Annotated in this window: 36 protein-coding genes (1 of these 36 cut by a window edge); 24 read left to right on the top strand and 12 right to left on the bottom strand. The window is 56.1% G+C overall.

Annotated features, from left to right (window positions below):
* Positions 1-18 precede the first annotated feature (18 nt).
* Positions 19-447: a ribose 5-phosphate isomerase B gene (gene rpiB / locus ACYQ8U_RS01700; RefSeq protein WP_459943778.1), complete on the top strand. Its 429-nt coding sequence runs from the start codon at positions 19-21 to the stop codon at positions 445-447.
* A 76-nt stretch (positions 448-523) separates the two neighbouring features.
* Here rpiB and pntB read toward each other — a convergent pair whose 3' ends face one another.
* The 4 genes from pntB to ACYQ8U_RS01680 all read right to left on the bottom strand — a co-directional run bounded on the left by pntB (position 524) and on the right by ACYQ8U_RS01680 (position 4,453).
* On the bottom strand, positions 524-1,921 hold the full coding sequence (pntB, locus tag ACYQ8U_RS01695; protein ID WP_459943768.1) for a Re/Si-specific NAD(P)(+) transhydrogenase subunit beta: 1,398 nt from the start codon (positions 1,919-1,921) through the stop codon (positions 524-526).
* Between the two features lie 10 nt (positions 1,922-1,931).
* Positions 1,932-3,485 carry a Re/Si-specific NAD(P)(+) transhydrogenase subunit alpha gene (locus ACYQ8U_RS01690; RefSeq protein WP_459943767.1) on the bottom strand — a complete coding sequence of 518 codons (1,554 nt, stop codon included), beginning with the start codon at positions 3,483-3,485 and terminating at the stop codon, positions 1,932-1,934.
* Between the two features lie 148 nt (positions 3,486-3,633).
* The gene (locus ACYQ8U_RS01685; protein ID WP_459943766.1) at positions 3,634-3,831 is read right to left on the bottom strand and encodes a helix-turn-helix domain-containing protein; all 198 of its coding nucleotides are present in this window, start codon (positions 3,829-3,831) and stop codon (positions 3,634-3,636) included.
* Positions 3,832-4,033: 202 nt separating this feature from the next.
* Positions 4,034-4,453, bottom strand: coding sequence for a hypothetical protein (locus tag ACYQ8U_RS01680; protein WP_459943765.1), 420 nt, complete (start codon positions 4,451-4,453; stop codon positions 4,034-4,036).
* 523 nt (positions 4,454-4,976) lie between these two features.
* On the opposite strand from ACYQ8U_RS01680, the gene ACYQ8U_RS01675 reads away from it, so the two are divergent.
* The 7 genes from ACYQ8U_RS01675 (at position 4,977) to ACYQ8U_RS01645 (ending at position 13,065) form a co-directional block, all read left to right on the top strand.
* Entirely contained in the window at positions 4,977-6,806 is a 1,830-nt protein-coding gene (locus ACYQ8U_RS01675) for a sigma-54 interaction domain-containing protein (protein ID WP_459943764.1), read from the top strand.
* A gap of 317 nt (positions 6,807-7,123) precedes the next feature.
* Entirely contained in the window at positions 7,124-7,555 is a 432-nt protein-coding gene (locus ACYQ8U_RS01670; protein ID WP_459943763.1) for a hypothetical protein, read from the top strand.
* Positions 7,556-7,647: 92 nt separating this feature from the next.
* A complete protein-coding gene (locus ACYQ8U_RS01665; RefSeq protein ID WP_459943762.1) occupies positions 7,648-8,802 on the top strand; it encodes an NAD(P) transhydrogenase subunit alpha in 1,155 nt (384 codons plus the stop codon).
* A gap of 134 nt (positions 8,803-8,936) precedes the next feature.
* Complete coding sequence (locus tag ACYQ8U_RS01660) at positions 8,937-9,227, top strand: NAD(P) transhydrogenase subunit alpha part 2 (RefSeq protein ID WP_459943761.1); 291 nt, start codon at positions 8,937-8,939, stop codon at positions 9,225-9,227.
* A 28-nt stretch (positions 9,228-9,255) separates the two neighbouring features.
* Positions 9,256-11,226 carry an NAD(P)(+) transhydrogenase (Re/Si-specific) subunit beta gene (locus ACYQ8U_RS01655; protein WP_459943760.1) on the top strand — a complete coding sequence of 657 codons (1,971 nt, stop codon included), beginning with the start codon at positions 9,256-9,258 and terminating at the stop codon, positions 11,224-11,226.
* A gap of 99 nt (positions 11,227-11,325) precedes the next feature.
* The gene (locus ACYQ8U_RS01650; RefSeq protein WP_459943759.1) at positions 11,326-12,357 is read left to right on the top strand and encodes a rod shape-determining protein; all 1,032 of its coding nucleotides are present in this window, start codon (positions 11,326-11,328) and stop codon (positions 12,355-12,357) included.
* A gap of 192 nt (positions 12,358-12,549) precedes the next feature.
* Positions 12,550-13,065 (top strand): universal stress protein, encoded by a 516-nt coding sequence (locus tag ACYQ8U_RS01645; RefSeq protein WP_459943758.1) that lies wholly within the window; start codon positions 12,550-12,552, stop codon positions 13,063-13,065.
* A 4-nt stretch (positions 13,066-13,069) separates the two neighbouring features.
* Here the strand turns inward: ACYQ8U_RS01645 and ACYQ8U_RS01640 are convergent, their stop codons facing one another.
* Positions 13,070-15,418, bottom strand: coding sequence for an SLC13 family permease (locus ACYQ8U_RS01640; RefSeq protein ID WP_459943757.1), 2,349 nt, complete (start codon positions 15,416-15,418; stop codon positions 13,070-13,072).
* A 461-nt stretch (positions 15,419-15,879) separates the two neighbouring features.
* On the opposite strand from ACYQ8U_RS01640, the gene ACYQ8U_RS01635 reads away from it, so the two are divergent.
* Positions 15,880-16,122, top strand: a complete 243-nt coding sequence (locus tag ACYQ8U_RS01635; protein WP_459943756.1) for a dissimilatory sulfite reductase D family protein — start codon at positions 15,880-15,882, stop codon at positions 16,120-16,122.
* Positions 16,123-16,134: 12 nt separating this feature from the next.
* Positions 16,135-24,828, top strand: coding sequence for a GH36-type glycosyl hydrolase domain-containing protein (locus ACYQ8U_RS01630; RefSeq protein ID WP_459943755.1), 8,694 nt, complete (start codon positions 16,135-16,137; stop codon positions 24,826-24,828).
* Positions 24,829-24,866: 38 nt separating this feature from the next.
* On the opposite strand, the gene ACYQ8U_RS01625 is transcribed toward ACYQ8U_RS01630, so the two are convergent.
* Together ACYQ8U_RS01625 and ACYQ8U_RS01620 are read right to left on the bottom strand one after the other, a co-directional pair.
* On the bottom strand, positions 24,867-25,622 hold the full coding sequence (locus ACYQ8U_RS01625) for an acyl-CoA dehydratase activase (RefSeq protein ID WP_459943754.1): 756 nt from the start codon (positions 25,620-25,622) through the stop codon (positions 24,867-24,869).
* Positions 25,623-25,643: 21 nt separating this feature from the next.
* Positions 25,644-26,921 (bottom strand): double-cubane-cluster-containing anaerobic reductase, encoded by a 1,278-nt coding sequence (locus tag ACYQ8U_RS01620; protein ID WP_459943777.1) that lies wholly within the window; start codon positions 26,919-26,921, stop codon positions 25,644-25,646.
* Positions 26,922-27,336: 415 nt separating this feature from the next.
* Here ACYQ8U_RS01620 and ACYQ8U_RS01615 point away from each other — a divergent pair, with 415 nt between their 5' ends.
* The 4 genes from ACYQ8U_RS01615 to ACYQ8U_RS01600 all read left to right on the top strand — a co-directional run bounded on the left by ACYQ8U_RS01615 (position 27,337) and on the right by ACYQ8U_RS01600 (position 31,448).
* Positions 27,337-28,278, top strand: coding sequence for an AAA family ATPase (locus ACYQ8U_RS01615; protein ID WP_459943753.1), 942 nt, complete (start codon positions 27,337-27,339; stop codon positions 28,276-28,278).
* A 6-nt stretch (positions 28,279-28,284) separates the two neighbouring features.
* The gene (locus ACYQ8U_RS01610) at positions 28,285-29,484 is read left to right on the top strand and encodes a DUF58 domain-containing protein (protein ID WP_459943752.1); all 1,200 of its coding nucleotides are present in this window, start codon (positions 28,285-28,287) and stop codon (positions 29,482-29,484) included.
* Complete coding sequence (locus ACYQ8U_RS01605; RefSeq protein ID WP_459943751.1) at positions 29,481-30,884, top strand: DUF4129 domain-containing protein; 1,404 nt, start codon at positions 29,481-29,483, stop codon at positions 30,882-30,884. The genes ACYQ8U_RS01610 and ACYQ8U_RS01605 overlap by 4 nt, the downstream gene beginning before the upstream one ends.
* Before the next feature lie 213 nt (positions 30,885-31,097).
* Positions 31,098-31,448, top strand: coding sequence for a DMT family protein (locus ACYQ8U_RS01600; protein ID WP_459943750.1), 351 nt, complete (start codon positions 31,098-31,100; stop codon positions 31,446-31,448).
* 65 nt (positions 31,449-31,513) lie between these two features.
* Here ACYQ8U_RS01600 and btsR read toward each other — a convergent pair whose 3' ends face one another.
* The 5 genes from btsR to ACYQ8U_RS01575 form a co-directional block, all read right to left on the bottom strand.
* Positions 31,514-32,224 carry a two-component system response regulator BtsR gene (btsR, locus tag ACYQ8U_RS01595; protein ID WP_459943749.1) on the bottom strand — a complete coding sequence of 237 codons (711 nt, stop codon included), beginning with the start codon at positions 32,222-32,224 and terminating at the stop codon, positions 31,514-31,516.
* Positions 32,221-33,918: a LytS/YhcK type 5TM receptor domain-containing protein gene (locus ACYQ8U_RS01590; RefSeq protein WP_459943748.1), complete on the bottom strand. Its 1,698-nt coding sequence runs from the start codon at positions 33,916-33,918 to the stop codon at positions 32,221-32,223. Before ACYQ8U_RS01590 ends, btsR begins: the two co-directional genes overlap by 4 nt.
* 140 nt (positions 33,919-34,058) lie before the next feature.
* Complete coding sequence (locus ACYQ8U_RS01585) at positions 34,059-35,390, bottom strand: TRAP transporter large permease (protein ID WP_459943747.1); 1,332 nt, start codon at positions 35,388-35,390, stop codon at positions 34,059-34,061.
* Complete coding sequence (locus ACYQ8U_RS01580) at positions 35,387-35,890, bottom strand: TRAP transporter small permease subunit (RefSeq protein WP_459943746.1); 504 nt, start codon at positions 35,888-35,890, stop codon at positions 35,387-35,389. The genes ACYQ8U_RS01585 and ACYQ8U_RS01580 overlap by 4 nt, the downstream gene beginning before the upstream one ends.
* A gap of 98 nt (positions 35,891-35,988) precedes the next feature.
* Complete coding sequence (locus ACYQ8U_RS01575) at positions 35,989-37,062, bottom strand: TRAP transporter substrate-binding protein (RefSeq protein WP_459943745.1); 1,074 nt, start codon at positions 37,060-37,062, stop codon at positions 35,989-35,991.
* Between the two features lie 274 nt (positions 37,063-37,336).
* Between ACYQ8U_RS01575 and acsA the strand changes: the two genes are divergently transcribed.
* From acsA to ACYQ8U_RS01525, 10 genes are all read left to right on the top strand, one after another.
* Positions 37,337-39,091: an acetate--CoA ligase gene (gene acsA / locus ACYQ8U_RS01570; RefSeq protein WP_459943744.1), complete on the top strand. Its 1,755-nt coding sequence runs from the start codon at positions 37,337-37,339 to the stop codon at positions 39,089-39,091.
* A 2-nt stretch (positions 39,092-39,093) separates the two neighbouring features.
* Positions 39,094-40,101 (top strand): pyruvate dehydrogenase (acetyl-transferring) E1 component subunit alpha, encoded by a 1,008-nt coding sequence (gene pdhA / locus ACYQ8U_RS01565; RefSeq protein WP_459943743.1) that lies wholly within the window; start codon positions 39,094-39,096, stop codon positions 40,099-40,101.
* Positions 40,098-41,102 carry an alpha-ketoacid dehydrogenase subunit beta gene (locus ACYQ8U_RS01560; RefSeq protein ID WP_459943742.1) on the top strand — a complete coding sequence of 335 codons (1,005 nt, stop codon included), beginning with the start codon at positions 40,098-40,100 and terminating at the stop codon, positions 41,100-41,102. Before pdhA ends, ACYQ8U_RS01560 begins: the two co-directional genes overlap by 4 nt.
* Entirely contained in the window at positions 41,095-42,312 is a 1,218-nt protein-coding gene (locus ACYQ8U_RS01555; protein ID WP_459943741.1) for a dihydrolipoamide acetyltransferase family protein, read from the top strand. Before ACYQ8U_RS01560 ends, ACYQ8U_RS01555 begins: the two co-directional genes overlap by 8 nt.
* The gene (locus ACYQ8U_RS01550) at positions 42,309-42,554 is read left to right on the top strand and encodes an acyl carrier protein (RefSeq protein ID WP_459943740.1); all 246 of its coding nucleotides are present in this window, start codon (positions 42,309-42,311) and stop codon (positions 42,552-42,554) included. Before ACYQ8U_RS01555 ends, ACYQ8U_RS01550 begins: the two co-directional genes overlap by 4 nt.
* A 48-nt stretch (positions 42,555-42,602) precedes the next feature.
* A complete protein-coding gene (locus ACYQ8U_RS01545) occupies positions 42,603-42,983 on the top strand; it encodes a carboxymuconolactone decarboxylase family protein (RefSeq protein ID WP_459943739.1) in 381 nt (126 codons plus the stop codon).
* 65 nt (positions 42,984-43,048) lie between these two features.
* Entirely contained in the window at positions 43,049-44,437 is a 1,389-nt protein-coding gene (gene atpD / locus ACYQ8U_RS01540; protein WP_459943776.1) for a F0F1 ATP synthase subunit beta, read from the top strand.
* A gap of 2 nt (positions 44,438-44,439) precedes the next feature.
* Positions 44,440-44,853: a F0F1 ATP synthase subunit delta/epsilon gene (locus ACYQ8U_RS01535; protein WP_459943738.1), complete on the top strand. Its 414-nt coding sequence runs from the start codon at positions 44,440-44,442 to the stop codon at positions 44,851-44,853.
* Positions 44,850-45,125, top strand: coding sequence for an AtpZ/AtpI family protein (locus ACYQ8U_RS01530; protein ID WP_459943737.1), 276 nt, complete (start codon positions 44,850-44,852; stop codon positions 45,123-45,125). The genes ACYQ8U_RS01535 and ACYQ8U_RS01530 overlap by 4 nt, the downstream gene beginning before the upstream one ends.
* Positions 45,126-45,128: 3 nt before the next feature.
* On the top strand, positions 45,129-45,441 hold the start of the coding sequence (locus ACYQ8U_RS01525) for a F0F1 ATP synthase subunit A (protein ID WP_459943736.1). 374 nt of this gene lie beyond the right edge of the window; 313 of the gene's 687 nt are visible here — the first part of the coding sequence; its start codon is at positions 45,129-45,131; its stop codon lies off the right edge, out of view.

Genomic DNA, 45,441 nt, shown 5'->3' with positions numbered 1-45,441 from the left:
CGAAAAAGGAACGTTATTATGAAGAAAGTTGCTCTTGGGACGGATCATGCCGGTTTTAAAATGAAAGAGGCTGTTAAGGCTCATTTGCATGAAAAAGGGTACGGGATTGTCGATTTTGGCACAGACAGTGAAAAAGCCGTTGATTATCCCGACTATTGCCGACCCGCAGCCGAGAGTGTCGCCAGAGGAGATTGTGACTGTGCAATAGTATTTGGTGGAAGCGGCAATGGGGAAGCTATGGTTGCCAATAAAGTAGCGGGCATACGCTGCGGTGTCTGCTGGAACGTAACAAGCGCTCGTCTGACCAAAGAGCATAACGATGCGAATGTGATCGCTATCGGCGGGCGAATGGTGTCGGAAGCAGAAGGGTTGAAAATCGTTGATGCCTGGTTAAGTGCCGAGTTTCATGGCGGACGGCACCAAAAGAGAATCGATAAGATAGAGTAGGATCAAACAACATCAAAGAGGCAATGCTGCGCAGGTGGCAGGTATCGCCTCTTTTGCGTACCAATTATCTCCGATTTCAATCCAGATTTTTCAGTACCGCCTCCAGACTCTCCCGGGCGTCACCAAAGAGCATTCGGGTATTCTCTTTGTAAAAAAGCGGATTAGCTACCCCGGCATAGCCGGTGGCCATCGATCGTTTCAGGACTATGGTTGTCTTTCCTTTCCAGCATTCCAGTACCGGCATTCCGGCGATAGGACTGTCCGGCACCTCCTGGGCGGCGGGGTTGACAATATCATTGGCGCCGATGACCACCGAGACATCGACATTGGCAAAGTCCTCATTTATCTCATCCAGCTCAAAGACAATATCATAGGGCACTTTGGCCTCGGCGAGGAGCACGTTCATATGGCCCGGCATACGCCCGGCTACCGGATGGATGCCGAAGCGGACGTTGATTTTTTTCTCCCGCAGTTTCCGAGTGATTTCATGGACGATATGCTGCGCCTGAGCAACCGCCATGCCGTATCCGGGGATAATCATAACCTCCTTCGCATCAAGCAGCAGCTCGGCTGCTTCGGCACTGTCAATGGCGATGATATCCCCGGCATCTTCCTCCGAAGCGGCTATCGTTGTCCCGCCGGATGTGCCGAAACCGCCGGCGATAACCGAAAGGAATTTACGATTCATGGCGCGGCACATAATATAACTGAGAATTGCACCGCTGCTGCCGACCAGCGCGCCGACGACGATGAGCAGATCATTGTTCAGCATGAAACCGGTTGCCGCCGCGGCCCATCCCGAATAGCTGTTCAGCATCGACACCACCACCGGCATATCGGCCCCGCCGATAGCCATGACCATGTGCACCCCGAAGACCAGGGCGATAATGGTCATAAGGACAAGCGGCAGGGTGCCGCCTCCTGCCGCCGACTGGCTGACAAATTTCGCACCCAGCCAGATTGATCCCACCAGCAAAGCCAGATTGAACCAGTGTCGTGCCGGCAGCAGCACAGGTTTGCCGCCGATCCTGGCACTCAATTTCAAAAAGGCGATAATCGACCCGGAAAAAGTCAGGGCGCCGATGAGAATGCCCAGATAGGTTTCTACATCGTGAATGGTTTTGTCCACCCCGGTAAGCACCGTGGTGTGATCCATAAAATTGGCAAAGCCGACCAGCACGGCAGCCAGACCGACCAGACTGTGCAGGATTGCCACCAGCTCCGGCATCTGGGTCATGGCCACTTTTTTAGCGAGAACCAGACCAATGGAGCCGCCGATGATCACCCCGGCAAATAAAATTAAATAGTTGTCGGAAACAATACCGACGATAGTCGCCAGAAGAGCCATGAGCATGCCCAGCATGCCGTAATAATTCCCCCGTCTCGAGGTCTCCGGTCGGCTCAGACCGCCAAGGGCGAGGATAAACATGATGGTTGCACCGATATATGCGACGCTGACAATACCTTGTGACATGTGTTGCCTCCTACTTCCTGAACATGCTCAGCATGCGATGGGTGACGGCGAAGCCGCCGAAAATGTTGACGCTGGTAATCAAAATTGCGATTCCTGCCAGAAACATGATCAGGAAACTCTGCGAAGAAATCTGCAGCAGTGCACCGATGACAATGATGCTGCTGATAGCGTTGGTGACGCTCATCAGCGGCGTGTGCAAGGATGGCGTAACGTTCCAGACAACCATATAGCCGACAAAGCAGGACAGCACAAAAACGGTAAAATGGGACATGAATGCCGGAGGCGCCACGCTGCCGAGGCCAAGTAAGCAGAGACCGCCGATGACGAAGGTCAGAAGGAGGTTCAAAGGATTCTGCTTTTTTTCGATTTTCGCGGGTTTTATCGCCGGAGCCACCTGTTTTTTCGGTGCGGCGGACAGTTTGGGTGCAGGCGGCGGCCAGGTAATTTTGCCCTCTTTGATGACCGTGGCCCCGCGAATTATTTCATCGTCCATATTGAGAATAATCTGGCCATTTTTTTCAGGAGTCAGATCCGTTAAAAGATGGCGCAGATTGGTGGCGTACAGCTGGCTCGACTGCGTGGCCAGGCGTGATGGCAGATCGGTATAGCCGATGATGGTCACACCGTGCTTCACCACGACCTTGTCCGCTTCGGTGAGTTTGCAGTTGCCGCCCATCTCGGCGGCGAGATCGACAATGACGCTGCCTTCCCGCATGGTCTCGACCATTGCCTCGGTGATCAGCTCCGGGGCCGGTCTGCCGGGAATGAGCGCCGTGGTGATAATGATGTCGACTTCCTTGGCCTGGCGGGCAAAGAGTGCCATCTCGGCCTTGATGAATTCCTCGCTCATCACCTTGGCATAGCCGCCTTCACCGGAGCCGTCTTCATCGGCAAAATCGAGCATGAGGAACTCGCCATCCATGCTCTCCACCTGTTCCTTGACCTCGGGGCGGGTATCGAAGGCCCGGACAATTGCGCCCATGCTCCTGGCCGCTCCGATTGCCGAAAGACCGGCAACTCCGGCGCCTATGACCAGGACCGTTGCCGGGGGAATTTTGCCGGCTGCGGTTATCTGACCGGTGAAAAATCGGCCAAAGTGCTGTGCCGCCTCAACGACCGCCCGGTAGCCGGCAATATTGGCCATGGAACTCAAGGCATCCATTTTCTGGGCGCGGGAAATGCGCGGGATAGAATCCATTGCCAGCACGGAAATTGCTTTTGCGGCAAGATTTTTCACCAGTTCCTGGTTTTGGCCGGGCTGGATAAAGCTGATCAGAGTCTGTCCTTGACGCAACAGCTCGAGCTCATCCATGGCCAGATCAGGACGGGATTCGGGCGGGCGGACCTTGAGGATTATGTCGCACTCACGGTAGAGTGTCTGGGCATCATTTGCTATGGTGACGCCGGCAGTACGATAGGCTGAGTCGGTAAACTTTGCTGCCGCCCCGGCACCGGTTTCAATGGTCACCTCGAAACCGATTTTCTGCAGAAGCGTGGCAACTTCAGGTGTCGTTGCGACACGTTTTTCACCTTCATGTATCTCTTTTGGTACGCCGATACGCATGCTTTGTCTCCTCTTTAGGTAATAAGACTTACGAGCTGCTTTGTAATCTGGATGGTGCGGATACTAACGAAAAAGATCATTCGGTCAATTATAATACCTTTTTGCGGAAAAATAGATTGAGCCGCACCTGATGAAGGGGTCGGTCGTCTCAGACCATTTTGCCCTGCCGTCTGAAATGGTAGAGACAGCAGGGATCAATAAGTATTTTACTGTGTTGCCTGACCGCTCGTAATTGACCCTGTTCGAGCAGCTGATAGACCACTTTTCGTCCTACGTCGAGGTATTTTGCGGCTTCGGGAACCGTTACAAGATCGGGCAGTTCACGATAGGTTTGTAGTTTTTGCATTGCAGTACCTCAAAATAAATCCGTGTGACATTAACAAGATGTTTGTCGACACGCAAATTATAAGCACTGGTTATTCTATTTGCAGGAAAGAGCCGAGCAGATGGGGTCTTCCTGCCTGGTTATTCTATTTGCAGGAAGACCCCATGTTGAGGGTGATGAGGACGTGCGACATGACCGCCGGGGAAGCGGGAGGGCCTGCGAATCAGGGGAATTTTATGGTTACTTTCTGGTCACTTCCGTCTTGTTTGGATTTGATTTTAAGATCCATGCTGCTGTTGCGTACGCCGAAGGCCAGGGTTGTCTCCGCCTTGCCCCCTTCGAGATGGGAGATCTCGCGCACGGCATTGATGATTTTTTCACCAATCGGAACGCCGGGAGAGGGGAGCTCGGCCTTTCTGTATTCAGCAGTCACTTTCACCCCGTCATCCTTCGTGGTGGCAATGGTTATTTCCTTGGCATTGCTGTTGATGCCGTGCAGAACGGCCAGGGCGATCCATTTTAATGCCGCCTCATCGGTATCGGCATCATTTTTGAGCTGCGACATTTCCTTCAGCGGGTCGTTGGTTGCAAAGCAGTCACAGAGTCCCTGTACTTTCTGGTGTAAATTTTCCGTATCTTTCATAATGTTCTCCTTGAGGTAAGAGTGTGGAGCCTTTGGCCAGGAGGCTGCCCGAGAATGCCCTTTTTCTCCGGCTCTCGGACAACCTCCTGTGGGAAATTCGTTTCGCACGCAGGCAGGAAAACGCTTACTGGAAAAATAATCATAATTTACTTCGTGACAAATATTTCTCTAAGTAAAGTGGGCCGGATATTCAACCGCATCCTTCGCCAGATCCGTTGCAGCTGCCATCGGCAGAGGGGCTTCGTCTGCCTTTCAAGGAAGAGGCCTTTTTTGCCCACTGTTTCGCTCTGTCCTGTAAAAGAGATGCTGTGCTCATAGGTTGCCTTCCTTTTGTAGCCAAAGGAGGTTGATCTTTTGTTACCTTGCTCCTGAGCAAAGGATGTGCCGGATGTAATTTTGACAGTTTATAGGTATAATAACTGATGATTACCTGGCCGGAACGGGGGGTGGCCCGTGGCCGGAGAGTCTTTGTTGCAGCATCACCTGAAAAAGGATGGCGATACCCATGAAGCCCATGAAGCCCATGAAGCCAGCAGAAGCCGATAATTGTCCAGGTGCAGGCAAGGATGTAAAGGACGGTATCTGTAGAGAGACAGGTGGTTTGTTGCCGACCTCAGCTGCGCCTGATGCCCTTGCCGAAAGAATCAAAGAGCTCAATTGCCTGTATGGTATCTCAAATCTGTTCGAGAACCAGGATGTAACTCTGGACTGGATATTGACTCGTGCCGTTGAAATGATCCCTGCCGCCCTGCAATATCCTGAATTAGCCTGTGCCTGTATTAAATTGGATGGTCAGGAGTATATCTCTGCCGGTTTCCGGCACACCAGGTGGTGTCAAAACAAACAGATCATCCTCAATGGTCGGCATGTCGGGGATCTTACCGTTTGCTATACTCAGGCGATGGTCTCCGATGACAGTACCCTCTTTCTGGAAGAGGAGTCCCGCCTGCTTCAGGCCATCTGCGAACGCTTAAGCAAGGTTTTGTGGCTCAAGCTTTCTGAGGAGGCATTGAAAGAAAGCGAAGAACGTTATCGAGTCGTCACCGAACAGGTTACCGATGGCGTGGTACTCGTGCAGGATGCACGGTTTTGTTACGTAAATCCGGCTTTTTGCAAGATGTTTAACGTCTCCTCGGTACAAGAGATGATCAATAGTCCGGTGCACAGTCCTGCCGCTGGTGGCGCCGAGGATATTAAGCAGATGTACCGGGGGGTTATTGACCAAGGTATCGAAGATAAGGTTGATCATGTGCATCGCTTGTCCCGCCGTGGAAAAACCATGTGGATACAGGTCTGCCACAGCCCGATTACTTACAAAAGTCGACCGGCACTGCTGTCCACCTTTAAGGATGTCACAGAAATCAAGGAGCAGCAGATGGCGGCGCAAAGTATGGCCGATCAGCTGCACGATGAAAATCGGGTTTTGCGCGCTTCCTTGAAAGAACGTTATCGCTTCGGCAATATCTTGGGCCGGTCACCGATTATGCAGGAAGTGTATGAATTGATCATGAAAGCGGCTGTAACGGAGGCAAGTGTCTCCATTTTCGGCGAATCCGGCTCCGGCAAGGAACTTGTTGCCCACGCCATCCACGAACACAGTCCAAGAAAAAACAAACGTTTTGTTGCGGTAAATTGCGGCGCTGTTCAGGAAGCCCTCTTTGAACGCGAGTTTTTCGGTCACCGCAAGGGTGCCTTTTCCAGTGCCCATGCAGACTCCCCCGGTTATCTGGATATGGCTGATCACGGTACCCTGTTCCTCGATGAAGTAAGTGAGCTGACCGTCAACATGCAGGCCAAACTGCTCAGGGCCATTGAAGGCGGTGGTTACCGACCGGTTGGCGGTACCGAGACCGTTGAGGCGGATTTTCGCATCATATCGGCTACGAATGTCTCCTTGAGTGAAAAAGTCAGCAGTGGCCAGATGCGCAGCGATTTCTTCTATCGCCTCCAGGTATTACAGATTCGCTTGCCGCCACTGCGCCAGCGCAGACAGGATATTTCCCTTCTTGTCGATCATTTTGTTCAGAAAATGTCTCCATCACCGGCGACAACCAAGATCCCCGGCCACCTCATGGATATTCTCATGGAATATGATTGGCCCGGAAATGTGCGTGAGCTGCGCAATGTCCTGCAGCGTTATTTAACCCTGGGGCGACTTGAATTTCTCTCGCCTTCGCCGGCAACAGGCCAGGCCTCGATCGAAACGCAATTTAATCTTCGTCGCTCCGTGCAACATCTTGAAAGTACGTTGATCGCCCAAGCCTTACAGCAGGCAGACGGCAACCGCACCAAGGCTGCCGCTCTGCTGGGCATCTCTCGAAGAGCCCTGTCCCGGAAAAACATCCTCTCATAAGGGCGGGATCGCCCACATGGGCGAAATCGCCCTTTTTTGAGAAACGAATCAATTCTCAGCAGTTACTCCTCTACCGTAGACTATCCAAGGTGATTCATGGGCGTTTCCGCCCGATATCCGCCTGTCCTGGCTGAACTTGTCCGAATAAAATCTTTATTTATCAAATACTTGCCTGATTTCTCCGAGTTGGCATTCCTTTTGCGATACAAGGATGCATGGATGCTGTCGAATGGCTCATTTTGTTATAACGATTTTTTACAACGCTAGCAAACCGATAGGGGGACCATAATGAAATTTCCCACCCATAAGGAGAAACTATGCAAGCAGACCCATTTGGAAATCTGAGAGACTGGGGGCCCGTTCTGGAACTTGTCTGTCGATTGTCCGACGAAGGTAAATTGAGTGAATGTCAACATGGTGTCACCCGGATACTTGCCTACCGGGATAACTGGCGGCTTCGGGAAGAAACACTGAAACGAATTGGTACCATACAAAATCCATCTGATGAGATGATTGGTCAGGTGCTGAAAATTATCGCCGATGAAAAGCTCTACTACGAGGTAAGAATTCTTGCCTGTGAAACCATGGAGGAATTAATGAAAAATTCCTACGGTAAGTTTGCTGCCGAGGTGGAGACGGCTATCCTGAAAACCATAGAAGAATTGCTGTCGATGCAGCATCCACCAATCTTTGTCCCGGCGCTGAAGAGCCTTTACCCAATAGCACTCGAGAAATTCAGCATCGTTTGAGGCTGTTTGTCGGGAACACTTTTCAGGAAAACCGCAGAGACCAAGAAGAAACGTCATTCAAGAGCATAATAAATCAACCGTCGAGGCTCACTATGCTGATCGCAATACCTAAAGAAGTTCTCCCTGAAGAAAAACGTGTGGCTGCCACCCCCGAGACCGTCAAGAAATACATTGCCTTAGGTTTTACCGTCGCTGTCGAAAAAGGTGCCGGCGAGGGGGTGTTTATCACTGATGATGCCTACAAAAATGTCGGGGCGACGCTCGCCGACGATGTCGAAAAAATGCTTGCTGATGCCGATGTCGTGCTAAAAGTCAAACAGCCGGTGTTCAACGAACAAAAGAAAAAACACGAAGTGGAAATGCTTCGTAAGGACAGTATCCTGATCACCTTTCTGCATCCTGCCGCACCGGGCAACCACGAAATGATCAGAAATCTGCAGAAAAAAAATATCACCGCACTGACCATGGATGGGATCCCACGAATTTCACGGGCCCAGCGAATGGATGCGCTGTCATCGATGAGTGCGGTCACCGGATATAAGGCAGTGATCATGGCTGCCGACAAATTGCCGATATTCATCCCTATGATCGGTACGGCGATTGGAACGATAAAACCCGCCCAATTCTTGATTATAGGCATCGGTGTTGTCGGTCTCCAGGCTATTGCCACGGCCAGGCGGCTGGGAGGGGTCGTCAAGACGCTGGATATCCGCAAAACTGCCTTGGTCGAGGGCGACAGTCTTGGTGGAAAAGTCATCGAATTTGATATTCCCCAGGAATTGGCGGTCGGCAGCGGCGGCTATGCCAAATCCCTGGACAGCGATTGGCTGGAAAAAGAACGCCGTCTTATTGCCGGCCACCTGAAAGATATGGACGTGGTCATCCTCAGCGCACTGGTACCGGGGGAGGTTGCACCCATTCTCATCACCGAAGAGATGGTTGCCGCCATGAAGCCGGGTTCTATCATCATTGATGTCTCTGTTGATCAGGGGGGGAATTGCGCGGCGACCGAACCTGGACATTTTGTCGAAAAACACGGCGTCCATATCTGCGGTATTCAAAATATTCCCGGCAGAATGGCAGTTCCTTCGAGCTGGCTGTATGCCAACAATCTCTACTATTATGTGGAAAACCTCTTTAAAAAGGGCCAGGGGCAACTCGACCTCGATGATGAAATCGTCAAGGGTTCTCTGGTCACCTATCAGTCGAAGATCGTCCATGAAGGTGCCCTGAAGGCCATGAAGTAAGATGTATCCACCGGCGATGCCTGCCGGGGATCGAAAAAAAACCCGGCAAGGTTGTTCAGAGACGCCCTGTCCCTGTCTGTCGGCAGCAATGCACCGACCTTTTGCAGGCACGCTCTTGTTATGGAGGTATGTCCATGTCTAATTTGATTTTGATGGTTGTTGTTTTCCTCGGCTCTTTTGCGGTTGGCTATATGCTGATTTCGAGGATTCCGCCATTGCTGCATACTCCGCTGATGTCGATGACCAATGCCATCTCAGCCGTCACCATTCTTGGGGCGGTTACCCTTTTTTCATTCCCTACAACACCGATAGAAAAGATACTCGGGGCGATTGCCATTATTTCCGCAACCTTCAACGTGGTCGGCGGATTTGTCATAACGGACAGGATGCTGAACCTTTTCGAGGAAAAGAAACAGAGAAGCTGAATCATCAACAAGGGAATATACTGATACTATGACTCTGCTTATTGATTTTACTGTAATAGTTATTCTTATAATCGGCATCCGCCAGTTTCGTAGTCCTCGCGGGGCGAAGTACGGAAACCTGATCGCTGCCTCCGCCATGTTTCTGGCCTTCATCCTGGTGCTGTACCGCAACGGTATCGTCGATACAGGTACAGTCGTCGTATCACTTCTGGCAGGAGCAATCGCCGGTTTCGCCCTGGCCCGGGCAGTGAATATGATCCAGGTTCCGGCTATGGTCGCATTCCAACACGGTGCGGGCGGCATTGCCGCCGTTCTGGTCTCCCTGCTGGAGCTGACCCGCAGTACCCATTCGCTCTCCATGGTCAGTGAAATATCCGGCCTGTTTGGCCTGGTCATCGGATCCTTGACCTTCAGCGGCAGCATGATCGCCAGCGCTAAACTTGCCAATAGGATGCACCAGGCGCCGCAGGTATTGAACCATCATAATTTTCTCGTTCTGGCAAATACTGCTGCCCTGGTGGTTATCGGCTCGCTGACTTTTTTTATGCCCGCCGGTACTGCAATGTATCTGTATCTCATCGAGATTATCCTTGGCACCGGTGTTGGTATTCTTCTGGCGATTCGTATCGGTGGAGCCGATATGCCTGTTCTGATTTCATCCCTGAATGCAACGGCAGGGCTGGCGGCGGCTCTCTGCGGCATGGTGATCGAAAGTCAGCTGCTGATCGCTTTTGGCGCGACCGTGGCCGCTTCCGGTTCGATACTCACCTATGTCATGTGTAAAGCGATGAACCGCAGAATCACCAAGGTTGTTTTCCCGGATTACAAGTACCAGAAAAAAGCCACGGTAAAGGAACAGGAGACATCCCCCGGCTCTGTGCAGACGATAAAGATGGCGGCGGGAAAACCGGATACGGTAGATGCACTGGCTGAAGCGGTTGCGGTCATCAGGCAAGCGGATACGGTCATTATCGTTCCGGGATACGGTATGGCCCTGGCCAAAGCCCAACATGAGGTGGCGACACTGGCTCAGCTGTTGACCTCTATGGGCAAAGGAGTAAAGTATGCCATTCATCCGGTGGCAGGCAGGATGCCTGGCCATATGAATGTGCTGCTGGCCGATGCTGGGGTCGAATATGATATGCTGGTGGAAATGGATGACATCAACCCTGATTTCTACAATACCGATGTTGTCCTGGTGGTTGGCGCCTGCGATGTGATTAACCCCGCCGCCATCGAAATAGAGGGAACCCCAATATCCGGGATGCCGATATTGATGGCCCACCAGGCCAAAAATGTGGTATGTTGCAATTTCGACAGTCAGCCTGGGTATTCCGGTGTGGACAATTCCTTGTATAAAAAGGAGAACACCATACTCCTTACCGGGGATGCTAAAACGACGGTCCACCGATTGCTCGAGCTGCTGACGGAAGAACCAGTCCCGCTTGATACCGCGGCCGACATGAGCACATCCGATGCCATCGCGGCAGTGGTCAAAAGCCTTCTTGCCGCACAAAGCGTCATTGTCATCCCAGGCTATGGCATGGCCCTGGCCAAGGCACAGTTTAAACTGGTCGAGTTGATATCGCTGCTCGAACAAAAAGGTGCGAGTGTAAAATATGCCATCCACCCGGTTGCCGGTAGAATGCCCGGTCATATGAATGTGCTGCTGGCTGAAGCGGATGTTGATTATGACAATCTGCTTGAGATGGACGAGGCCAATCTGCTCTTCTGCAAAACTGACGTCGCCCTCATCATGGGCGCCTGCGATGTGGTGAACCCGGCGGCCATCGAGAGTGAGGGTACGCCCATCTCCGGTATGCCCATCCTGCTGGCTCAGGATGCCAAACAGGTCATTGTCTGCAACGTCGATAAAAATCCCGGGTATTCAGGTGTGCCGAATCCGCTTTATGACAACAGCAAGACCATACTGCTGCTGGGCGATGCCAGAGAAACAACAGGCAGACTGCTTGCGGCTCTACAGAATGTCGAGGTGTGATGTTGCCAATATCGGCATGGCAAAGAAATTTTACAATGTACGCAGGAGATTGGTGTGTGCCATAGAATGTTCCTGCAACTATAAACAGTAGTGAAAAAAATGTTATCTCAATTAACTAAAAATATATCCCGTGCCAATATAGCGGTCGATCTAGGTACTGCAAGTACTCGGATTTACAATACATTGCATGATGAGGTTATAGAAACACCCTCTGCGACAAACCTTGTAAGCGGTAAAAGTTCCAATGAATATTTTCAGTACATTAATGATAGAATTGCCACAAAACCGCTGCGCGGCGGGGTGATTGTCGACCTGAGGAACGCCACTAACTTGTTAAAACCATTGGTGAAAAAATCGAAAAAATTGTTTTTTTCACCAATAGCCTTGGCCAGTGCGCCAACAGGGGCTACAGCGAAGGAGCGAGATCTGCTCCGTACAGCGCTTATTGATGCCGGGGCATTACACGTATCTATCATCCCGGAAGTTTGGGCTGCGGCGATCGGTGCGGGAATAGACATGACCCTTCCCACCGCCCAACTGCTTGTCGACATCGGTGATGGAATCACTGACATGGCAGTGTTTCGTGGTGGAGACATTATTTACTGGTCATCGGTTCGAATAGCCTGCAGTGATCTTCAAAGATCGATTCGTACTGCAGTTATGACAAAATATAGAATGCAGCTGTATGATGATTCTATTGAAAAATTAACGCATGTCATATCATCAATGATAAACGAGCAAGATGACCAGGCTGAAACGTTTACTCTTTCCGGTATCGATATGTTCCAGAAAAAGAAGGTTGATTGTTGTATAAACAAAAGAGATATCATCAACTCCTTAGCCCCGGTTGTCGATAAAATCATTGCAATAATAGAAAAAACCTTACAACAGCTTCCAGAAAAAATCTTCGCTGAAATACGGAGAACAGGTATACATCTGACAGGCGGAGGAGCGTGCATTGAAGGAATGGATAGATTGATAGCCGTTAGAACTAAAATGGCGGTGATAATTTCGTCTGACCCGCTGCATTCAGTCATAAATGGTGCCATGCAAACCTTGAACCACTGGAATGGCGAGAAGGGTTGGTGGGAAAATCTTGTTTGGCCGAGGATTGCCCTTGCCTCGCACTAAAGACGGAGGGACAGTATAGGTTAGCCTCTCTTTAAGAATCTACATCTGTCTGAAAATACTGGATTCCGGCTTTCGCCAGAATGACGTAAACATAATTGAAAACAAATTCAAATAGAGGCCATGGTCGTTGTGCTTAATGAAGAAACACATCTGACGATGTGCTCTCTTGCTTCTTATTCATGCGAGGATAAAATGAACATACCCGACATAAAAATAAGCAATATCCTGTTTCCTACAGACCTTTCTGAGAATGCGAACTACGCCTTTGCCTATGCGGTAAGCCTGGCCAATCTTTACCAGGCCAAAATTACCCTCCTCCATGTGCTGCCGGAAGAACAGAGGGGGCTCGACGATCATATTACCGGATATATTCAAAAAGAAAAATGGGAGGAGATCAAGTCTTCCCATTATCAGCAAACCCGGGCAACATTGACTGGGAAAATACGGCATCATACCTTGAGTCGTCAAGTACAGGACCAGTTTCCATCGGATGAAAAATCTTTTGGACTGGCCGACGAGATAGTCATTGAACATGGAAAACCAGCCAAAGTGATTCTCCGTTTAGCGGGCGAGCGCAACTGTGATCTTATTGTCATGGGAAGCCGTGGCACTTCGTCACTTGCCGGCGCAATAATGGGCAGCAAAGCTGAAAAGGTTTTGCGGCGGTCCACTCTTCCTGTTCTGATTGTGCGGCTGCCGGGAGAATAAAAAATCAATACGGCGGCCAGAAGATAGGCAGCAATCCCACCGATACGAGCAGAGCAATAATCGTAATGGGCACCCCTACTTTCATATAATCAATAAAACGATAGCCTCCGGGACCCATAACCAGCAGATGAGCTGGGTGGGAGAGCGGGCTGGCAAAGCTCGAAGAAGCCGAGATGGCAACCGTCATCATCAGCAGATGCGGTGAGATGCCCAGGGAAGCGGCGGTACTGAGCGCCACCGGGGCCATCAACACCACCAGGGCCGCGGTAGGGATGATCTGCGTACCCAGCACCGTCACGGTAAAAAGCGCGGCAACAACCCACCGGGGACCGAGATCCCCTACGGCAGCGATCAAAGCCGCCGCGCCCATCTGTGCTGCCCCGGTGTTTTCGAGAGCCGCGCCCAGCGGCAGCATGCTGGCGATAAGAAAGACCACTTTCCACTCAATCGCCCGATACGCTTCTTCCATAGTCAGGCATTTGAAAAGGAGCATCAGGGACGCCCCGGTCAGGGCGGCAATGGAGATAGGAACAAGACCAAGAAGAGCACTCAGGATCACCGCCACCATGATGACCACAGAGATGCGCGCCTTTTCCAGACGCGGTGCCTGTGCGGCGGTTTCATCGAGGACGATAAAATTCGGGTCGCGGGACAAGGCCTCGAGTTTCCGTCGTTGTCCATAGACCAGCAGGGCATCGCCGAACTGTAAGGCCATGTCCTGAAGACCTGTTCGATACGCCGAACCCTTGCGCCAGATTGCCAGCACACTGATGCCATATCGATCGCGGAAAAGCAGGTCGGCAAGGTTCTGTCCGGCCAGGGTGGTTCGTGGAGAGAGCAGGACTTCCGTCACCCCGATGTGCTGGGACTCCAGTTCAGCAATCAGACTGGACGACTGTTCTGTAATCGCCAGCTGCTGAAGACCTTCAAGAATCTCCAGATCGCGGGGGGCACCCTGCACTATGAGCAGATCGTCGGCCTTGACTATTTCCTCCGGCGAAGGCATACATAGCAGCTCTTCCCCACGTACAAGGGCGACTACGGTAAGGCCGAAAGCATTGCCCAGACGACTTTCAACCAGGTTATGCTCGGTCAGTACCGAGCCCGGCGGCACGCGTATGGATAACAGTTCGGTACGGTTATCCGCCAGCGTCTTTTGGTCTTTTTCGGTGATGAAGTGCAGCTCTGAGATAAGGTTCCGGCTGGTCAATTCTTCCAGCGATTCCAGTTCACCCTGCAGCAGCAGGCGGTCTCCAGCCGCAAGTTGATGTCGCCGCAGATCTTTGATCTCATCTTCCGTCGGACCATGCAGCTGCAGCACATGCACGCCATGCTCCCGCCGCAGTCCACTCTCCGCCAGTGTAGCACCAATAAGCGGTGATCCTGCAGCGATATGTCCTACTGCCATATGCAGGGATTCGCGGAGTTGATCCTGAACAAGGGCCGACGATTCCAACTGGAGATGCTGACTGGCGTGATACCGCTGCAGGTGTTCGGGACTGCCATGGGCAATGAGTATATCTCCTGTCTGCAGCACATCGTCCGGGCGGGGAGCGAGCATCAACACCCCTTTGCGTTTGAGTGCCAGCACGGTCATAAAGAGGGCGGAGCCCAACCTGCTCTCGGCAATTGTCCTGCCGTCGAGCGGGGATCCGGCGGGAATTTGCGTAGTGAAAATATACGTATTGAGCTGGTAGGAAGCACCAATCGCTCCATCGCCGCCGGAAGTATCAACGGAACGGTTGCTGGGCAGCAGGCGCCGGCCAAAAAGTACCATAAAGGTAATACCGGAAACAACGATCACCGCGGTGATTGGTGTGAAGTCAAAAATGGCAAAAGGTTCAAACCCCGCATTGCGCATTGCGTCAGTCACCAAAATGTTTGGTGGGGTTGAGATGCCGGTAAAAGGGCCGCCCAGGAGACAGCCAAGAGCCAGCGGCATAAGCAGGCGAGATGGCGAACGCCCGCTGCGACGGGCCAGCTCCATCGTCGACGGCAGTAAAATAGCCGCAACGGTAACGGTATTGATGAGCGCCGACAAGATGCTGGCGGAGAGCATCAGCACCACCATGAGTTGGACTTCGCTGCCCTTGGCGAATCTTTGCAGCGGCTGGCCGAGCTGGTGGGCAATACCTGTGCGCGTCAGCCCGGTAGTGAGGATAAATAAGGCCCAGACTATGACCACGGCAGGACTGCTGAAGCCGGCTAATGCCTCTTGCGGCGTGACTAAACCGGTGAGGGACAGGGCCGACAATACCAGCAGCCCGACCAGATCGACACGCAGCCAGCCGCCTATAAACAGGACTAAGGCGACGGCTATAATAATAGACAGCAGGATAACATCAAATGTCAAAAGGGAACCCTCCGAATTATCTGATACCTTTTTAGCTACAGCGTAAAAAGATGAATAAAAATTGTTTGAACAGATATGCCTCGGCTATGAGCGGGACGCTGTCAGGAGAGGTCAATTGTAGAGCGGCAGTGAACACGTCACAAAGGTATCAGGTATAGAACACGAAAACAACAGAAAAGAGAGCAACTTCCGACGATCGTCAGGATCTGTCGGACTTTTGGTCATATTTGACCATTGGTCAAGTATGACCCTGTGGACTCCGTCGGCGATTGAATAGACTGCACATGTTTCTCAATCAATTATCTTTAAAAAAGAGATATTTACGTAACAGCCGATCAAGCGACGGGGAACAGGCGTATAAATTGCAACACCAAGAATGGAAACCTTGAGTGAGAACAAATACTGTTCCGTTCACGTTTTGGCAGATTTCTGCCGATTTTATATTCTATTGGAGGTTGTACATGCAATTAACGAAGGAAGCACTCAAAGCTGCAATACTTGAGAAAGCAGGAACATCACCGAAAGCGCAGCTGTATATCAAAGATTTTTATGCCTGTGATCCGGAGACAAAGCCCCGTGATTTGAAAAATGTGGCAAACGACCTTGTGAAAGAGGGGAAGCTCATGTTCTGGTCTTCGGGATCAACAACCATGTACGCGCTGCAAAGCCGGATTAAAAATGAAGAGGGTGTCGCGGGCATTTAAGGAGCATCGTCAATGAAGGTCACCCCCACGACTCTCCGCAGAAATGTGTTTCACTTTCTCGGCGATCTCATCAAGAAAAGGTCTGCGAAAGTGACCTCCATGGAAGAACAGCCGCTGCGATCGGAGCTTTTCGGCAGCGATCAGATGAAGCTGCATGGCCGAGCTCTTGCCGAGGGTCATGCGCTCCATCCTGATCGTCTACCGGACCAGCTGCTGTCGCGGCTTGCCGAGAATGAGTCGGTACTGGTTGAAGTCTGCCGTCTTTTGACCGAGGCGATCACTGCCAACCGCGTGATTGTCCCGGCCGGAGAATGGCTGCTCGACAACTTTTACCTGATCGAAGAACAGATCCGTGCGGCGAAACTCCATTTGCCGAAGGGCTACAGCCGCGAATTGCCGCGATTGCTCAACGGGCCATCGGCGGGCCTGCCGCGGGTGTACGACATTGCGCTTGAGACCATCTCCCATGGAGACGGCCGGGTGGGCACCGAAAGCCTCAGCAGTTTTGTCTCCTCATATCAGACGGTTACCGTTCTGAAGCTGGGGGAACTCTGGGCCATTCCGATCATGCTGCGTCTCGCCCTGATTGAGAACCTGAGGCGGATCACCGCCCGAATCGCCATCGACAGAATACATCGCAACCTGGCTGATCACTGGGCCGATCAAATGGTCAAAACCGCCACCGAGGATCCGAAGAACCTCATTGTGGTGATCGCCGACATGGCCCGGTCAAACCCACCGATGGTCAGCTCCTTTGTTGCCGAATTGACCCGCCGTCTCAAGGGCCAGGGCCCGGCGTTGGCCCTGCCGCTTACCTGGCTGGAACAACGCTTGTCCGAATTCGACCTGACCATCGAACACCTGGTGCAGGCGGAAACCCAGCAGCAGGCGGCCGACCAGGTCTCGGTGAGCAGCAGCATCGGCAATCTCCGCTATCTCAGCGCCATGGACTGGGGCGAGTTCGTCGAGACGATGAGCGTGGTCGAGCAGGTCCTGCGGGAAGATCCCGCTGATGTCTATGGCCGGATGGATTTTGCCAGCCGCGACCGCTATCGCCATGTCGTCGAAAAAATCGCCGTCCGCAGTTCCCGCTCCGAGGACCAGGTGGCGCGTCAGGCGATCGAGCTGGCCCAAAAGGCCGCAGCCGCAAAAGGCGCTGACCGTACGCTCCACGTCGGTTTCTACCTTATCGATGCGGGTCTTGCCGAACTCGAACATCAAGCCGGCGTTCGTTTTTCACCCGCCGAAGTGCTTGTCAAAGTCGTCCGCCGCGTTCCTTTTGCGATGTATGCTGGGGCTATTCTGTTGCTGATCGCCCTGCTCGCCGGAATCTTTACGGTGAAAGCCGCATCCGACGGCCTGCAGTCCTGGCCGCTCTGGCTGTTCGGGTTGCTTGCCCTTCTCGGTGCCAGTCAGGCGGCGGTCGCCCTGGTTAACTGGCTGTCGACCGTACTGGCAACGCCGCAATCGCTGCCGCGCCTGGATTTATCCAAGGGGATTCCCGCAGAACTGCGCACCCTGGTAGTGGTGCCGACGATGTTGACCGGTACTGACAATATAGAGGAGCTGATCGAGGCCCTGGAGGTGCGGTTCCTGGCCAATCGGGATCCCCACCTCCATTTTTGCCTGCTCACCGATTTTCGCGATGCCGATGAAGAAAACCTGGCGGAAGACGAACCACTGCTCGATATGGCCCGCCGGAAAATAGAACAATTGAACGAAAAATACCGCATAGCCGGAGGCGATATTTTTTTCCTGTTGCATCGACCGCGCCGGTGGAATCCACAGGAAAAAATGTGGATGGGCTACGAGCGGAAACGAGGCAAGCTCGCCGACTTAAACAACCTGCTGCGTGACACCAGTAGCCTGCGCGTCGCCCCTTTTGCCCTTGTCGTCGGCGACACGACCATCCTGTCGGCGGTGAAGTACGTGATTACTCTCGATACCGACACCCTGCTGGCCCGCGATTCGGCCTGGCAGTTTATCGGCGCCATGGCCCATCCCCTCAATCGGCCACTCTATGATGAAGACAAACAGCGGGTGGTTGCCGGGTACACCATTCTTCAGCCGCGGGTGGCAATCAGCCTGTCCGGGACGAATCGGTCGCTCTATGCCCGTCTGTGCGGCAGTGATCCCGGCATCGATCCGTATACCCGTGCCGTCTCCGATGTGTATCAGGATCTGTTTGGTGAAGGCTCCTTCATCGGCAAAGGCATCTATGAGGTCGAAGCCTTCGAACAGGCGTTGGCCGGACGTTTCCCTGACAACCTCATCTTAAGCCATGACCTGCTCGAGGGCTGCTACGCCAGGGCCGGACTGCAGAGCGATGTGCAGTTGTACGAGGAGTATCCGTCCCGCTACAACGATGATGTCAAACGCCGCTATCGCTGGATTCGCGGGGATTGGCAGATTGCCCGCTGGCTGTTGCCCTGGGTGCCCGATCGGGACCACCAGTTGCACAAGAACCCCTTGTCGATGCTGTCGCGCTGGAAGATCCTCGATAATCTGCGGCGCAGTCTGATGGCGGCGGCCTTAGTTCTCTTGCTGCTGCTCGGCTGGACCGTACTCGCCTCTCCCTGGTTCTGGACCCTGGCGGTGACCGGCCTGATTGTCATCCCTTCACTGCTGGCCTCGGCCTTAAACACCCTGCAGAAGCCGGCCGATGTCACGCTCGGTCAACATCTGGCAGGCAACATGCAGGCGGTCGGTCGTCACTGTCTGCAGGCGCTGTTCACCCTAGTGTGTTTACCCCATGAGGCTTTTTATAGTCTGGATGGGGTGCTGCGCACGCTCTGGCGAATGCATATCTCGCACCGGCGACTGCTCCAGTGGAACCCATCGAGTGATGTGGGCAGCACGGAGCGCCGTGGCCTTGTCGACTCCTGTCGGTCGATGTGGAGCGCCCCGGCCCTTGCCGTCGTTTCGGCAGGAGCTATTGCCCTGCTGCAACCGGCTGCCCTTATTGTTGCCCTGCCGATTCTGGTTGGATGGTTTTTTTCGCCGCTGATCACCTGGTGGATGAGCAGGCCGCTTGCCCGCCGTACCGAAAAGTTGACTGCCGAGCAGACGCTTTTTCTCCGCCGGCTGTCCCGAAGAACCTGGGCCTTCTTCGAGACCTTCGTCAGCAGGGAGGACCATTGGCTGCCGCCGGATAACTTCCAGGAACATCCGGTCGGCGTGATCGCCCACCGAACTTCGCCGACAAACATGGGCCTTGCCCTGCTGGCCAATTTATCCGCCTACGATTTCGGCTATATTTCCGCCGGAAAACTGATGGAACGAACGGAAAATACCCTGCGCTCCATGGAATCCCTTGAACGGCATCGCGGCCATTTTTATAACTGGTATGACACCCAATCCCTGACGCCGCTGCAGCCGCTTTATATTTCGTCGGTTGACAGCGGCAATCTGGCCGGCCACCTTCTCACCCTGGCCTCTGGTCTACGCAGACTTGCCGATCTGCCGATTGCCGGCGACCGAGTGTTTGATGCCCTGAGTGATACGCTGGCGGTTTTGCGTGACGTGAACGGGGGCACCCTGACCGACCTGCGGACTGCATTGCACAAGCAGCTGGATCAAGCAATAGCCGTCCCACCGGGCAGCCTGATAGCGATGCGACTGTGTCTGCTGCAGCTGACCAGCTCTGCCACCCTGCTGGTCGCAAAAGCGGGAGAAATCGATACCGACCCCACCAGTCAGGTGCGGTGGTGGACCCAGGCCTTTGCCGACCAGTGCCGCGACGCCCTGGATGAGCTGACCCTGCTCGCGCCGTCGATGGAGCCTTTGTCCTCTGCAGATGAACTCGGCGAAGGTGTCGATGGTGACAAGATCCCAAGCCTCCGCCAGGTGGTGGAGATGGAACACCATTTGCCAGCCGGGCGTAGGCCGGCCGCAACCCGCATGGCAGCCATTGAAAACCTGGCCCTGCGGATAAATCAGCTCGCCCAGATGGAATACGGCTTTCTTTACGACCCCTCGCAGCGTCTGCTGACCATCGGTTACAATGTCGGTGAACATCGCCGGGATCCCAGCTGTTATGATCTCCTGGCTTCGGAAGCGCGGCTTGCCGGTTTCGTGGCCATTGCCCAGGGACAACTGCCGCAGGAAAGCTGGTTTGCCCTCGGACGTCTGCTGACGACCACGGGGGGGGAGTCGATTCTCCTGTCGTGGAGCGGTTCGATGTTCGAATATTTAATGCCGCTGCTGGTCATGCCGACCTACGAAGACACTCTGCTTCACCAGACCTGCAAGGCGGCGGTGGCCAGCCAGATCGAATACGGTAAAAAACGCGGGGTGCCGTGGGGCATTTCTGAATGCGGCTATAATGCCATCGATGTGCATCATAACTATCAATACCGCGCCTTCGGCGTTCCCGGGCTGGGACTGAAACGCGGGCTCGCCGAAGATCTGGTGATCGCTCCCTACGCCTCGGTGATGGCGCTGATGGTGGCGCCGGAAAAGGCCTGTCATAATCTTGAACGCCTGACTGCAGAAGGCTTTGCCGGGAGATACGGTTTTTATGAAGCCATCGATTACACCGCCTCACGTCTGCCGCCCGGCCAGACCAAGGTCATCGTGCGGTCGTTCATGGCCCACCACCAGGGCATGAGTTTTCTCTCTCTGGCATCTTTGCTCCTCGACCGGCCGATGCAGCAGAGATTCGAGTCGGAACCGCTGTTCCAGGCGACGCTCCTGCTGCTGCAGGAGAAGATCCCCAAGTCGACGACTTTTTATGCCCACACCTCCGAGCTGGCTGAGCATCAAACGGCCGGCGGCACACAGGAGATGCCGCTCCGGATTTTCAAGAGTCCCGACTCGCCGTATCCGGAGGTCCATCTCCTGTCAAACAGCAGATATCACGTAATGATAACTGCTGTCGGCGGCGGCTACAGCCGCTGGCAGGACCTTGACATTACCCGCTGGCGCGAAGACAGTACCTGCGATAACTGGGGCACTTTCTGTTATATCCGCGATGTCACCAGCGGCAGATTTTGGTCGACCACCCACCAACCGACTTTGAAGCGCGGCACAAATTTTGAGGCGGTGTTCTCAGAGGGACGGGCCGAGTTTCGCAGTCGTTACGACGAGCTCGACGCCTATACCGAGATTGTCGTGTCGTCCGACGACGATGTCGAGCTGCGGCGGGTAAAGATTACCAACCGCACTCGCCGGACAAGAGAGATCGATGTAACCAGTTATGCCGAGGTGGTCCTGGCAACGTCCATAGCCGACGCCCTGCATCCGGCTTTCAGCAACCTCTTCGTCCAGACGGAAATAATCCCGGAACAGCGGGCAATCCTCTGCACCCGCCGGCCTCGGTCGCGAGGCGAACAGGCGCCCTGGATGCTGCATCTGATGGCCATTCATGGGACAGCTGTCGAGGAGATTTCCTATGAAACCGACCGCCTCAAGTTCCTCGGCCGCGGCAACAGCATCGCCAACCCGCAGGCCATGGGCGGGAAGGCCGGCAGCGACCACAGCCTCTCCGGCAGCCAGGGTTCGGTGCTTGATCCTATTGTCGCCATCCGCTCGCGGTTTTTCGTGAATCCGGGCGAATCGGTGACGATAATGATGGTCACCGGTATCGGCGCCAGCCGTGATGAAGCAATGGGTCTCGTGGAGAAATATCAGGATCGCTATCTCGCCGATCGTGCCTTCGACCTGGCCTGGACCCATGGGCAGGTGCTGCTGCGCCAGATCAACGCTACCGAGACCGATGCCCATCTCTATGGCCGCCTGGCCGGGGCTGTCCTCTACGCCAACGGCGCGTTGCGTGCCGATACGGACATTCTCAAAAGGAATAACCGCGGCCAATCAGGTCTGTGGGGTTATGCCATTTCCGGCGATCTGCCGATTGTCCTGCTGCGTATTGCCGATCCGGCCAATATTGATCTGGTGCGGCAACTGGTTCAGGCCCACGCCTATTGGCGGCTGAAAGGCCTGGCGGTGGATCTGGTGATCTGGAACGAGGATCATGCCGGATACCGGCAGCTTCTCCACGACCAGATAGTCGATCACATCGCCGGAATCGAAGCCGGTCTCACCGAACGACACGGCGGCATCTTCGTGCGGATCGCCGATCAGATAGCCGAGGAGGATCGCATCCTGTTTCAGGCTGTTGCCCGGGTTATTCTCACCGACAGTAAAGGGACGCTCGCCGAGCAGATCGGCGGGCGCAGCCTGCTGGGGATGAATATTTCCCAGCTCATCCCCACCCGGACCCTCCGTCCCGAACCAGAGGCGGCAGCGTCCCAGCCGCGCCACGATTTACTGTTCTTTAACGGCCTTGGCGGCTTTACCCCGGATGGTCGGGAATATGTCATTACCACCACCGCAGGTGACCGAACCCCGGCGCCGTGGGTAAACGTGCTGGCCAATCCCTCCTTCGGCACGATTATCGGCGAAAGCGGCCCGGTCTGCACCTGGAACGAGAACGCCCATGAATTCCGACTGACCCCCTGGCCTAATGATCCGGTCAGCGATGCGAGCGGCGAGGCCTTTTATCTTCGCGATGAAGAGCGGGGTCACTTCTGGTCGCCGACACCTTCACCCTGCCGCGGCGCTTCGCCTTACGTCACCCGGCATGGCTTCGGCTATACCGTGTTCGAATGCACGGAACGCGGCATCCGCTCCGAGCTGTGGCTGTACGTGGCTCTCGATGCACCCATTAAATTTGCGGTGCTGAAAGTGCGCAATGAATCGGACCGGTCCCGGAAACTTTCGGCCACCGGCTATGTCGAATGGGTGCTTGGTGACCTGCGGCGAAAATCGATCATGCATGTCATTACCGCCGTTGATCCGAAAAGCGGCGCACTCCTCGCCGCCAATCCCTACAATACCGAGTTCCCCAACCGCACGGCGTTCTTTGATGTGGATGACCGGCATCGCAGCATAACCGGCGACCGGACCGAATTTTTAGGCCGTAATGGAACCCTGGCGGCACCTGCCGCGATGGGCCGGACCCGCCTGTCCGGCAGGGTCGGGGCTGCCTTTGATCCCTGCGCCGCCATCCAGGTAAGTTTCGACCTTGGTGCCGGGCAGGAGCGGGAGATTATCTTCAGGCTTGGTGTGGGACGAGACCGGCATGAAGCCGAACAACTGGTCAATCGATTCCGCGGCGGAGCCGCCGCCCGCGTCGCTCTCGACACGGTCTGGCAGCACTGGGCCCATACCCTCGGCGTAGTCCATGTCGAGACCCCGGATCAATCCCTCAATGTTCTGGCCAATGGCTGGCTCCTCTATCAGACTCTCGCCTGTCGGCTCTGGGCGCGCTGCGCAACCTATCAGTCGGGTGGTGCCTTTGGCTTTCGCGATCAGCTGCAGGACGTGATGGCCCTGCTCTACGCCCGGCCAAACCTGGTGCGGGAGCATCTGCTGCTTGCGGCATCCCGGCAATTCGAGGAGGGAGACGTGCAGCACTGGTGGCATCCGCCGATTGGCCGAGGCGTGCGTACCCACTGTTCCGACGACTACCTCTGGCTGCCGCTGGCCGTCTGCCGCTATGTCCTTACCACCGGCGAAAGCGGCGTGCTCGATGAACAGGTCTACTTCCTCCGGGGCCGCGAAGTAAACGCCGATGAAGACTCGTATTACGATTTGCCGATCCGCACCGATGAGACGGCGAGTCTCTATGATCACTGTGTCCGGGCCATTCTCAACAGCCTCCGGTTTGGTGAACATGGCCTGCCGCTGATCGGCTCCTGCGACTGGAATGACGGGATGAATCTGGTCGGTGAACATGGCAGGGGCGAAAGCGTCTGGCTGGGATTTTTTCTTTACGAAGTACTCATGCGCTTTGCCGAAGTTGCCGACCTGCGCGATGACATAGTCATGGTCGAACGCTGCCATGCGGAGGCCGAAGAACTGCAGCGCAATATCGAGGAGCATGGCTGGGACGGCGAGTGGTACCGCCGGGCCTATTTCGACGACGGGACGCCGCTCGGTTCAATCTCGAACACCGAATGTTGCATCGATTCCATCGCCCAGAGCTGGTCCGTGCTGTCCGGCGCGGGACATGAGGGGCGCTCCCGCCAGGCCATGGAGGCAGTCGATAAACACCTCGTCCGCCGTGAACACGACCTTGTCCAGCTTCTCGATCCGCCGTTTGACAAATCGGCGCTCAATCCCGGCTATATCAAAGGCTACGTTCCCGGTGTGCGTGAAAACGGCGGGCAATACACCCATGCGGCAATCTGGACGGCCATGGCCTTTGCGCGCCAGGGCGACAACCGGCGCGCCTGGGAGATTTTCACCATGATCAACCCGATCAATCATGGCCGAACGCCGGCCGAGACGGCTGTCTACAAGGTCGAACCCTACGTCGTTGCCGCCGATGTCTATGCGGTAGCCCCGCATACCGGACGCGGCGGCTGGACCTGGTACACCGGTTCGGCGGCATGGATGTATCGGCTGATCGTCGAATCGCTGCTGGGTTTGCGGCTTGACGTCGATACGCTGCATTTCAGCCCGTGCCTGCCGGCCGATTGGCCGGGCTTCACCATGCACTATCGCTACCGGGAATCGATCTATCACATCAACGTCCGGCAAGAGGTCTCCGGCAACAGCGCAAAACAGGTAACGGTCCAGGTAACGGTCGATGGCCAGGAACTCAACGATACGACCATCCCCCTGGTCGATGACCATAAAGAACACTGGGTAGAGGTGAAAATATCGGCGCCAGGCATACCAGTAGTGGCACAGGTTTGATTGATATACCTGATTATCGAGGGAGTCGAAAGAGCATATCAAATATCCCGGGCCAGCAGTGCGGCGCCAAATGCACCTATACACTGCGGGTCTTCGGGGATAAACACCCTGCGGCCAAGTCTCTTGGCCAGCAGGGAGGTCATGCAGGGGTTTCTGGCGACCCCGCCGGTAAAGACGATATCGCCTGCTGATGAGACCCGGTTGATCATGCCGGCGGCTCGGCGAATGACGCTTGCGTGCAGGCCAAGGGCAATCTCCCGGGGATTCGTCCCCTTGGCAATCAGTGAGGTCACTTCCGATTCGGCAAAGACGGTGCACATACTGGAGATATTGACATCCTGCTCGGCAAGAAGAGCTTCCTTGCCGAAGGCATCGATGGCGTAGCCAAGGGTTCTGGCCATTACCTCGAGAAATTTACCTGTCCCGGCCGCACAGCGGTCGTTCATCTCGAATTTTTTCACCCGGCCATTTTCGGTAAGAGCAATAGCCTTGCTGTCCTGGCCGCCGATGTCGAGAATGGTCAGCGCCTCCGGGAAAAAAACTCGCGCCCCGGTGGCATGCGCCTTTATTTCCGTGACCGTCGGCGATGCAAAGGCAAGTTCGAAAAGAGTCCGCCCATACCCGGTGGCCATAATACAATCGTATTGTACCCCGGCAAGCAGCGTATTCGCTTCGGCCATGGGATCAAAATTGGTGTCCGACTGCCGACTTTCGACAATTGTTCCTTCTTCATTCACCACGACCAGCTCAATGGTCCGTGAGCCGATATCGATTCCTGCAAAACGCTTATGCACTCTAAGGTTTCCTCATGTCTTTTATCGCAGTTGTTCAATAAACGCTTCCACCCGCGTTTTCAGTTGTCCGACATCTTCCATACTGTAGTCGGTTTCAAGGCGCAGACAGGGGATATTTTTCTGCTCCAGCGCCTTTTCCACCGGTATCGATTCCATAAGATACGGTTGGCAGAACTGTAAGCCATAGTGGATGACGCCATCCGCCCGGTAGTCGGCGACCATTTCCTGGATATGGTCAAGACGTTCATGGTTGGGTGTGAAAATGGCGCAATCAACCTGGAAATAGCGATCGACAAGGGCATCGAGCATCGCATCGATGGTCGTTCCCGAGTCATCGGTGAGATTACGGGTACCGCGTGCTCCGACGCAGGATTCTTCCCCGACAATGACCGCGCCGGAGGTCTCTATAATCCAGGGCAGTTTCCAGTTGGGCACCGCCTGGGGGCAGCCGGAGACAACAATGCGTGGTGTACGGGCCGGGAAAATGCCATTTTTTTCGGCAATGCGGTGTTCCAGCTCGTCGCATATTTTGTTGACCGACTCGGTAAATCTGGCTGGATTGTCATAAAAGAAAACCTGATTGGCCAGCAGGGCATCGAGGCCGGAGATGGTTGCCGGGTCAGATTTTCGCAGCGACGACAGGCGGTGCAGCGCCGTCCGCTTGGCGTTCACCATCTTGATCGCCTGCTGCAGGGATTCCACGGTCATAGCAACCCCGGTCAAGTGTTCGACCGCCGTCTTGAACCGCTGGAATTCACTTTTGAGCAGTGTTTTGCCGTTGGCCGATTTCACCTGGGGGAGATCCATGACATAGAGATTTTCGACCAGATGGCCAAGGGATTCGTAGGCCTTTTTCTTGCCGTCGCAGGTGTTTTCTCCGACGATCATGTCGGCGCTCTCCAGGTAGGGACAGACCTTGCCCAGCTTGAAACCGAACGCGGATTTAATCAGTGCACAGGTGTTGCGCGGCAGTATTCTCTCCACCTCATCCATGGCGAAATCAGCACCGGAACAGAGCCCGACCAGCGTGGCGTTGGCGGCCAGGGCGATCTCTTCCGGAACAAAAACACAATAAGAACCGATGATTTTCCTGCCGGCCTTTTTCTCATCGAGTAATTCGCGGATGCGCAGGCCATGGACCTCACTCATGACAAAATCAAAATAGCCCATCCCTTCCGGGCGATTCTTCTGGGATAAAAATATATCGCCATAGGCCTGTCCCAGAACGCCAAGCAGTGCATCGTGCGCCTGAAGATCAAGCCCCAGCTCCGTCCACATTAATCGATAGTCCTCGCCCATCCTCTTCACCTCTTTTCTTTTGTTCATTCAATGCCGCTGTCGGCCGGCACGTTGTTTGTCCGTCGCCTTGTGATAGGGCATGATACTGCCCCTGCCCAGGAGCCTAAGAGCTCAGGAGGTGAACTTACAGTTGAATTGATCTATTTGTCAAACTGGATATTCCTATGAGTGAGCCGCTATCGCAAGGGTTCCCCTATAAAAAAGTATTCGCAGGTCGAAGAGGTGAACCTGCTCATGCATGATGATCAGCAAAAGAGAGGTGTCGTTTGTTGTGCAAAAAAATGGTAGGGTAGGGTCCTTGTGCCTTGCACCAGGTTGGTTAATTTACCCGGCCTTATCCAAAAAATGACCTGGCCGACGGACGGCCTGGAACCGCCACACAGAGAAAAATAACAGAAAGGAGAAGCGACCGAGCATGGTGGATCTGACCCTGTGTCAACGCATAATTGAGAATATCGGCCGGGTGATTATCGGCAAGGAGGAGGTTGTCCGCCTGCTGATGACCTCTCTTCTGGCCGACGGTCATGTCCTGCTCGAGGACGTGCCTGGCCTGGGCAAGACGCTTATCGCCAAATCCCTGGCGCTGTCCATCGGCGGGACCTTCAAACGGGTGCAGTTCACCCCGGACCTGCTGCCGTCGGATATTACCGGTTTTAATGTCTTTAACCAGCAGACCGGCCAGTTCACCTTTCAAGCCGGACCGGTGATGAGTAACGTGCTGCTGGCCGACGAGGTCAATCGCACCATCCAGCGCACCCAGTCAAGCCTGCTGGAAAGCATGGAGGAGCGGCAGGTTACCGTCGATGGGCAGACCATGGTCTTACCGGCGCCTTTTTTTGTCATCGCCACCCAGAATCCCATCGAGCAGGAAGGGACCTTTCCCCTGCCCGAGGCCCAGCTCGACCGGTTCCTCCTGCGTATCCATATGGGATACCCCAGCCGCGAAGAGGAAATTGCCATCATGGCCCGCTTCCAAAAGGACGAACCGCTGCAGGAGCTGGCCGCCGTTGCCGCACCCTGGGAGATCGTCGCCATGCAGCAGGCGCGAAAGGAAATTCGTGTGACAGACCCCATTCGCCACTATATTGCCGATATCGTCCGGGCCACCCGGCAGGAGCCGACCATCCTCTTCGGAGCCAGCCCCCGCGGAGCCCTTGGCCTGCAGCGGGCAGGGCAGGCTTTTGCCGCCTTACATGCCCGGGACTATGTGCTGCCGGACGACATCAAGGCCCTGTGTCGTCCGGTTCTCAGCCATCGGTTGATCCTCCGTGAAGAAGAACGGTTTCGGGGCACTACCGTCGACCAGGTTCTCGACGATATCATCGCCCGCATCCCCGTTCCGGTCGGCGTCACCTGAAAAATCATGGCAGTCGTTGACGACAGGGAAGCAACTTTTTTAAAATTCGGCCTCATGCAGCTGCTTCTCCTCGGGCTGCTGGCCTTCTCCCTCCTGCATTCCCAGAAAAACCTGACCCTGCTGCTGGTGCTCCTGCTGGCCTTCGTCTACGGCGCCTGGCTGTGGAGTCGGCTCAGCCACGATCGGCTGCAGGTCTGCTCGTCATTTGACCGGGACCGGGTTTTTCCCGGTGAACCGGTGCAGATGGACATCCTCGCTGAAAATCGGCAGCCCCTGCCGGTGTGGCTGCGGGTGATTGTCCCCGTTCCCGGCTCGGTCGAGGATGCATCCGGTCAGGTCGCACCGGTCCGGGAGCAGGGCCTCCTGTGGTATCAATCGGTGCTTTTTTCCTGGCATCTTCTGCCGCAACAGCGTGGCATCTATCGACTCGGTCCGCCGCGGGTGATATGCGGCGATCTGCTCGGCATCTACCCCCGGGAAAAGACTCTGATGCAGGAACCGCTCGACCTGATCGTCTACCCCCGTCTGCTGGCGCTGCACCCCTTTGGCCACATAAAAAAAGACCTCTTCGGCAGTCCTGGGGCGAAGAGTCCGGTCGAAGACCCGATCTACCTCCTCGGCACCCGTGAGTACCACGCCGGCCGACCATCCCGCTATATCCACTGGACCGCCAGTGCCAGGTTGAACCGGCTGCAGGAAAGGGTTTTTGAACCCTCGCGACAGGCCCGGGTGCTGTTTGTCCTCGATGTCGGCCCCTTTGCCGCGGCAGCGGCGGCTGACAGCTTTGAGAGGGCGGTGTCGGGGCTCGCCTCGCTGGCTGTTGAGTGTGAACGGCAGGGGTTCGCCGTCGGTCTGGTTACCAACGGCGTGATGACCGGCAACCGCTCACCTTTTGTCGCGGTGGCCCGAAGCGCCCGTCAGTCGACGCTGATGCTCGAGACACTGGCCGGGGTGGAGATGACCTGCCGCCGGCCCATCGGCGACCATCTCCGGCAGGTGCGAGGCCTGAACAGCGGTCTGAGCTGCATCCTCTTTACCCTGGACCGGCCGGAGAAGGCCGATGAGCCGGTTCACCTCCTGCGGCGGAAAAAAATCACCGTGACCACAATCTATTGCACCGAGTTCGACCACCCTGCCTCGTCCGGTTTTTCCGGAGAACGCGTACTGCCGCTGGACCACCTGTTGCCGGAGGCTCGATCCGCATGAGCGACAGGAGGGAATGGCTGCTCCTGGCAGCTCTGCTGGGCATGGATCTGAGCTGGCTGTACGGCTGGGCTGCACTGATCATGCTCGCCGGTTTTCACCAGCCTCTGCCGCATCTGGCAACCCTCGGTATCGCCGTTTCGGCCACGCTGCTGACCGTGTCCCATCATCGCCGCGGCTGGCGGATCTATCAGATCGGCGCCCTGCACCTGGCCGGTCTGCTGCTGGCCTGTGGTGTTCTCATCTATGCTGTGGAAACTCCGGCGTCCTCATTTTTCGATAGGGCCTGGCTAGCTGAGTTTTTTACCATGTCCAGAACGCCGCTCCACTGGCTGCGGCTGGCGGTGACTCTTTGCTGCTGCCTGGCTCTGTGGATAACGGCAACTCGGCTGGCTCTGCTGCCGAGAAGCCATGCCACGGTATCCAATCACTTTGATTTCGGGGTCATCGCCCTGGTGTTGCTGCACCTGCTTGAGATGCTGCTCTTCGTCGAAGGGGGTATTATCCTCACCGGGCTTTCCCTGCCGCGGCTGCTTCTGGCTTTTTTGGCCTTCACTGTACCGGCTTTCTGCCTGGCCCGCTGCGGCACGGGACAAGGGACAAGCGGTTTCATCTCCGGCTTTCGCGGTATCGGCGCGGTCGTCAGTTTTCTCGCCCTAGTGCTGCTGCTGGGCGGCGGCGTCATCGCCCTGTTCCTGCCGTACCTGACCGTGGCGGCCGAGACCGGGGTGGCGGTTCTGAAAACGGTGACCACGCCGCTGGGTGAACTCTTGCTGCGTATCCTGCGCTTTCTCTTCGGCTCTGGCCGCCTGCGCTCCGATGCGGCAGGTTCCGGCTCGGCGGAGAGTGCCCCGTTGCAGCATATCGCTGAACAGCCGGTGGAGGGATGGCTGCTGCTGGTGCAGAAAATCCTTCTTTTCCTCACCGCCGGCCTGGGTCTGCTGCTTGCGCTTGCCTTGTGCGCCTTGCTCCTCTGGCAGCTGGTGTGGTGGCTGACAAAGCGAGGTGATACGACAGCGCCGGGTCCCAGCCCCTGGCAGCTGTTCCGGCACCTGCTGCGCGACCTTGTTGGCGCAGTCATGGCCCTGGCGGGAAAACTGCGCGGTGCCGGCACACCTTCGCGGGGCCCCGTTCAGCTCTACCTGTCCCTGATGCACTGGGGCGCCGTGAGCGGGCTGCCCCTCATGCCGTCGGAAACGCCACGGGAATATGGCCGGCGGCTGATGAAACGACTGCCGGCGGTCACCGACGAAATCGAGCTAATTATTGCCGTGCACAATGCATCGGTCTATGGCGGACGAACCGGACAAGCAGTGCAGCTGCACCACGCCTGGGCAGCCTGCAGCAGATTGCGCAGTCCCCGGTTCTGGCCGCTACGCCTCAAATCCCTGCTCTTTCGCTGAAAAGTCCTCTGTCACCCGCCGGTCCCTGGTGCGGATGGGTGCAGCATTATCCACCGCCGGCCTTGGTAAAAAATGGTGCGTGTGAGGCGGTAGAAGGGATCGCGCTTGACATCTTCATACCGATGGAGTTTCAATTGTTCCAGCCACAGACTATCACCGGATAAGCCGGGGGTAGATCATGCACAAGCACCCCAAGAAGTACGTAGGTAGAGTATGCGTCCAGTAATAATTTCAATAGCTTTGCTTCTCTGCAGTAATGTTTTTATGACCTTTGCCTGGTATGCCCATCTCAAGGAATTAAATAACAAGCCCTGGATCATTGCCGCCTTTATCAGCTGGGGAATTGCCCTGCTGGAATATCTCCTCCAGGTTCCGGCCAATAGAATCGGCTATACCGTTTTGAACGTCGGCCAGCTGAAAATACTGCAGGAAGTCATTACCCTGTCAATTTTTGTGCCGTTTTCGGTGATGTATTTAAAAGAACCGTTGAAATTGGATTACTTATGGGCCGGCCTGTGCCTTGTCGGCTCGGTTTATTTCATGTTCCGCAGCAAATTTGTCTAACTTCGGTAACTTGCCTGAGGGGGATTCCAGACGGAGGGAAAGCGGTTCGGCAACCGGAACCGGTCTCAGATAAATAATTTTTTCTTGATGATTTTCAGATAGCGCCTGCTCACCGGGATGTTTTTCCCGCTGTGGGTGGCAATTTGGGCCATGCCGCCGTCGAGCAGGACAATTTCCCTGATATGGTTGATATTGACCAGATACTGCTTATGGCAGCGAAGGAGCGGCGTTCGTTCTTCCAGGACCTTGAGGGTGACCTCGGTGAAATACTCCTGGTCCCTGGTCGTCAGGTGGACCCCGGCGATGCTGGTGGTGATGAATTCCACCTCCTCCAGGCCAACGAGCCTGATCCTGTTGCCCAACAGACAGGGGATGCGGCGTATCTCCTCGCTGTCGAAGGTCGGCGGGCGGTTTTCGCCGATGGTCTGCTGCAGCTTGGTGACGGTTTTTGCCAGTCGTTGACTGTCGACCGGCTTGAGCAGGTAGTCGAGGGTCTTTTCCTCAAAGGCCTTCAGCGAGTAGTGGTCAAAGGCGGTGACAAACACCACATGGGGCATGATCTCCTGGTTGACCATATTGAGCAGTTCAAAACCGCTGATGACCGGCATCTGAATGTCGAGAAACAGCACCTGCGGCCGCAGCCTGTTGATCATCTTCAGGGCTTCGATGCCGTTGCCGCAGGAACCGACAACCTCAATGACCGCCGTCTCGGCGAGGAGAATGGCCATCTCCTCGCGGGCATGTATTTCATCATCGACAATCAGCGCGCGAATCATTTTTCTCGACACCCTCCTTCCGGCAAGGTTATGGAGACGACCGTCCGTTCCCCGGGGATACAGGATATCTCCAGGCCATGGTTTTCGCCGCAGAGGTTTTTGATCCTTTTTTCGACAATGCTCATACCCAGACCTTTTTTCCCTCTCTCGATGAAATTGCCGGCATTATCCTCGACACTGATGCGGATAGAGCCGGGCTGTCGAACGGTGCTCAAGCGGATCACGCCCTGGCCGAGCATATTCGAAATGCCATGCTTGATGGCATTTTCGACAATCGGCTGCAGAGAAAAGACCGGCAGCTTCAGGGCCAGCAACTCGTCATCGACAGTCATTTCCAGCTGCAGCCGGTCCTCAAACCTGGCTTTTTCGATGACCAGATAGGAATTGACATGATTGAGTTCTTCTTCCAGTGTCGAGAGGTTGCCGGTGTTTTTAAGATTTTTACGGAAAAAATTGGAAAGATGCAAGAGCAGATCTCTGGCCCGATCACCATCCTTGCGGGTAATGGCGATGATGGTGTTGAGTGCGTTGAATAAAAAATGCGGGCTTATCTGCGCCTGGGCAAGCTTCAGCTCCGCCGAGGTGACCAGGGTCTTCTGCTCGATATACCGGGCATAGAGAATCTGATCGGAGAGCAGCTTGGTGATCCCTTCGCCGAGGGTCTTATTGGTCACCAGAAAAAGCTTATTTTTCGGCTCAAAGAGGTTGATGGTGCCGATCAGCTCATTATCAAGGCGCAGCGGAACACACAGCACCGAACCGAGCGGGCAGTCCGTTGAAAGATTGCAGCGCCATTTCTTTTCGCCGCCGTCGGCATAGACTATCCGGTTTTCGCGGATCGCTTTCATGGTCTGCGTCGAGCTGATGTTCTGGCCGACCTGATGGTGGTCACTGCCGTCACCGACAAAAGCCAGCACCTTTTCCCGATCGGTGATTCCCACCGCCCCGACCCCGGTTTCCTGCAGGATGACCGAAGCGACCTCCCCGGCCGTCTGCATATTGAAACCCCGGCCAAGAATCGCCACGGTCTTTTCGGCCATCTTCAGCGCCTTGGTGGAGAAAAAGACACTGAGCTCATCATACATCTTGCGCTGATCGCGGATGATACTGACGAAGATGGCCGCCCCGGTGCTGTTGGCCAGGATCATCGGCAGGGCAATGATGCGGACCAGGGCGACCGCCTGGTCAAAAGGCTGAGACAGCAGCAGGATGATGAGCATCTGGGTAATCTCGGCGACCAGGGTGGTGAAAAAAGCGACTGTTGGACTGAGCAGCCGGTGCTGCTGATAATGGCGCACCAGATAGATATGCACCAGGCCGCCGATCAACCCCTCCACGGTAGTCGACACCCCGCAGGAAAGCGCGGTGAAGCCGCCAAGGGACAAACGATGCAGCCCGGCGGTCAGGCCGACCGCCCCGCCAAGCAGTGGGCCGCCGATGATACCGGCAAGCACCGCCCCGATCGCCCGGGTATTGGCAATGGCGTCGTTGATCGGCAGGCCGAAGTAGGTGCCGAGAATGGAGAAGGTTGAAAAAATAACGTAGAGCAGCAGCAGTGTGCGGGGATGCAGCGTGTGAATATGAAAAGACCGGAAAAATGGCGACTTGGTAAAGAGATAGGCGATGACGAGAAACACCGACATCTGCTGCAGCAGGGCAAAGATATTATGCAGGGAGAAGGTCAGCAGATCCATAGAGTTTTACTTAGCCATCGTGTAATCGGGCTTTTTACGTCTTTAACATTTTTTGACCTGGGCCAAAAAGAACGCGGCCTACCATACTCCGGGCGGAGGGAAAATGTCTATTCTCGGACAGCCTCCTCGGTGATTCCCGGTCAGGCCAACCCATAGAGATGGGGAAAGATGACAATGGACGCGAGAACCAGCACCTGGATGATGATAAACGGCACCACCCCCTGGTAGATGTCGACGGTCCGGATCTCCGGCGGAGACACTCCTTTCAGGTAAAAAAGAGAAAAGCCGAATGGCGGGGTGAGGAAGGAGGTCTGCAGATTCATGGCAATGAGGATGGCGAACCACATCGGTTCGATGCCGATGACCTGGGAGATCGGCAAAAGGATCGGCACGACGATATAGGAAATCTCGATAAAATCAATGAAAAAACCGAGCAGCATGATCGCGCCCATGGAGAGAATGAGAAAGCCCCATTTTTCGCCGGGCAGCCCGGTCATAAACTCTTCGACGATGAGATCGGCGCCGGTGTAGATAAAGACCATGGAAAATGCCGTGGCGCCGATGAGGATGGCAAAGACCATGGCGGTAATCATCACCGTCTGCAGCGAAGAGTCGATGACGATCTGCCAACTGAGTTTACGGTACATGGCGGCAAGAATCATCGCGCCCAGCGCGCCGACCGCCGCCGATTCGGTCGGCGTGGCGATACCGACGAAGATGGAGCCGAGGACAATGATAATCAGCGCCAGCGGCGGCAGAATGGCAATGAGGGCGCGCATGACCGAACCTTTCTTGTCTTCTTCCGGCACGGTAATTTCCGGGGCGACCTTTTTGTCGACCAGGGCGATGATGACGATGTAGACAATGTAGCAGCCGACCAGGATGAGACCGGGCACCAAGGCCGCCTTGAACAGATCGCCGACCGGCAGCTGAAAGACATCGCCGAGGATGATCAGCACAATCGACGGCGGGATGATCTGGCCAAGGGTTCCCGCTGCACAGATAGTGCCGGTAGCCAGTTTTTTCGAGTAGCCGTATTTCAGCATGACCGGCAGGGCAATGACGCCCATGGCCACCACCGAGGCACCGACCACCCCGGTGGAAGCAGCGAGCAGCGTCCCGACCAGTACGGTACTGATGGCCAGCCCGCCCCGGACCCTGCCGAACAGGATGCCCATCGATTCGAGCAGCCGCTCCGCCAGTTCCGATTTCTGCAGGATGATGCCCATGAGGATAAACAGCGGTACGGCCATCAGGATAGTGTTGTTCATGATCGAATAGATACGAAACGGCATCATTGAAAACATGCTGAAAAATTCTTCGGCTACCAGAACAAGATTCGGGTCGGGCATGAGCTCGACAAAGGCGGCAATCGTTCCGAAAAACATCGCCACCGCGCCGAAGGTAAAGGCCACCGGATAGCCGACGCTGAGCAGGATAAGCGCCGCGAAAAACATAATTATACCGGTCATTGCGCGCTCCTCAGCTGTTGGATGTTTTTCAGAATATAGCCGGTTGCGCTGAACAGCAGAAAGCCGAAGGCAACCGGAATCATGCTCTTGATGATCCAGCGGTAGGGCAGCCCGCCGGGATCTTCGGAGATTTCATTTATGGTGTAGGCATCGACGACAAAATCGAATGAACCGAACAGAATGAGCAGGCTCAGCGGCATGAGAAAGAGAATAGTGCCGACGATATTGATCAGCGCCTTGCTCCTGAGGCTCATTTTGTCATAGAGAAAATCGACCCGCACATGGGCTTCATGCTGCAAGGCCACCCCGACGCCATAGAGGATGATAATGGAAAACAGGTGCCACTCCATCTCCTGCATGCCGACGGAACTGGCGTGAAAAAGATAGCGCATCATCACGTCGAAGGCGACGTTAAGCACCATCAGCAGCAGAACGATGGCCAGAAATTTGCCGACGATGTCGACGAGACGGTGAATACACTTTTCAATTTTTGTCAGCATGGCTATCGGTTGTCAGGGAAAATGAGGAATGCTCCCGTCCAGCCGGCGAAGACTGGACGGTACGGCATGGCCGACGGGTGGCCGTTGTTACCAGCTCTTTAGTCCGCCAGTTCCTCTAAGGTTTTTATGTAGTTGTATTCGGAAATATTGGTCCAGGCCCGGGCCTTTTTGATATAGGCCCGCTGCGAGTCGAGCACCTCTTTGAAGCTGGCGTCTTTTGCGGCATATTCATCATACAGCTCGTCGGAGGCGGTCTTCATCGCCTGCATGACCTCTTTCGGGAAGGTCTTCACCTGGATGTTCGGAAATTCGGTCTTCATCTGTTCCCAGGCCTCGACACTGCCGGCAAAGTTCTCGATGAACAGGTCGGCGGTTACCGCTTTCATGGCGGTGATGAGCATGGCCTGATACTCTTTCGGCAGCTTGTCCCAGGCTTTCTTGTTGATGAGGAACTGCAGTTCGGTAGCCGGTTCATGCCAGCCGGTATAATAGTAAGGCGCTATCTTGTGAAAGCCCATCTTGATATCCATGGCCGGGCCAACCCATTCCAGCGCATCGATGGTGCCACGGTCGAGAGAGGTATAGAGTTCCCCCGGCGCGATATTGGTGACATTGACACCAAGTTTGGCAAAAACCTCTCCGGCCAGCCCGGGGATACGCATTTTCAGGCCTTTCAGGTCATCTAAGGTATTGATCTCTTTCTGGAACCAGCCGCCCATCTGTACCCCGGTGTTGCCGCCGGGAAAGCTGAGCACATCAAATTTGTCGTAGGTTTTCTGCATCAGCTCCATGCCGCCGCCCTGGTAGAACCAGGCATTCTGCTCGTCGGCATTCATGCCGAAGGGGACGGTGCAGAAAAAGACCGTGGTGATGTCCTTGCCTTTCCAGTAATAGGAGGCGCTGTGACCCATTTCATACTGGCCGCCCTTGGTCATGTCGAGAATACCCAGTGCCGCCTTGTGTTTTTCCGCGCCCTCTACCCGGATAGTGAAGTTACCGCCGCTCATTTCCTCGATAATTTTCCCCAGTTGAATCGGGGCGGTGGCAAAGGGGGTGAGCGTTGATGACCAGGACATGGCCATCTTCCAGCGCACCTTTTCGGCGGCCAGGGCCGGTGCGGCAAGCAGAACGAGTGCGACCAGCGCGGTTGAAATACGGTAAACCAGTCTCATTGTTTCCTCCTTTCGTTGAGTTGAGTTTCATTCTCCCGAGTATATCCTCTATTGAGGACTATTGCATGGTACTCGAACTGTTCAGGGCAAAAAACTACCATTTCGGTAAGCGGTTGTATAGGCATTTGTCCGGTTGAGGAATCAGGTAAGTGGTTGTTGCTCGTCGGCTGCATTAATGGTTAAGGGTTCTTGACAAACTGCCCGGCTTCGACATATAGTACATAACATATTTTAAGCGTATTTTTCGGATGAGACAGAGCAGCGAGGTGCGAAGATGCTGTATAACTCAATTGAGAAGCATCCGGATTTGTTGAAGAAGGCGCCCAATCTCCTTGACTACGCCGACACGCGAGCCGCATTTTCCTGGGAGACCGTCCGGGTCGAATTACCCAGGCTTCCTGAAGGCAGAGGCTTCAATATCGGTCATGCGGCGGTCGATTGTCATGCCGATGGCCCCCTGCATGACCATCTGGCCCTGCAATGGCTGGGCAGCGACGATAGCTGTCGCACCTTCACCTACGGCGAGCTCAAGGCTCAGAGCAACCGCTTTGCCAACATCCTTAAAGATCTTGGTATCGGCAAGGGGGATACGGTCTGCACCCTGGCCGGGCGAATCCCCGAACTGTATATCGCCGCCCTGGGGGTGTTCAAAAACACCAGCATCTTTTGCCCCCTCTTCTCCGCCTTCGGTCCCGAGCCGATTTTTCAGCGGCTGAGCAAGGGGGAGGCAAAACTCCTGCTGACCACCGAACGGTTGTACCGCCAGAAGGTCAGTCCGCTGATGGACAGGCTGCCGGCGCTGCGCTATGTCCTGCTGGTAGACGCCAAGGAGCATCCGGGAGGTGGTCCGATGTCGCTGCAAAAACTCATGGAGGCCGCTTCCGACGTCTATACCATCCCGCCGACCGACCCGGAGGATATCGCCCTGCTGCATTTTACCAGCGGCACCACCGGCATGCCCAAGGGCGCGCTCCATGCCCACAGCGCCGCCCTTACGCATTATATGACCGGCAAATATGTCATGGATTTTCATCCGGAGGATATTTTCTGGTGCACCGCCGACCCCGGCTGGGTGACCGGAACGTCCTATGGCATCATTGCCCCGCTGCTGCACGGCATCACCAATATTGTCGATGAGGCCGATTTCGATGCCATGCGCTGGTGTGAAATCCTCGCCTCCCGGCAGGTGAGCGTCTGGTACACGGCGCCGACGGCCATCCGGCGATTTATGCGCCTTGGTATCGAGCCGGCCCAGGCCGTCGACCTGCGTCATCTGCGCCTCATTCACAGCGTCGGCGAGCCGCTCAACCCGGAGGCGGTGGTCTGGGGGATAAAGGCGCTGGGGCTGCCGATCCATGACAACTGGTGGCAGACGGAAACCGGCGGCATCATGATCGCCAATTTTCCGGCCATGGCCATTCGCCCCGGCTCGATGGGCAGACCGTTGCCCGGCATCGAGGCGGCCATTGTTCAGCGCCTTGGTGACGACAGGGTCAAGGTGATCGAGGAAGCCGATGTGCAGGGCGATCTGGCCCTCCGGCCGGGCTGGCCGTCGATGTTTCGCGGCTACCTGCACGACGAGGAGCGTTACCGCAAGTGCTTTTCCGGCGGTTGGTATCTGACCGGCGATCTGGCCAGACGCGATACGGACGGCTATTTCTGGTTCGTCGGCCGCGCCGATGACATCATCAAAACCTCCGGCCACATGGTCGGGCCCTTCGAAGTCGAAAGTGCGCTGATGGAGCATCCTGCCGTGGCCGAAGTGGGGGTTATCGGCAAGCCGGATCCGCTTATCGGCGAGATGGTCAAGGCCTTCGTCGCGCTGAAGCCGGGCAGGCTGCCAAGCGACGAGCTGCGCCTCGAACTCATCGGTTTTGCCCGCAAAAAACTCGGCTCGGCGGTGGCGCCCAAAGAGATTGATTTCCAGCAGAACATTCCGAAAAACAAAGGCGGCAAGATCATGCGGCGGCTGCTCAAGGCCCGCGAGCTGGGGCTACCCGAGGGTGATCTGTCGACACTGGAGGAGTGACAATGAACGACAAAGGCAGCGACAAAACCACGACCGACACGGTCGACTCCGCCCATGCACGCCACCTGCTGCACAACATGATACGCATCCGTCGCCTGGAGGAAAAGTGCGCCGAACTGTACAGCGCCATGAAGATACGCGGTTTTCTCCACCTCTATGACGGCGAAGAGGCGGTGGCCGTCGGCGTTCTCGAGGCGCTGGCCGCGGACGACGCCGTCGTCGCTACCTACCGCGAGCATGGTCATGCTCTGATCCGTGGTATCGGCATGGGCGCCATCCTCGCCGAGATGTATGGCAAGCAGGACGGCTGCAGCCGGGGGCGCGGCGGGTCGATGCATCTTTTCGATGCCAGGACCAGGTTCTATGGCGGCAACGCCATCGTCGCCGGCGGCCTGCCCATAGCCGTCGGTCTGGCCCTGGCCGACAAAATGCAGCAGAGATCGCGGGTGTCCTGCTGCTTTTTCGGCGATGGCGCGGTGGCCGAAGGGGAGTTTCATGAAAGCATGAATCTCGCCGCCCTGTGGCAATTGCCGGTGCTCTTCGTCTGCGAAAATAACCTGTACGCCATGGGCACGGCGCTGAAATATTCCCAGGCCGTCGTCGATCTGGCCAGCAAAGCGGCAAGCTATGACGTGGCCGCTGCGGCGGTGGACGGCATGGATGTGCTGGCCGTCGAGAAGGCGGCAAAGGAGGCGACCGAAACGGTTCGCAACAGCGGGAAGCCGTTTTTCCTCGAGTGCCGCACCTATCGTTTTCGCGCCCACTCGATGTATGACCCGGAACTCTATCGCAGCAAGGAGGAAGTCGAGGAGTGGAAAAAACGCTGTCCGATCGCCACATTCTCCCGGACGATGAAAGATCAGGGGACGCTCGGTGATGGCGACATCGAGACGATAGAACAGGACGTCGCCCGGGAAATCGACGAAGCCGTGGCCTTTGCCGAGGCCTCGCCCTGGGAGTCTGTCGACGATCTGACCCGCTTTGTCCATTCGGAACGGAGGGCGCCATGACCAACTCTGACAAGGGCCAGCACAAGCTGACCTACCGTGAAGCGGTGCGCGAAGCCATCCGCGAGGCGATGCATAAAGACGAACGGGTTTTCCTCATGGGCGAGGACGTCGGCCGATACGGCGGCTGTTTTGCGGTAAGCAAGGGCTTGCTCGAGGAGTTCGGCCCGGAGAGAATCCGCGACACGCCGCTGTCCGAATCCGGCTTCGTCGGGGCGGGCATCGGCGCGGCTCTCGGCGGCATGCGGCCGATCGTCGAGGTGATGACGGTCAACTTCAGCCTGCTCGCCGCCGACCAGATCATCAATACCGCCGCCGTCTATCTGTACATGTCCGGCGGCCAGTTCAATGTGCCAATCGTCATCCGCATGGCCACCGGCGGCGGTCGGCAGCTGGCGGCGCAGCACTCCCGCTCGCTCGAGGGCTGGTATGCCCATATCCCCGGCATCAAGGTAGTCAGCCCGGCGACCCTCGAGGACGCGCGCGGCATGCTCTGGACGGCGCTGCAGGACCCGGATCCGGTGCTGATCTTTGAAAACGCCGGCCTCTACAATATGGAAGGGACACTGGATGCCACTGCCGGTGCAGTCGATATCGACCGGGCCCGTGTCTGTCGGGCCGGAAAAGATATCACCATCATCAGCTATTCGGCGAGCCTGCACAAATCGCTGGAGGCGGCGGAAATATTGGCCAAGGAAGGAATTGAGGCGGAGGTTGTCGATCTGCGCACCTTGCGGCCTCTGGATGAACAGACCTTTCTGAGCTCGGTGGCGGCGACGCACCGCGCCCTCATTGTCGATGAGGGATGCCGTAGCGGCAGCCTTGCCGCCGAGATTGCCGCGAGGATTATGGAGAACGTGTTCTACGAGCTGGACGCCCCGGTTGCGCGCCTGTGCAGCGCAGAGGTGCCCATGCCCTACGCCGGCCACCTTGAGCAGGCAGCCCTGCCGCAGGTGGATCAGATCGTCAACCTCGTTCGAAAAATGGTGGGTGGTGATGGCTGAATTTTGCATGCCCAGTCTGGGCTCGGATATGCAGGCGGGGACACTCATCGAATGGCGGGTGCAGCAGGGCGACCGCGTCCATCGACGGGATGTCATCGCCGTGGTGGAAACGGACAAGGCCGCCATCGAGATTGAGGTGTACGAAGACGGGGTTGTTGAATCGCTCTTGGTCGAGCCGGGCGAAAAGGTACCGGTGGGCACGGTCATGGCGGTCATCGGCGATAAAGACGGGGTGAAGGCTGCGGCGAAGGAACGGGCCGTACCCGGCAAGATCGCACCTGTAACCGCACGAAGCAAGGCTTCACCGTATGCCCGCAAGCTGGCCGCCGAGCGTGGGGTCGACCTGAACACGGTGGTCGGCACCGGTCCGGAGGGCGCCATATGCGCCGCCGACATCGAGCAGGCAGCGGCGGCCGGGCCGGTAAAGCCGACCGAACCGCCGGAGTCGGTAAAGTCGGTTGAATCAGCAAAGCCAGCCAAACCGGTCGAGCAGCCAGGGCAGACTGTCGAACCGGCGCCACAGGCGGCCCCGCCGGGCAAGGATCCCCAGGCGGCCATGCGCCGGGCCATCGCCTCGGCCATGGCCCGCTCGAAGCGGGAAATTCCCCACTACTATCTGCAGACGCGCATCGATATGCACCGCACCCTGCAGTGGCTGGCGTCGGAAAATGCGCAGCGGCCGATCAAGGAGCGGATACTGCCCGTTGTCCCGCTCATCAGGGCAGTGGCGCTGGCCCTGGGCGAAGTGCCGGAACTCAATGGCTACTGGATCGATGACCAGCATCGGATTTCCGAGGCGATGCATATCGGTTTTGTTATCGCCCTGCGCCAGGGCGGTCTGATGGCGCCGGCCATCCTCCACGCCGATGCCCTAAGTATGGACGAACTTATTACGGCGCTGCGCGACTTGATTCAACGCGCCCGATCCGGCGGACTGCGCAGTACCGAGATAACCGACGCCACTGTCACCATCACCAGTCTGGGCGATCTCGGCGTGGAGACGGTATACGGGATCATTTACCCGCCCCAGGTGGCCCTGGTCGGCTTTGGCAAGATCACCGAGCAGCCCTGGGCCGAGGCCGGCCTGCTCGGTGTGCGGCCGGTGCTGACCGCCACCCTTGCCGCCGATCACCGGGCTACCGACGGCCATCGCGGCGCCCAGTTTCTCGACGCCTTAAACCGTTACCTGCAGGAGCCGGCAAAGCTATGAACGAAAATGAAATCAAAGAGGTTATCTTCGCCATTCTCAAACGGCTTGCCCCCGAGTCGGAGCCGAGCGAGCTGGCACCGGACGAAAATATCCGCAAAGCGCTGGATATCGACTCCTTCGACGCCCTGAATTTCTTTGTCCGTATCGATGAGGAGCTCGGCATCAGCGTCCCCGAGGCGGATTACGGCAAGCTGAATACCCTCACGGAAATGCTTGCCTATTTCTCGCGCCGTCTCGGTTGATGCGTCCACCGCCATTCGGTGCCCTCATTTTAACAGGAGATCGACGATATGAGCGATGATTACCCTGCCTTGCATAAACATCTGCAGCAGTTGTCCGCTAAACTGGCGAAAGAGCTGCGCTCGCCCATGTCGGCCTTTGCCCAGCTCAACGGTGCGGTAACCGCACCGGGCGCGCTCGATGCCAGGACAAAACAGCTCATGGCCCTGGGCATCAGCATCGCCATCCGGTGTGAAGGGTGTATCGCCTACCATGTCCATGACGCCATCCGGGCCGGGGCCACCAGAGAGGAGATAATGGAGACCATAGCCCTGGCCATTATGATGGGAGGCGGCCCGGCGGTGGTCTATGCCTGCAAGGCGCTGGAGGCCTTCGACCAGTTCACCACGTCCGGGCAGGGGTCGTCCGCATCGGCTTCCGAGAAAGCGTGATTGTCGCATGATCTTGATTTGGTCCGAGCCTGCGGCTTTTTTACAAAGGAGCCTTGGTGAAAATAATCCGCCCCACGGAAAAATCCGCGCCAAAAATCGCCATCGGCACCATATCCGAAGTGCATGGACCGGTGGTGGAGGTGTACTGCCGCCGTTTACCGCCGCTGCGTCAGGCTCTGACCACCGAGGTAAACAGTGAGCGCTGTCTGTTTGAGGTGCACCAGCATATCGACCAACATCACATTCGTGCCATCACGCTGCATCAGACCAGTGGCCTGGCCAGGGGCATGCCCGTCTATGACAGCGGGGCGCCTCTGCATGTGCCGGTCAGCCCGGAATGTCTTGGCCGGCTGGTGAACATTTTCGGCGAGCCGCTCGATGGTGGGCCTGTCCTGCCCGCCGAACACTTTCACAATATCCATTCCCGTCCGCCGGGCCTGTACGAATCCCTCGGCACCAGCACCATTCTCGAGACCGGCATCAAGGTAATCGATCTGCTCTGCCCCTTCATCAAGGGGGGGAAAACCGGTCTGTTTGGTGGCGCCGGGGTGGGCAAGACCGTCCTGGTCATGGAATTTATGCACGCCATCGCGGCAATCCACAGCGGCGTCTCGGTCTTTGCCGGGGTTGGCGAACGGATTCGTGAAGGCCATGAGCTCTGGCACGAGATGCGCAAGGCCGGGGTAATGGCCGAGACCTTGATGATGTTCGGCCAGATGGACGAATCGCCGGGGGTGCGTTTCCGGGTCGGGTTGTCGGCGCTGAGCTACGCGGAATATCTGCGTGACGACATGCACAAGGAGGTGCTGTTTGTCATGGACAATGTCTTTCGTTTTGTCCAGGCCGGCAGTGAGATATCCAGTCTGCTCGGGCGCATGCCGGCCACCGTCGGGTATCAGCCGACCCTGCACACGGAGGTCGCCGAACTGGAGGATCGAATCCTTTCGACCCGCCATGGTTCCATCACTTCGGTCCAGGCGGTCTATGTGCCCGCCGATGACATGAGCGACCCGGCGGTAAACGCCATTTTCAATCACCTCGACACCACGGTGATTCTCTCCAGGTCGCAGGCCGCCAAGGGCATCTACCCGGCGGTCGATCCGCTGCATTCGACCAGCAAAATGATGGACCGACAGACCCTTGGCGATGAGCACTACACCATTGCCGAAGGCGTACGTGAGGCAATGGCCCGTTATGCCGAGCTCGAGGATATTATCGCCATGCTCGGGGTTGAGGAACTGTCCGCCCGCGACCGGCAGATCGTCATGCGGGCGCGAAAGCTGCAAAAGTACCTGACCCAGCCGTTCTGGGTGACCGCAGCGTATACCGGCATGGAAGGGCAGTCGGTCGCCCTGGCCGATACCCTGGCCGATTGCCGGGCCTTTCTGCGCGGTGACTACGATGAAGTGCCGGAAGATCGGTGCTATTTCCAGGGCAAGATGAAAAAGAGGTGATAATGCAAAGCTATACCCTGCATCTGCACGACAACCGCAACAGCCTGTGTGTTACTGAGGTCGCCTCTTTTGTCGGTGAAGACGAAAGCGGCCGTTTCGGCATTCTGCCCGGCCATGTCCGGATGATGACCGTGCTGCTCTTTGGACTCGCCCGGTTTCGCCGTTTAGGCGAGGACTCGTGGCAGTACCTGGCCATGCCGGGTGGTGTGCTCTATTTTGTCGACAACACCTTGCACCTGGCCTGCCGGCATTATCTGCTGGATATGAATTACCAGCGTATCTCCCGGCGGCTGGTCGAAGAGCTGCTTGCCGAGGAAGAGCTGCTCGACGAGGTCCGGCTGAGCGTGAAACGGATGGAGGAAGCCCTGTTTAAACGCATGTACGAAATGCAACGCACGGGAGTCACCTGGTCATGACGTATAGAAAGCGGTTGAGCGATGATGTCGAGCGTCAGGTAAAACGGATGAAAAAGGCCGAAAAAGAACGGCCGACCCTGTTCGCCCAGACGATTTTTCTTGGCACTCTTGGCCTGGTGTTTGTTTTGCCGGTTATTGCCGGGGCCTACCTCGGTCGCTGGCTCGACAGCCTGGTTGCCGGGTATTCGGTGCGCTGGACCTTGAGCCTGCTGTTTCTTGGCATCATTGTCGGCGCTGTCAACGTCTATTTGATGATGCGGGAGGATACATGAACGATGGTGGTGAATGATGGCGGTATAGGTGTTGAAAACATCTTCACGCTGGGGGCGATGCATATCAGTGTCAGCCTTGCGACAAGTATCGGCTTGACCATTGTCCTCGGCGGCCTGGGCTGGTTGCTGACCCGTCGTCTCGCGTCATCGCCGGGCGGCAGACAGGTGATCGTCGAGGCGGTAGTCTCGGCTCTGGAAGAGGCCGTCGCCGAAGTGGCCGGCCGACACACCCAGCGTATCATGCCGTTTATTGCCAGTCTCTGGCTCTTTCTGGTCTGTGCCAATCTGCTCGGGCTGGTGCCGGGCCTTGATTCGC

The organism is Desulfocastanea catecholica, assembly GCF_054657295.1.
The sequence above is the reverse complement of the archived record's forward strand: the minus strand, read 5'-3'. Positions and strand labels throughout refer to the sequence as shown.

Excerpts from the sequence above, each read along its gene's own strand:
- rpiB (WP_459943778.1), top strand. The coding sequence starts at position 19 with ATGAAGAAAGTTGCTCTTGGGACGGATCATGCCGGTTTTAAAATGAAA.
- pntB (WP_459943768.1), bottom strand. The coding sequence starts at position 1,921 with ATGTCACAAGGTATTGTCAGCGTCGCATATATCGGTGCAACCATCATG.
- ACYQ8U_RS01690 (WP_459943767.1), bottom strand. The coding sequence starts at position 3,485 with ATGCGTATCGGCGTACCAAAAGAGATACATGAAGGTGAAAAACGTGTC.
- ACYQ8U_RS01685 (WP_459943766.1), bottom strand. The coding sequence starts at position 3,831 with ATGCAAAAACTACAAACCTATCGTGAACTGCCCGATCTTGTAACGGTT.
- ACYQ8U_RS01680 (WP_459943765.1), bottom strand. The coding sequence starts at position 4,453 with ATGAAAGATACGGAAAATTTACACCAGAAAGTACAGGGACTCTGTGAC.
- ACYQ8U_RS01675 (WP_459943764.1), top strand. The coding sequence starts at position 4,977 with ATGAAGCCAGCAGAAGCCGATAATTGTCCAGGTGCAGGCAAGGATGTA.
- ACYQ8U_RS01670 (WP_459943763.1), top strand. The coding sequence starts at position 7,124 with ATGCAAGCAGACCCATTTGGAAATCTGAGAGACTGGGGGCCCGTTCTG.
- ACYQ8U_RS01665 (WP_459943762.1), top strand. The coding sequence starts at position 7,648 with ATGCTGATCGCAATACCTAAAGAAGTTCTCCCTGAAGAAAAACGTGTG.
- ACYQ8U_RS01660 (WP_459943761.1), top strand. The coding sequence starts at position 8,937 with ATGTCTAATTTGATTTTGATGGTTGTTGTTTTCCTCGGCTCTTTTGCG.
- ACYQ8U_RS01655 (WP_459943760.1), top strand. The coding sequence starts at position 9,256 with ATGACTCTGCTTATTGATTTTACTGTAATAGTTATTCTTATAATCGGC.
- ACYQ8U_RS01650 (WP_459943759.1), top strand. The coding sequence starts at position 11,326 with ATGTTATCTCAATTAACTAAAAATATATCCCGTGCCAATATAGCGGTC.
- ACYQ8U_RS01645 (WP_459943758.1), top strand. The coding sequence starts at position 12,550 with ATGAACATACCCGACATAAAAATAAGCAATATCCTGTTTCCTACAGAC.
- ACYQ8U_RS01635 (WP_459943756.1), top strand. The coding sequence starts at position 15,880 with ATGCAATTAACGAAGGAAGCACTCAAAGCTGCAATACTTGAGAAAGCA.
- ACYQ8U_RS01630 (WP_459943755.1), top strand. The coding sequence starts at position 16,135 with ATGAAGGTCACCCCCACGACTCTCCGCAGAAATGTGTTTCACTTTCTC.
- ACYQ8U_RS01620 (WP_459943777.1), bottom strand. The coding sequence starts at position 26,921 with ATGGGCGAGGACTATCGATTAATGTGGACGGAGCTGGGGCTTGATCTT.
- ACYQ8U_RS01615 (WP_459943753.1), top strand. The coding sequence starts at position 27,337 with ATGGTGGATCTGACCCTGTGTCAACGCATAATTGAGAATATCGGCCGG.
- ACYQ8U_RS01610 (WP_459943752.1), top strand. The coding sequence starts at position 28,285 with ATGGCAGTCGTTGACGACAGGGAAGCAACTTTTTTAAAATTCGGCCTC.
- ACYQ8U_RS01605 (WP_459943751.1), top strand. The coding sequence starts at position 29,481 with ATGAGCGACAGGAGGGAATGGCTGCTCCTGGCAGCTCTGCTGGGCATG.
- ACYQ8U_RS01600 (WP_459943750.1), top strand. The coding sequence starts at position 31,098 with ATGCGTCCAGTAATAATTTCAATAGCTTTGCTTCTCTGCAGTAATGTT.
- btsR (WP_459943749.1), bottom strand. The coding sequence starts at position 32,224 with ATGATTCGCGCGCTGATTGTCGATGATGAAATACATGCCCGCGAGGAG.
- ACYQ8U_RS01590 (WP_459943748.1), bottom strand. The coding sequence starts at position 33,918 with ATGGATCTGCTGACCTTCTCCCTGCATAATATCTTTGCCCTGCTGCAG.
- ACYQ8U_RS01585 (WP_459943747.1), bottom strand. The coding sequence starts at position 35,390 with ATGACCGGTATAATTATGTTTTTCGCGGCGCTTATCCTGCTCAGCGTC.
- ACYQ8U_RS01580 (WP_459943746.1), bottom strand. The coding sequence starts at position 35,890 with ATGCTGACAAAAATTGAAAAGTGTATTCACCGTCTCGTCGACATCGTC.
- ACYQ8U_RS01575 (WP_459943745.1), bottom strand. The coding sequence starts at position 37,062 with ATGAGACTGGTTTACCGTATTTCAACCGCGCTGGTCGCACTCGTTCTG.
- acsA (WP_459943744.1), top strand. The coding sequence starts at position 37,337 with ATGCTGTATAACTCAATTGAGAAGCATCCGGATTTGTTGAAGAAGGCG.
- pdhA (WP_459943743.1), top strand. The coding sequence starts at position 39,094 with ATGAACGACAAAGGCAGCGACAAAACCACGACCGACACGGTCGACTCC.
- ACYQ8U_RS01560 (WP_459943742.1), top strand. The coding sequence starts at position 40,098 with ATGACCAACTCTGACAAGGGCCAGCACAAGCTGACCTACCGTGAAGCG.
- ACYQ8U_RS01555 (WP_459943741.1), top strand. The coding sequence starts at position 41,095 with ATGGCTGAATTTTGCATGCCCAGTCTGGGCTCGGATATGCAGGCGGGG.
- ACYQ8U_RS01550 (WP_459943740.1), top strand. The coding sequence starts at position 42,309 with ATGAACGAAAATGAAATCAAAGAGGTTATCTTCGCCATTCTCAAACGG.
- ACYQ8U_RS01545 (WP_459943739.1), top strand. The coding sequence starts at position 42,603 with ATGAGCGATGATTACCCTGCCTTGCATAAACATCTGCAGCAGTTGTCC.
- ACYQ8U_RS01535 (WP_459943738.1), top strand. The coding sequence starts at position 44,440 with ATGCAAAGCTATACCCTGCATCTGCACGACAACCGCAACAGCCTGTGT.
- ACYQ8U_RS01530 (WP_459943737.1), top strand. The coding sequence starts at position 44,850 with ATGACGTATAGAAAGCGGTTGAGCGATGATGTCGAGCGTCAGGTAAAA.